The sequence below is a fragment of the Marinococcus sp. LNHM5E3-2.1 genome (assembly GCF_056034365.1).
The window spans coordinates 115344-171623 of the sequence record NZ_JBQLIB010000001.1 but is presented as its reverse complement, the minus strand read 5'-3'; the positions used below and the strand labels follow the sequence as shown (position 1 = coordinate 171623).

The 56280-nt window shown below is 46.4% G+C and carries 60 protein-coding genes and 1 riboswitch (1 of these 61 cut by a window edge); of the genes, 20 read left to right on the top strand and 40 right to left on the bottom strand.

The window, feature by feature from the left end:
- Nucleotides 1-84: 84 nt before the first annotated feature.
- The 3 genes from ACTRXH_RS00890 (at nucleotide 85) to ACTRXH_RS00880 (ending at nucleotide 3475) form a co-directional block, all read left to right on the top strand.
- Nucleotides 85-966, top strand: a complete 882-nt coding sequence (locus ACTRXH_RS00890) for an aldo/keto reductase (protein WP_474280085.1) — start codon at nucleotides 85-87, stop codon at nucleotides 964-966.
- A 102-nt stretch (nucleotides 967-1068) separates the two neighbouring features.
- Nucleotides 1069-1803, top strand: coding sequence for a YqcI/YcgG family protein (locus ACTRXH_RS00885; RefSeq protein WP_474280083.1), 735 nt, complete (start codon nucleotides 1069-1071; stop codon nucleotides 1801-1803).
- Between the two features lie 196 nt (nucleotides 1804-1999).
- Nucleotides 2000-3475 (top strand): protein adenylyltransferase SelO, encoded by a 1476-nt coding sequence (locus ACTRXH_RS00880; RefSeq protein ID WP_474280081.1) that lies wholly within the window; start codon nucleotides 2000-2002, stop codon nucleotides 3473-3475.
- An 85-nt stretch (nucleotides 3476-3560) separates the two neighbouring features.
- On the opposite strand, the gene ACTRXH_RS00875 is transcribed toward ACTRXH_RS00880, so the two are convergent.
- Nucleotides 3561-4490 carry an AEC family transporter gene (locus tag ACTRXH_RS00875; RefSeq protein WP_474280079.1) on the bottom strand — a complete coding sequence of 310 codons (930 nt, stop codon included), beginning with the start codon at nucleotides 4488-4490 and terminating at the stop codon, nucleotides 3561-3563.
- A 368-nt stretch (nucleotides 4491-4858) separates the two neighbouring features.
- Here ACTRXH_RS00875 and ACTRXH_RS00870 point away from each other — a divergent pair, with 368 nt between their 5' ends.
- Nucleotides 4859-6445, top strand: a complete 1587-nt coding sequence (locus tag ACTRXH_RS00870) for an L-lactate permease (protein WP_474279563.1) — start codon at nucleotides 4859-4861, stop codon at nucleotides 6443-6445.
- A 55-nt stretch (nucleotides 6446-6500) separates the two neighbouring features.
- On the opposite strand, the gene ACTRXH_RS00865 is transcribed toward ACTRXH_RS00870, so the two are convergent.
- The 3 genes from ACTRXH_RS00865 to ACTRXH_RS00855 all read right to left on the bottom strand — a co-directional run bounded on the left by ACTRXH_RS00865 (nucleotide 6501) and on the right by ACTRXH_RS00855 (nucleotide 9651).
- Complete coding sequence (locus ACTRXH_RS00865) at nucleotides 6501-7190, bottom strand: C40 family peptidase (RefSeq protein WP_474279565.1); 690 nt, start codon at nucleotides 7188-7190, stop codon at nucleotides 6501-6503.
- A 512-nt stretch (nucleotides 7191-7702) separates the two neighbouring features.
- Nucleotides 7703-8890 (bottom strand): MFS transporter, encoded by a 1188-nt coding sequence (locus tag ACTRXH_RS00860; protein WP_474262768.1) that lies wholly within the window; start codon nucleotides 8888-8890, stop codon nucleotides 7703-7705.
- Nucleotides 8891-9012: 122 nt separating this feature from the next.
- Complete coding sequence (locus ACTRXH_RS00855; protein ID WP_474280732.1) at nucleotides 9013-9651, bottom strand: HD domain-containing protein; 639 nt, start codon at nucleotides 9649-9651, stop codon at nucleotides 9013-9015.
- A 244-nt stretch (nucleotides 9652-9895) separates the two neighbouring features.
- On the opposite strand from ACTRXH_RS00855, the gene ACTRXH_RS00850 reads away from it, so the two are divergent.
- Nucleotides 9896-10549, top strand: a complete 654-nt coding sequence (locus ACTRXH_RS00850; RefSeq protein WP_474262770.1) for a TVP38/TMEM64 family protein — start codon at nucleotides 9896-9898, stop codon at nucleotides 10547-10549.
- A gap of 75 nt (nucleotides 10550-10624) precedes the next feature.
- Here the strand turns inward: ACTRXH_RS00850 and ACTRXH_RS00845 are convergent, their stop codons facing one another.
- Nucleotides 10625-12232, bottom strand: a complete 1608-nt coding sequence (locus tag ACTRXH_RS00845) for a solute:sodium symporter family transporter (protein ID WP_474280077.1) — start codon at nucleotides 12230-12232, stop codon at nucleotides 10625-10627.
- A 230-nt stretch (nucleotides 12233-12462) separates the two neighbouring features.
- Complete coding sequence (gene mbcS, locus ACTRXH_RS00840) at nucleotides 12463-14052, bottom strand: acyl-CoA synthetase MbcS (protein ID WP_474280075.1); 1590 nt, start codon at nucleotides 14050-14052, stop codon at nucleotides 12463-12465.
- A gap of 203 nt (nucleotides 14053-14255) precedes the next feature.
- Here mbcS and ACTRXH_RS00835 point away from each other — a divergent pair, with 203 nt between their 5' ends.
- The gene (locus tag ACTRXH_RS00835; protein WP_474262774.1) at nucleotides 14256-14603 is read left to right on the top strand and encodes a hypothetical protein; all 348 of its coding nucleotides are present in this window, start codon (nucleotides 14256-14258) and stop codon (nucleotides 14601-14603) included.
- Between the two features lie 36 nt (nucleotides 14604-14639).
- On the opposite strand, the gene ACTRXH_RS00830 is transcribed toward ACTRXH_RS00835, so the two are convergent.
- From ACTRXH_RS00830 to ACTRXH_RS00805, 6 genes are all read right to left on the bottom strand, one after another.
- Nucleotides 14640-15005 (bottom strand): Rieske (2Fe-2S) protein, encoded by a 366-nt coding sequence (locus tag ACTRXH_RS00830; RefSeq protein ID WP_474280073.1) that lies wholly within the window; start codon nucleotides 15003-15005, stop codon nucleotides 14640-14642.
- Complete coding sequence (locus tag ACTRXH_RS00825) at nucleotides 15005-16108, bottom strand: amidohydrolase family protein (protein ID WP_474280071.1); 1104 nt, start codon at nucleotides 16106-16108, stop codon at nucleotides 15005-15007. The genes ACTRXH_RS00830 and ACTRXH_RS00825 overlap by 1 nt, the downstream gene beginning before the upstream one ends.
- 232 nt (nucleotides 16109-16340) lie before the next feature.
- A complete protein-coding gene (locus ACTRXH_RS00820; RefSeq protein ID WP_474280069.1) occupies nucleotides 16341-16664 on the bottom strand; it encodes a cupin domain-containing protein in 324 nt (107 codons plus the stop codon).
- Nucleotides 16665-16762: 98 nt separating this feature from the next.
- On the bottom strand, nucleotides 16763-17977 hold the full coding sequence (hmpA, locus tag ACTRXH_RS00815) for an NO-inducible flavohemoprotein (RefSeq protein ID WP_474262780.1): 1215 nt from the start codon (nucleotides 17975-17977) through the stop codon (nucleotides 16763-16765).
- A 293-nt stretch (nucleotides 17978-18270) separates the two neighbouring features.
- On the bottom strand, nucleotides 18271-18645 hold the full coding sequence (locus ACTRXH_RS00810) for a DUF488 domain-containing protein (protein ID WP_462868950.1): 375 nt from the start codon (nucleotides 18643-18645) through the stop codon (nucleotides 18271-18273).
- An 18-nt stretch (nucleotides 18646-18663) separates the two neighbouring features.
- The gene (locus tag ACTRXH_RS00805) at nucleotides 18664-19365 is read right to left on the bottom strand and encodes an aspartate/glutamate racemase family protein (RefSeq protein WP_474280067.1); all 702 of its coding nucleotides are present in this window, start codon (nucleotides 19363-19365) and stop codon (nucleotides 18664-18666) included.
- A gap of 171 nt (nucleotides 19366-19536) precedes the next feature.
- Between ACTRXH_RS00805 and ACTRXH_RS00800 the strand changes: the two genes are divergently transcribed.
- Nucleotides 19537-19989 carry a flavodoxin domain-containing protein gene (locus tag ACTRXH_RS00800; protein WP_474262787.1) on the top strand — a complete coding sequence of 151 codons (453 nt, stop codon included), beginning with the start codon at nucleotides 19537-19539 and terminating at the stop codon, nucleotides 19987-19989.
- A gap of 67 nt (nucleotides 19990-20056) precedes the next feature.
- On the opposite strand, the gene ACTRXH_RS00795 is transcribed toward ACTRXH_RS00800, so the two are convergent.
- The 6 genes from ACTRXH_RS00795 to ACTRXH_RS00770 form a co-directional block, all read right to left on the bottom strand.
- Nucleotides 20057-20815, bottom strand: coding sequence for an energy-coupling factor transporter transmembrane component T family protein (locus ACTRXH_RS00795; RefSeq protein ID WP_474280065.1), 759 nt, complete (start codon nucleotides 20813-20815; stop codon nucleotides 20057-20059).
- Nucleotides 20808-22472, bottom strand: coding sequence for an ABC transporter ATP-binding protein (locus ACTRXH_RS00790; protein WP_474280063.1), 1665 nt, complete (start codon nucleotides 22470-22472; stop codon nucleotides 20808-20810). Before ACTRXH_RS00790 ends, ACTRXH_RS00795 begins: the two co-directional genes overlap by 8 nt.
- A complete protein-coding gene (locus ACTRXH_RS00785) occupies nucleotides 22469-23062 on the bottom strand; it encodes an ECF transporter S component (protein ID WP_474280061.1) in 594 nt (197 codons plus the stop codon). Before ACTRXH_RS00785 ends, ACTRXH_RS00790 begins: the two co-directional genes overlap by 4 nt.
- On the bottom strand, nucleotides 23062-23757 hold the full coding sequence (gene tenA, locus ACTRXH_RS00780; RefSeq protein WP_474280059.1) for a thiaminase II: 696 nt from the start codon (nucleotides 23755-23757) through the stop codon (nucleotides 23062-23064). Before tenA ends, ACTRXH_RS00785 begins: the two co-directional genes overlap by 1 nt.
- A gap of 137 nt (nucleotides 23758-23894) precedes the next feature.
- Nucleotides 23895-23998, bottom strand: a riboswitch (TPP riboswitch).
- A 134-nt stretch (nucleotides 23999-24132) separates the two neighbouring features.
- On the bottom strand, nucleotides 24133-24693 hold the full coding sequence (locus tag ACTRXH_RS00775; protein WP_474262797.1) for an NADPH-dependent FMN reductase: 561 nt from the start codon (nucleotides 24691-24693) through the stop codon (nucleotides 24133-24135).
- A 64-nt stretch (nucleotides 24694-24757) separates the two neighbouring features.
- On the bottom strand, nucleotides 24758-26062 hold the full coding sequence (locus ACTRXH_RS00770; RefSeq protein WP_474280056.1) for a DUF2254 domain-containing protein: 1305 nt from the start codon (nucleotides 26060-26062) through the stop codon (nucleotides 24758-24760).
- A 117-nt stretch (nucleotides 26063-26179) separates the two neighbouring features.
- Between ACTRXH_RS00770 and map the strand changes: the two genes are divergently transcribed.
- Complete coding sequence (gene map / locus ACTRXH_RS00765) at nucleotides 26180-26935, top strand: type I methionyl aminopeptidase (protein ID WP_474280054.1); 756 nt, start codon at nucleotides 26180-26182, stop codon at nucleotides 26933-26935.
- Between the two features lie 42 nt (nucleotides 26936-26977).
- Here the strand turns inward: map and ACTRXH_RS00760 are convergent, their stop codons facing one another.
- Both ACTRXH_RS00760 and ACTRXH_RS00755 read right to left on the bottom strand, forming a co-directional pair.
- A complete protein-coding gene (locus ACTRXH_RS00760; RefSeq protein WP_176967731.1) occupies nucleotides 26978-27139 on the bottom strand; it encodes a YuzK family famiily protein in 162 nt (53 codons plus the stop codon).
- A 144-nt stretch (nucleotides 27140-27283) separates the two neighbouring features.
- Nucleotides 27284-27619: a metal-sulfur cluster assembly factor gene (locus ACTRXH_RS00755; RefSeq protein ID WP_022794038.1), complete on the bottom strand. Its 336-nt coding sequence runs from the start codon at nucleotides 27617-27619 to the stop codon at nucleotides 27284-27286.
- Nucleotides 27620-27836: 217 nt separating this feature from the next.
- Between ACTRXH_RS00755 and ACTRXH_RS00750 the strand changes: the two genes are divergently transcribed.
- A complete protein-coding gene (locus ACTRXH_RS00750) occupies nucleotides 27837-28223 on the top strand; it encodes a sulfurtransferase (protein ID WP_474262071.1) in 387 nt (128 codons plus the stop codon).
- Between the two features lie 138 nt (nucleotides 28224-28361).
- Here the strand turns inward: ACTRXH_RS00750 and ACTRXH_RS00745 are convergent, their stop codons facing one another.
- Entirely contained in the window at nucleotides 28362-28664 is a 303-nt protein-coding gene (locus tag ACTRXH_RS00745; protein ID WP_322527282.1) for a hypothetical protein, read from the bottom strand.
- Between the two features lie 250 nt (nucleotides 28665-28914).
- Between ACTRXH_RS00745 and ACTRXH_RS00740 the strand changes: the two genes are divergently transcribed.
- Complete coding sequence (locus ACTRXH_RS00740; RefSeq protein ID WP_474262077.1) at nucleotides 28915-30279, top strand: alanine/glycine:cation symporter family protein; 1365 nt, start codon at nucleotides 28915-28917, stop codon at nucleotides 30277-30279.
- 48 nt (nucleotides 30280-30327) lie between these two features.
- Here the strand turns inward: ACTRXH_RS00740 and ACTRXH_RS00735 are convergent, their stop codons facing one another.
- Both ACTRXH_RS00735 and ACTRXH_RS00730 read right to left on the bottom strand, forming a co-directional pair.
- Complete coding sequence (locus ACTRXH_RS00735) at nucleotides 30328-31296, bottom strand: 2-hydroxyacid dehydrogenase (protein ID WP_474280052.1); 969 nt, start codon at nucleotides 31294-31296, stop codon at nucleotides 30328-30330.
- Nucleotides 31297-31298: 2 nt separating this feature from the next.
- Complete coding sequence (locus ACTRXH_RS00730) at nucleotides 31299-32144, bottom strand: 50S ribosomal protein L11 methyltransferase (protein ID WP_474280050.1); 846 nt, start codon at nucleotides 32142-32144, stop codon at nucleotides 31299-31301.
- A gap of 209 nt (nucleotides 32145-32353) precedes the next feature.
- Here ACTRXH_RS00730 and fumC point away from each other — a divergent pair, with 209 nt between their 5' ends.
- Nucleotides 32354-33742, top strand: a complete 1389-nt coding sequence (gene fumC / locus ACTRXH_RS00725) for a class II fumarate hydratase (RefSeq protein WP_474262068.1) — start codon at nucleotides 32354-32356, stop codon at nucleotides 33740-33742.
- Nucleotides 33743-33794: 52 nt separating this feature from the next.
- Here the strand turns inward: fumC and ACTRXH_RS00720 are convergent, their stop codons facing one another.
- Nucleotides 33795-35027, bottom strand: a complete 1233-nt coding sequence (locus ACTRXH_RS00720) for a YeeE/YedE family protein (RefSeq protein ID WP_474280048.1) — start codon at nucleotides 35025-35027, stop codon at nucleotides 33795-33797.
- A gap of 129 nt (nucleotides 35028-35156) precedes the next feature.
- Nucleotides 35157-36269 (bottom strand): NADH:flavin oxidoreductase, encoded by a 1113-nt coding sequence (locus tag ACTRXH_RS00715; RefSeq protein ID WP_474280046.1) that lies wholly within the window; start codon nucleotides 36267-36269, stop codon nucleotides 35157-35159.
- 206 nt (nucleotides 36270-36475) lie between these two features.
- Between ACTRXH_RS00715 and ACTRXH_RS00710 the strand changes: the two genes are divergently transcribed.
- On the top strand, nucleotides 36476-37855 hold the full coding sequence (locus tag ACTRXH_RS00710) for a Glu/Leu/Phe/Val family dehydrogenase (RefSeq protein ID WP_474280044.1): 1380 nt from the start codon (nucleotides 36476-36478) through the stop codon (nucleotides 37853-37855).
- A 75-nt stretch (nucleotides 37856-37930) separates the two neighbouring features.
- Here the strand turns inward: ACTRXH_RS00710 and ACTRXH_RS00705 are convergent, their stop codons facing one another.
- From ACTRXH_RS00705 to ACTRXH_RS00695, 3 genes are all read right to left on the bottom strand, one after another.
- Nucleotides 37931-38593: a type 1 glutamine amidotransferase domain-containing protein gene (locus tag ACTRXH_RS00705; protein ID WP_474279151.1), complete on the bottom strand. Its 663-nt coding sequence runs from the start codon at nucleotides 38591-38593 to the stop codon at nucleotides 37931-37933.
- A gap of 281 nt (nucleotides 38594-38874) precedes the next feature.
- On the bottom strand, nucleotides 38875-40350 hold the full coding sequence (locus ACTRXH_RS00700) for a Na+/H+ antiporter NhaC family protein (protein ID WP_474262063.1): 1476 nt from the start codon (nucleotides 40348-40350) through the stop codon (nucleotides 38875-38877).
- A gap of 164 nt (nucleotides 40351-40514) precedes the next feature.
- Nucleotides 40515-40937: a universal stress protein gene (locus ACTRXH_RS00695; protein ID WP_474262062.1), complete on the bottom strand. Its 423-nt coding sequence runs from the start codon at nucleotides 40935-40937 to the stop codon at nucleotides 40515-40517.
- Between the two features lie 238 nt (nucleotides 40938-41175).
- Here ACTRXH_RS00695 and ACTRXH_RS00690 point away from each other — a divergent pair, with 238 nt between their 5' ends.
- Nucleotides 41176-41643 (top strand): NUDIX hydrolase, encoded by a 468-nt coding sequence (locus tag ACTRXH_RS00690; RefSeq protein ID WP_474280041.1) that lies wholly within the window; start codon nucleotides 41176-41178, stop codon nucleotides 41641-41643.
- A 36-nt stretch (nucleotides 41644-41679) separates the two neighbouring features.
- On the opposite strand, the gene hemG is transcribed toward ACTRXH_RS00690, so the two are convergent.
- The 3 genes from hemG to ACTRXH_RS00675 all read right to left on the bottom strand — a co-directional run bounded on the left by hemG (nucleotide 41680) and on the right by ACTRXH_RS00675 (nucleotide 44211).
- Nucleotides 41680-43065: a protoporphyrinogen oxidase gene (hemG, locus tag ACTRXH_RS00685; RefSeq protein ID WP_474280039.1), complete on the bottom strand. Its 1386-nt coding sequence runs from the start codon at nucleotides 43063-43065 to the stop codon at nucleotides 41680-41682.
- A gap of 261 nt (nucleotides 43066-43326) precedes the next feature.
- Nucleotides 43327-43512, bottom strand: coding sequence for a hypothetical protein (locus tag ACTRXH_RS00680; RefSeq protein ID WP_022795241.1), 186 nt, complete (start codon nucleotides 43510-43512; stop codon nucleotides 43327-43329).
- Between the two features lie 144 nt (nucleotides 43513-43656).
- A complete protein-coding gene (locus tag ACTRXH_RS00675) occupies nucleotides 43657-44211 on the bottom strand; it encodes a phosphatidylglycerophosphatase A family protein (RefSeq protein ID WP_022795240.1) in 555 nt (184 codons plus the stop codon).
- 127 nt (nucleotides 44212-44338) lie between these two features.
- On the opposite strand from ACTRXH_RS00675, the gene ACTRXH_RS00670 reads away from it, so the two are divergent.
- Nucleotides 44339-45064, top strand: coding sequence for an alpha/beta hydrolase (locus ACTRXH_RS00670; protein ID WP_474280037.1), 726 nt, complete (start codon nucleotides 44339-44341; stop codon nucleotides 45062-45064).
- A gap of 19 nt (nucleotides 45065-45083) precedes the next feature.
- Nucleotides 45084-45512: a GNAT family N-acetyltransferase gene (locus ACTRXH_RS00665; RefSeq protein WP_474262076.1), complete on the top strand. Its 429-nt coding sequence runs from the start codon at nucleotides 45084-45086 to the stop codon at nucleotides 45510-45512.
- Nucleotides 45513-45522: 10 nt separating this feature from the next.
- Here the strand turns inward: ACTRXH_RS00665 and ACTRXH_RS00660 are convergent, their stop codons facing one another.
- From ACTRXH_RS00660 to fabI, 5 genes are all read right to left on the bottom strand, one after another.
- A complete protein-coding gene (locus ACTRXH_RS00660; RefSeq protein ID WP_474280035.1) occupies nucleotides 45523-45822 on the bottom strand; it encodes an HNH endonuclease in 300 nt (99 codons plus the stop codon).
- 53 nt (nucleotides 45823-45875) lie between these two features.
- Nucleotides 45876-46100, bottom strand: coding sequence for a hypothetical protein (locus tag ACTRXH_RS00655; protein WP_474262057.1), 225 nt, complete (start codon nucleotides 46098-46100; stop codon nucleotides 45876-45878).
- A 98-nt stretch (nucleotides 46101-46198) separates the two neighbouring features.
- Complete coding sequence (ptsG, locus tag ACTRXH_RS00650; protein WP_474262056.1) at nucleotides 46199-48235, bottom strand: glucose-specific PTS transporter subunit IIBC; 2037 nt, start codon at nucleotides 48233-48235, stop codon at nucleotides 46199-46201.
- 187 nt (nucleotides 48236-48422) lie between these two features.
- Complete coding sequence (glcT, locus tag ACTRXH_RS00645; RefSeq protein ID WP_474280033.1) at nucleotides 48423-49259, bottom strand: glucose PTS transporter transcription antiterminator GlcT; 837 nt, start codon at nucleotides 49257-49259, stop codon at nucleotides 48423-48425.
- Between the two features lie 30 nt (nucleotides 49260-49289).
- The gene (fabI, locus tag ACTRXH_RS00640) at nucleotides 49290-50072 is read right to left on the bottom strand and encodes an enoyl-ACP reductase FabI (protein ID WP_474279169.1); all 783 of its coding nucleotides are present in this window, start codon (nucleotides 50070-50072) and stop codon (nucleotides 49290-49292) included.
- A 117-nt stretch (nucleotides 50073-50189) separates the two neighbouring features.
- Between fabI and prpE the strand changes: the two genes are divergently transcribed.
- A complete protein-coding gene (gene prpE, locus ACTRXH_RS00635; protein WP_474280030.1) occupies nucleotides 50190-50927 on the top strand; it encodes a bis(5'-nucleosyl)-tetraphosphatase PrpE in 738 nt (245 codons plus the stop codon).
- Here the strand turns inward: prpE and ACTRXH_RS00630 are convergent.
- From ACTRXH_RS00630 to ACTRXH_RS00615, 4 genes are read right to left on the bottom strand one after another with little or no spacing between them, the layout of a single operon-like run.
- A complete protein-coding gene (locus ACTRXH_RS00630; RefSeq protein ID WP_474280028.1) occupies nucleotides 50903-51799 on the bottom strand; it encodes an RluA family pseudouridine synthase in 897 nt (298 codons plus the stop codon). The two genes, prpE and ACTRXH_RS00630, sit on opposite strands and share 25 nt — an antisense overlap.
- Nucleotides 51800-51803: 4 nt before the next feature.
- Nucleotides 51804-52598: an NAD kinase gene (locus ACTRXH_RS00625; RefSeq protein ID WP_474262075.1), complete on the bottom strand. Its 795-nt coding sequence runs from the start codon at nucleotides 52596-52598 to the stop codon at nucleotides 51804-51806.
- A 23-nt stretch (nucleotides 52599-52621) separates the two neighbouring features.
- Nucleotides 52622-53257 carry a GTP diphosphokinase gene (yjbM, locus tag ACTRXH_RS00620; protein WP_474262050.1) on the bottom strand — a complete coding sequence of 212 codons (636 nt, stop codon included), beginning with the start codon at nucleotides 53255-53257 and terminating at the stop codon, nucleotides 52622-52624.
- 33 nt (nucleotides 53258-53290) lie between these two features.
- Complete coding sequence (locus ACTRXH_RS00615) at nucleotides 53291-53668, bottom strand: UPF0738 family protein (protein WP_474262049.1); 378 nt, start codon at nucleotides 53666-53668, stop codon at nucleotides 53291-53293.
- A 150-nt stretch (nucleotides 53669-53818) separates the two neighbouring features.
- On the opposite strand from ACTRXH_RS00615, the gene ACTRXH_RS00610 reads away from it, so the two are divergent.
- From ACTRXH_RS00610 to ACTRXH_RS00595, 4 genes are all read left to right on the top strand, one after another.
- On the top strand, nucleotides 53819-54397 hold the full coding sequence (locus ACTRXH_RS00610; RefSeq protein ID WP_474280026.1) for a CYTH domain-containing protein: 579 nt from the start codon (nucleotides 53819-53821) through the stop codon (nucleotides 54395-54397).
- An 84-nt stretch (nucleotides 54398-54481) separates the two neighbouring features.
- Nucleotides 54482-55201 (top strand): lytic transglycosylase domain-containing protein, encoded by a 720-nt coding sequence (locus ACTRXH_RS00605; RefSeq protein WP_474280024.1) that lies wholly within the window; start codon nucleotides 54482-54484, stop codon nucleotides 55199-55201.
- A 182-nt stretch (nucleotides 55202-55383) separates the two neighbouring features.
- Nucleotides 55384-55770 (top strand): globin domain-containing protein, encoded by a 387-nt coding sequence (locus ACTRXH_RS00600; RefSeq protein WP_474280022.1) that lies wholly within the window; start codon nucleotides 55384-55386, stop codon nucleotides 55768-55770.
- Nucleotides 55771-55791: 21 nt separating this feature from the next.
- Nucleotides 55792-56280, top strand: the 5' portion of a protein-coding gene (locus tag ACTRXH_RS00595; RefSeq protein ID WP_474280020.1) for a ClpXP adapter SpxH family protein. It continues 432 nt past the right edge of the window; the window shows 489 of its 921 coding nt (coding positions 1-489); its start codon is at nucleotides 55792-55794; the stop codon falls past the right edge of the window.

Below are 56280 nucleotides of genomic sequence, written 5' to 3'. Positions count from 1 at the left end.
AAAAGCATTTGATTAAAAAGACCCCGGCGCGGGTATGATGATTAAGGTGTACAAACTTTTGTTTTCATCGAAGGAGGATCATATATGAGTAATTCAGACATTACCGCAGATCAGGCCGGCACATTCCGGATCGGCGGCGATATAGAAGTAAACCGTCTAGGATACGGCGCCATGCAGCTGACAGGTGAAGGAGTATGGAAGGAACCATCCAATCCTGATGAAGCCGTCCGGGTGCTCCGCCGGGCATCAGAGCTCGGAGTGAACTTTATTGATACGGCAGATGCCTATGGCCCGTTCACGGCGAACCGCCTCATTAAAGAATCTCTTCATCCGTATAATGATGACATGACGATCGCGACAAAGGTCGGCCTCACCCGTGCAGGCCCAAATGACTGGCGCCCTGTGGGACGTCCGGAATACCTGCGCCAGCAGGTGGAGCTGAACCTGATGGATCTTGGTCTTGAACGCATCGACCTTATGCAGCTGCACCGGGTAGACCCTGAAGTGCCGATTGCAGATCAGGTAGGCGAGCTGAAAAAAATGCAGGAGGAAGGAAAAATCCGTCACATTGGACTCAGTGAAGTGAATACAGAGCAATTTAAAGAAGCGCAAAAGGTAACTTTTATTGCTTCTGTGCAAAACCGCTATAACCTGGCCAATCGTGAATCCGAAGAAATGCTCGACTATTGTACTGATAATAATATTGCCTTTATCCCATGGTTCCCTCTTGCTACTGGGGAACTGGCCCAGGAAGGCGGACCGTTGGCTCAGCTGGCAGAGGAACACAATGCGAAACCAGCTCAGCTTGCGCTTGCGTGGCTGTTGAAGCGCTCTGACGTTATCCTGCCAATTCCCGGAACGTCCACAGTAAGCCACCTTGAAGATAATATCGCTGCAGCCGGCATCAAACTGAGCGACGAGGAATTCAATACGCTTACCAATGCCGTAGAGAACAGTAACAGCTAAACCTTTTTATATAAGCTTTCAGCCGGCAATGATGCTGCATTGGCTGAAAGCTTTTTTAAACCAGGCAGGCGCCCTTGATTTTTGAATGAAAGGAGCAGCAGTATGTTAAAAACGAACAGCCCTTACCTGCTGACGAAAGAAGACATGGAAACGTCCAACGAGCTTCCCTCCTGGCTGCAGGAGGAGTACCAGACCTTTAAGCGTGTTGTAACCAACCCGGAGTTCCCCTGCTTTTTCGGTATGAAAGCCCAGCGAAAAGGAGAGCTCCGCTACTCTTATATTACTCATGATCATTGGGATCACCTTGGCGGCGTGCTTGAAAGCTTTCTGCATTTAATGAATGAACCGCCCTTTACCCGGCACGGTCTTTTCCTTTTCGTCGAGCCGGAAACACGCGAGCAGTCCGTCGATTATTATCGTTCTTATTTCTGGGACGTTCTGCAGCATCTGCATGAACAGGACCGATACAGCTGGCCGGGAGACAAGCCAAAGGATCCTGATCATTTTCTATGGGATTACCATTTTGCCGGCGAGCCTGTTTTTGTTTTCGGTAACGCCCCGGCCTATAAACAGCGGAAAACGAGAGATCTGGGAAACAGTTTGATTCTCGGCTTTCAGCCCCGGGCTATTTTTGAAGGTCTTGAAGGCACAGAAAAAGGCGGCATCATGTCGAGAGAGAAGGTGCGGTCGCGCGTGGAAAAGTGGGATAACCTTCCCACCCACCCGGATATCAGCCATTTCGGCGACCCGACGCACAACGAGTGGAAGCAGTTTTTCATTGGAGACGACATTAAGCCAATAGAAGGCAAATGTCCGTTCCATCATAAAGACGTATGATCATTTCTGATTAAGATAGTCAAATATTCGCGCTTTCTGCTGAACGCAGGAAGCGTTTTTTACATGTATATAATTCGCATCTTTAAATTTGAAGAACCCCGACGCAGGCCTGTATAATGAAAATGTACACTTTATAAATAATGATTTGTCCGATATAGCTTGATGCGTTTTAAAAATATATTTTAAAGGAGTCTTTATGGCTGACAAAAATACTGTAAAACAAGCGGGCTGGCAGCTTGAACACAGCTATGCCTCCCTTCCGCACACCTTTTTCTCCAAAATCATCCCTGCTCCGGCTCAGAACCCGGAGCTGATTGTACTGAACGAACAGCTTGCTGACTCTCTCGGTCTCGACAGTGGGGCATTAAAAGAGAAGAAAGGCGTACAGGTACTTGCAGGCAGCGAAACGCCGGAAAACGGATTCCCGCTTGCCCAGGCTTACGCCGGTCATCAGTTTGGCCATTTTACGATGCTTGGGGACGGGCGTGCCCTGCTTCACGGAGAACAAATAACGCCGGATGGACGCAGAGTCGACATTCAGCTGAAAGGATCCGGCCGCACACCTTATTCACGCGGCGGTGATGGACGAGCCGCTCTCGGTCCAATGCTTCGCGAATATATTATCAGTGAAGCCATGCATGCTCTTGGCATACCGACCACCCGGAGCCTCGCCGTTGTTAAAACTGGTGAGCCTGTCTTTCGCGAAAGTGTACTGACCGGAGCGGTATTAACACGCACGGCCTCCAGTCATCTGCGCGTTGGCACGTTTGAATATGCTTTAAACCGCGGATCGATGAATGATCTAAAAGCCCTTGCCGACTATACGATCAGCCGGCACTATCCAGAAGTCAGGGAAACGGAACATCCGTACCTGATGCTGCTCCGGGAAGTTGTTACACGCCAGGCTTCCTTGATTGCCAAATGGCAGCTTGCCGGTTTCATTCACGGGGTAATGAACAGCGATAATATGGCACTCAGCGGCGAAACCATCGATTATGGTCCATGCGCGTTTATGAACAGCTATGACCCGAAGACCGTATTCAGTTCCATTGATGCGCGTGGCCGCTACGCTTACGGACGACAGCCGATTATGGCAGAGTGGAACCTTTCCCGTTTTGCCGAAGCCCTCGTGCCGCTAATTGACGAAAACCAGGAAAAAGCCGTCGAGCTCGCGCAGGCAGAAATTTCCCGTTTCCCTCAACAGTTTAATGAGTACTGGCTTCAGGGTATGCGTGCAAAACTCGGGCTTTTCACAGAAGAAACGGAAGACGAAGCACTTATTACAGACCTGCTCAACCTTATGCAGGAATACGAAGCAGATTACACGAATACCTTCCGGGCCCTCACCTTTAACAAGCTGGACGACTCCGGGCTGTTTACAGATAGCAGATTTACTTCCTGGCAGGAACAATGGCTGGAGCGTCTCGGTAGACAAAACGAATCTAAAGATGCTGTCCTCCAGCTGATGCGTGACCACAACCCGGCGGTAATTCCGCGGAATCATCATGTGGAAGAAGCACTTGAAGCTGCCGAAAAAAATGGAGATTACACTCTCATGAATCAGCTTATGGATGTACTTTCAGAGCCTTATGCCCACACCAGGGAGCAGGAAAAATATACGGCACCTCCGGCTCCCACGCTTGTACCGTACCGAACTTACTGTGGTACGTAGAGAGACGATGTGCAGTTAAAGGAATCCCCCGCTCACTGCTGAGCGGGGGATTCCTTTTTTTAGTGTTCATGACCGTTTTACCATTTTACCCAAACCATACCTGCGATAAAAAGATGACAATGGAAACCGTCATTCCTCCAAGGATTGTAGAAATAAGCACGCTTTGGGCGGCATATTCCGGATAATTATCGTATTCGAGCGCAAACAGTGCGCTGTTTCTGGACATGGGAAACGAGCTTGCAATAAATAACGCCTGGGCAAGCGTTCCTTCAAGCTGCAGCAGCCAAATAATTCCTAAAGCGATAAGCGGGGCCCCCACTAATCGAAGGCCGATAGTAAAAAAGAAAACCGGGGATAAATGCTTCAGCTTCGGATATGCAATCTGTGCTCCCAGGACAAGAAGCGCGAGGGCCGTGAATCCGGCAGCAATCTGATTTAACACCTGATCTGCTGCTTTTGGCAGTGAAAGATTAAATATGTAAAACACAAGAGCAAGCGCTAAGGCATAAATCGTGGGCGTTTTAAATAACGGGGCCAGATTTTCCTTTATTCCTGTTTTCTGTGTAGTTGCAGAAGTAAAAACTCCATATGTAAACGTTAAAAAGTTTTGAAACATCAGTACAATAATCTGGATCGATACCCCAAGCGGGTTAGAAGCAAATACCAACTGGCTGACCGGCAGCCCGAAGTTTCCTGAATTCATAAGTACTACACTGTTTTTAAATGTTGCGGTAAGCTTCGCATCCATACCAAACAACCTTGCACACACGCCGGCAAGCAGAGCCAGCAGGCAAAACTGGATCAGCAGAAAGGCACCAACTTCAAGCAATACAGACGAATCCACCTCCATCGCTGAAATATTTGTAAAAATAACGACCGGGAGAAACAGTCCCGTTAACAGCCTCGACAACGTATTGAGATGAAAATCGTATATTCGATGAAGTACTGCTCCGAGCAGCAGCAAAATAAAGATTGGAAGCATTATTTCGAGCATAATTAATGGCAAAAAAGACAAGAAAGCATCTCTCCCCGGCAACCGTTGGTATGAATAATTTTTTCATCTTATATCAATGTACTAATAATTCTATCCCTCAGCAATAAAAATGTTAAATTTATCCTCAAGTAAAATGAATATCATTCATCATATGAAACGGTCAAGCTTCATCCCTTTTTTATCAATTTTTAATCGCGACTATGACAGTATATTGTCTGATTTATGTCTGAAAAGCGACAAAAAATTTTCCACCTCTCCTAAGTCAGGATCTCCTATTGCATCCATTGATGAAAGCGTTTAATATAAAATTAAGACATCTGATGACCATATCTCCAAAACAAAGAATTCAATTTTTATTTTAACTTTCCCCACCTAAAGGAGACAAGTTTATGCTGATGCTCGTTGCCCTAAGCGCTGTCATTTTTCCATTTATTTTTCTCGTTTTGCTTCGCATGCCTGCCATTAAAGGAATGACTCTCAGTTCTGTTATTGTGCTCCTGCTTGCCGTTACCGTCTGGGGGATGGGGGGCCAGGTTATTCTTTCTTCTATTCTGCAGGGTGCCCATAAAACATTAACCATTCTGCTTATTTTATTTGGAGCGCTCGTACTGCTGAATACACTTCGGAAAAACGGAGCTGTAGACCGTATTAACCAGGGGTTTCAAAGTATTTCAAAGGATATGCGGGTGCAGCTGATCATTGTAGCTTTTCTGTTTGGCTCCCTGCTTGAAGGGGCTGCCGGCTTCGGCACTCCGGCAATGATTACCGCTCCGTTGATGCTTGCCCTGGGCTTTAAGCCGCTTGCTGCCGTATCTACAGCGCTTATAGCGGACAGTTCAGCTGTTGCTTTTGGAGCCGTCGGCACGCCCGTCATTGTAGGTCTCAGCACGCTTGATGCAGCGGGCCCTGCCTTTTTCCAGGAAGTTGGTATTACAGTTACATTAATTGATTTGTTCGGCGGCACCTTTATACCGTTTATTCTAATCGTGGTACTAACCCTGTTTTTTGGGAAAGGCAGAGGATTGAAGGATGCTTGGCCGATGCTTCCATGGACCTTGATGGTCGGAGCTGTATACACGTCGTCAGCATTATTATATGCGTTCCTGTTTGGCCCGGAGTTTGTTGCTATTTTGGGAGCGCTTACAGGACTAGCTGCTGCAGCATTCACCGCAAAAAAAGGAATTCTGCTTCCAAAAGATATCTGGACGGATGCCCTGCAGGACGACTTCGAGATCGATACTAAACAATCCGACATGAGTCTTCTTACCGCCTGGTCGCCGTACCTGATCGTGGTGGCCCTCCTGCTTTTAACAAGAATTGTCCCCTGGCTGCGGGAGTTTACGACTACCGTTCTTGACCTTTCCTGGACTAACATTTTAGGGGTTGAAGGGGTAACTTCCAATTGGGAGCTGCTGTATTCTCCCGGAACCATTCTTACTATTACGGCACTGCTTGCAGTACTGATTCAAAGGCGTTCATTCAAAAATTTCACCGCTTCTTCAAAAGAAGCTCTTTCCACTATCAAAATTACCGGAATTACTTTATTTGCTACGCTTGTAATGGTGCATGTGTTCAGTAATTCCGGAATCAACACCAGCGATATTACCAGTATGCCGGAATATATCGCAGCCGGGATGGCAGCCGCTTTCGGTCCGATGTGGATTCTTGTCGCACCATTTCTCGGGGAACTTGGATCATTTATTACTGGAAGTGCCACCGTTTCCACTCTCACGTTCTCTCCTGTACAATACAGTATCGCCAATGCTACTGGAGTAGATGCCAGTGTCGTACTGGGGGCACAGCTTGTAGGCTCCGGCGCCGGAAACATGATTTGTATTCACAACGTGGTCGCTGCATGTGCAGTGGTTGGCATGGAGGGAAAAGAAGGCAGCGTTATCCGTAAAACGCTTGGTCCAGCTATTCTTTACGGGGTACTCGCTGGAGTTGGAGGATTTATTATAATGAATGTATTCTAATACAAAAAACAGGCATGACCCTTTAATAAGCGTCATGCCTGTTTTTATTCTTACTTTAAAGCTGGCCGGCTCCCATGTAACGTGGGCCCCAGTAAGAGCTGTCGAGACTCGAAGTAGTTACGCCTGTAGAAGAACCGGAATGAACAAATTCATTGTTACCTACGTAAATACCCGCGTGAGAAGCTCCGCCTCTCGTGTTAAAGAACACAACATCTCCTGGAGAAGGGCTGGAAACTTTCGAGCTTGCACTATACATACCTGAAACGGTCCTTGGAATACTTTCACCGTGCTTCTCGTAAACATAGTTGATAAAACCGCTGCAGTCAAAACCGCTTGGGGATGTGCCACCCCATACATAAGGTGACCCGATGTATTGCTTAGCCGTACTCGTAATACCGGAGCTGCTGCTTGTAGATACTCCCGCTACCTGTTCCGAAGAGCCTGATCCCATTAAAGAATCCTGCGTCGATGGACCGGCTACACCGTAATAATTGCCAGCCGGAGAAGAAATGCCGTGATCGGATTGATATTCTTTTACTGCGCTCAATGTTCTTGGACCAAATCGCGAGCCGGTATAGCCGTGGAAATACCCTTCATCCTTTAAGGTTTCCTGTAAATCGTTTACCGATGAATTAGTGTCACCGTAAGATAAGGATCCGTGATCATCGATTGATGCATCTGCTGCCTGCGGGGCACCAAATAGAACTCCTGCTGTAATTGCTGTTCCAAAAAGATATTTTTTCATTATAACGTTCACTCGTCGAAGTACCCATCACCGAAACTTGATTAAGTAGGTATTGTTTATTTTTCTTATATATTTACTTGCCTTTTTGCCACACGACTGGAGCAACAACGGCTGGTCACGACGGAGTGAAACTGCACCTCCATTAAGTAGTTTAAAGATTTTTTATGTGCGTTGAATCAGCGACTCAACATGACCGAGTATATCTGACCCAGCGTCGTTAAACAACGACATTAGGACATTTGTAATCTCATTTTAATAAAAGTAATATTTTATACATTAATTAGGTAAATAAAATTTAATATCTTTTTAAATACATAATAAATAATATCACTTTGGGAAAAAAGATTGATATGACACTTCATTAAAAGGTTCTACTCTGAAAAAGTCGGATATAAGTCGGCATATTCTTCATTTTTAACCTTTATTTTTTAACAAATGGACTGGCCTGAATCAATAAAAAAGAGCTGTCCCGGATTTCCCCGTAGACAGCCCTATCACTTTAATTCAAATGTTCACGCTGCATTAGAAGATTCAGCTGCCTTCCTGCTTTCCATCCGGTGAAGCAGTACTGTAAGCAGAATACCGATAACAGAGAGCGCTGCCCCGCAGAGTGTCAGCACAAAAAACGTTGCTCCCGCGTTCAGTACAATTGTTCCCAGAGTAGCTCCTAGCGCATTCGCCAGGTTAAAGGCGGCTGCAGCTATTGTTCCGGCTAGAGAAGGGGCATGCTGCCCGGTAATCAGCAGCTTGGCATTTAACAGCGGCACCGTGCCAAAAGCAAACATTCCAAGTAAAAAGCTTGCGATAAACAACGTGCCGATGACGCTGATCATTGGTATAAAGAAAACCAAAATGAGTGTCAAAAGCAGAAACGCAATACGCAGCCTGCTCGTTAAATGATTAAGCGGGATACGGCTCGAAAGAAAATTCCCGGCGACAGCCCCAGTACCAAACGCAAACAGCGCGAATGTCACCCCTATGACATCCACACCACCGATCTCACGCAGAATCGGTTCTTTGAACACATAGGTGGTAAAAACACCGGAGTAGCCGAGAATAACGATGGCAAGCGTCATAAGAAATGTCTTTTCTTTAAAGACGCCCAGTTCATATTTCACTTTTGGTATTTCGGTGGGCTTTTCATTTGGCAGGGTCAGCACAAGCCCAATTAGCGTAATTAATCCAAGAACAGCAATCATCCAAAATACAATTCTCCATTCCAGCACGCCGCCAAGATAAGATCCGAACGGCACCCCAAGCATAATCGATATAGTTAAGCCGCCCTGCACAGCAGCAATAGCCTGCCCTCTTTTCGACGGGGCCACAATATGGTGGGCCATCGCAAGACTGAGACCGAAAAACGGAGCGTGAATCGCCGCTGAAATCAGGCGCGCTACCACAAGCACAGTAAAAGAAGTGGCCACTGCTGCCAGTACGTTACTTAGCACAAAGACTGCCATACAGGAAATCAAAACCGGCTTGACCGGAAACTTCATCGTCGTAATACGAAAGATCGGTCCAAAGACTGCCACACTGATAGCGTACACACTGAGCAGAAGACCAGTAAGAGAAACAGGTACGTTTAAATCGTTCGATAATTGAGTGACAAGACCAGTAATCACGTATTCAGTCATGCCAATAGAAAAAGTTCCTATCATAAAAGCGATAATAATGGCCCGGTTCGTACGAAGAATACCCATCTTTGCCACCTCTCTTTTTTTTAACTATGAGAGACTATGGTAAAGCGTTTAACCTCAATTGTCCACCCCTATAAAAAATGCTGCCGTCGAAACGGCAGCACCCCTGTTTGCTTATCCTGTTTTTATTCTTTCCACGGCGAATGCAGAACACATTCGCAAAAGTCAGGACTCTTATAATCCGGCATAAACCGCTCGCAGACGTCAGCTTTAATATTTCCAAATGTCGTCTCGGGTTTATGCTTGAACCCTTCGTAAAAAGCAGGAAGAATTTTTTCTTTAAAATTATTCCGAGGGTACGCGCTCACGACCTCTTCCCGTAATTTTTCAGGAAACTGATGGTATCCGTCCCCCATGACGTCAAGACCCACCCCTGAATATAGAAGGGAAACCTCGGACTCTTTATACTCTGCTACCCCAATTGTCGTATGCAGAGCGATAGCGTCCCATACAAGACGAATGGATTCATCCTCCATGTTATGCTGCTGCAGGAAGCTGCGGGCTGCATTGGCCCCGTCTACCTCAAACCGTTTATCAGGACTGCTGTACTGAGTCGTCAGCCCGAGATCATGGAACAATGCACTCACATATAACAGCTCCGAATCATACTTCAGTCCAACTTCTCTTCCCTGAATTTCCCCGAAAAGATATGCACGGTTCGAGTGATTCCAAAGCAGTTCGGACCCGTATTCCCTCAATAGATCAGCTGCTTCTTTTGCTATTTTACTGTCAGGAATTTTTACTCCTGCTACACTATTTGCCATGTTCATTCATCCTCTCCTGTTTTTATGTTTATATGGCCGTTTTACTGGATTTCCCTTCTGGGGCTTCATGTATGCGTTATTTTAATAATTCATATATTGCTTTTCATTAATTGTCGTTGGTATGCATCCCCGCATGTTAAGCTGAAATAGTCTAAATTCGCAAAACAATCCCGCCCTAGACGCTTGTTTCACAAAAATTAACCTGTATAAACTGCCCCGCTTCTGCAGCCAAAGGAGGGAAAATGTGCGCTCAAGTATAAATATTATCAAAGGCTTTTTATTTATTGCTGCTTTGATCGGGCTGTACTACCTTTTCAACATCAGACTGAGCATTCGTCCAACCGAGATTCAGAACTTCATCACTTCGTTCGGATGGATTTCGCCTTTCGTTTTTCTACTTGCCTACACGCTGGGCCCTTTTATTTATTTTCCTTCCTCCCTTTTGTCCATTACTGCAAGTATCACTTACGGCATATGGCCTGGAGTACTTTATATATGGACAGGCGCCCTTGGCGGAGCAACGAGCGGGTATTTTATCGGACGTTTTATGGGAAAAACCATATTCAGCAAACATCAGATCCCCTGGAACCCCAGAATGAAATATTTGATGGAAAACCGTGGTTTTTTTGTAGTACTGGTGCTCCGTCTCGTCCCGCTGATGGGGTTCAGTATGCTAAGCTATTTGTCCGGTTTTTCTAAAATTAAATATTCGCATTTCATTTCCGCCACCATGATCGGTATCCTCCCCGGGATGATGATGTATGGCACGTTTGGGCAAAGTATTGTCTCCGGCAGCCGCCTTCTGCTTTGGATTGCCCTCGCTCTTCTTCTCATTTTGAGTACTGCCGGGTTTTTCCTCCGTAAGAAAATCAAAAGATGGCTCGGTATGCAGCCATGAAAAGGATGCTTAGTCTCAACATAAAAAAGCTGCAGCACCTCCGTGGGCCACAGCTTTCTTAATATCTATTTTGTATTAACCGGCGAGGCCGATAGGAGAGAAAAGCAGGTAGGTTACTACCACAGTAATAATGATGACTGCGCTCACCCATTTTCTGTGCTTCCACGGAGTCATATCAACCTTGTTGATATTTTCCTGGAACTCAAACGGCCTGTCGAGCGGCTTCCACCGACTTACCAGCCATAGGACGAGAATGTCGACAAAGAACAACACGCTGAAGGCGTATAGATAATGATAGTCCATAAACAGCCAGAAAATACCGTACAGCACAACATGAGTAATAAATGTCACTTTTGCGGCAAAGGCGGTACCATACTTGAAATAGAATCCGAGTATGATAATGACGAGCAGCGGCATACTGTATAATCCATTAAACGATTGAACAACGTTGTAAAGACCCGACGGAGCAAACGAAATCAGCGGAGCAATTAAAATAGCAATTAAAGCTACAATTACTGTAATGAACTTACCAGCCCTCGCCACCTGTCTGTCGCTTGCATCTTTTTTGATTAGCGGCTTATAAAAGTCCAGCGTAAACAAAGTAGCGGTTGCGTTCAACGCACCGACAAATGAACTTAAAATAGCTCCAAAAATGACTGCTGCAAAAATTCCTTCCACCGACGGCGGCAGTACTTCAGTAACTAGACGCGGATACGCGTTATCTGCTGTTCTAAGTTCACCGCCAAACAGATTAAACGCAATAATTCCTGGAAATACGAGAAACAATGCGCCGAATATTTTAAAGAAGCCTACATATAAAGCACCCTTCTGGCTTTCCTTTAAGTTTCTTCCTGCCAGCGCTTTTTGTACGATCATCTGGTTTGTGCACCAGAAAAACAAGTTATTAAAAAACATTCCTAAAAAGAGCGTCGGCCACGGGACATAAGAAGAATCAATAGCGCCAATAGAGTTTAATTTTTCAGGTGTATTGGCCTGAATCGTTTCCATACCACGGAAAAAGTTACCATCACCTAAGGCCATAAGACCAAGAACAGGAATAGTAAGTCCCCCGAGTAAAAGAGCAATCCCATAGACGGTATCACTGAAAGCGCTTAACCTTAAACCACCCATCAACAGGTAAAGAAGGCCAATGAGGCCTGTTAATCCAGCAATAAAAGCTACAGCTGTTAAGGGCTCTACACCGAGCAGCTGGTCAACTGCAAAAATCTGGTTGAACACGAGTGAACCAGAGTACAATACCACAGGTAAAAAAGAGGTCATATAAGTGAAAATAAACAGAAAAGAAGCGATTCGTTTCGTTGTTTTATCGTATCTGGTTTCAATAAAATCTGTAACAGTATCCACACCGTATTTTAAGTATTTAGGGAGAAACACAAGTGCCAGTAATACAATCGCTATAGCTGAGGTTACCTCCCAGGCCATTACTTCCATACCGGAAGCGTAGCTTTGGCCGTTTTGCCCGACAATCTGTTCTGTGGACAAATTCGTCATAATAATTGTTCCGGCGATCGTAATACCCGTTAAACTTCTGCCGGCAAGAAAGTACCCTTCAGCGCTATCCGTTTTAACTGAGCGGCTTCGGGTAAAAGCAAAAAGCCAAATTGCCCCGACGATAATAATAAATGTAATAAGAGATAAAATAATAAGCCCCCCTTTAATCATATGCTTACACCGTATTTCTAAAATTGAAACAATTGCTACTATTTTTGTTTCAATTCGTTCCCCTCGGCGGGGTTGTTTTTATTCTAACCGAAAAAATCAGTAAGGTAAACGCTTTCCTAAAAATATTTTTACTTTTCCCTTATTTTTATATATTTACGAAACAGGTTTCGCAAATATATAAAACTGCCCTGCAGCATATGCTGCAGGGCAGTCAATTCAGGCTGTTTCAGCTATTGCTCTTTATTCGCCTTTGCGAGCTCCTGTTCGCGGAGTTCTACGCGGCGGATTTTTGCAGAGCTTGTCTTTGGCAGTGATTCAACAAACTCAATGCGGCGTGGATATTTATACGGAGCAGTCATTTCCTTTACGTGATTCTGCAGTTCCTTCGTTAAATCTTCTTCATTTTCCACCTGACCGTTAGGCACGATAAACGCCTTCACGACGTTGCCCCGGATATCATCCGGGCTCGCCACAGCGGCACATTCTTTGACAGATGGGTGTTTTGTAAGTGCATCCTCTACTTCAAACGGTCCGATCGTATACCCTGAACTGATAATAATGTCATCACTGCGTCCCTGGAACCAGTAATAATTATCTTCATCCTTCATTGCCCTGTCGCCAGTTAAAAAGTAATCACCCTGATAGGAATCACTGGTACGTTCCGGCTCTCTGTAATAGCCCTGAAACAGCGATGGAAGATTACGGTGCACAGCGATATTGCCAATTTCATTAGCCTTCGCAGGATTTCCGTCTTCATCCACTATCTCAATAAACTGTTCGATCATTGGTTTGCCCATGGAACCTATTTTTTCAGGAACGCCCTTTAACGTTCCGATAAGCAGCGTGCTTTCTGTCTGACCGTAACCGTCGCGAACTGGCAAATTAAACTTGTCACGGAACACTTGAATGACCTCTTCATTCAAAGGCTCTCCTGCAGATACTGCGCTGTGCATCGCTGAAAGATCATACTTTTCGAGACCTTCAATTTTAGCCATCAGCCGGTACTCTGTCGGCGTGCAGCAAAGCACATTTACTTTTTCATCCTGAAGCAGCTGCAGATACGTCTCCGGATCAAAACGGCCGTTGTAGGCAAACCCGGTGGCACCCTGGCCGAGTACAGATAAAAACGGGCTCCAGACCCATTTCTGCCAGCCTGGTCCGGCGGTAGCCCATACAACATCATTTTCGTGAATGTCGAGCCACTCATCTGCCGCTACCCGCAGATGAGCATATGCCCATCCATGACTGTGCACGACAGCTTTGGGTTTACCTGTCGTTCCTGAAGTGTACGGAAGAAAGGCAGTGTCATCACGGTGGGTCTGTACAATATTAAAGCTTTGGGACTCTTCTGCTGCCATCGTTTCAATCTCTTTCCATCCTTCTTTACTTCCCCCGATCATCAGCTTATGCTCGAGTGTCTCCGGCACAGGATCCATCCGGTCAATTTCCTCTGCGTACGGAGCATACGAAATAATCGCGCGGGAACCGGAATGTTCGGCCCGATACTTAATATCGTCCGCCCGGAGCATTTCTGACGAAGGAATAATCACAAGACCTGCTTTCAGGCACGCGTAATAAGTAACATAGGCTTCCACGAGACGTGGCACCATGACAAGCACTTTGTCTCCTTTGGAAAGTCCAAGGCCGGTTAGGACGTTGGCGTACTGATTGGCCTGCTGGATCAGTTCGTGATATGTAACCTCGCGGCGGCTGCCTTTATCGTCCTGCCATTTCAATGCCAGACGGTCTGAATCATAGCGTTCCATTTCTTCGATTAAATTGTAGGTTTCATTTGGTGTCAGCTGATTTGCATCAATCATAATCACATATCTCCCTTACCACTATTTTATCTTTTTCTATCATATGTCCCACAGCAGTGTATGTCTACTTATACGCCTAAAGAAATCTGATTATTTCAATTACAATTTCATCTTTTTTTTATGTTTGTGGAAAGAAGGAAACGGTTATAGCATGAGAGGAACGTTTTTGTACGGTAACTATCATTGATTTGGAAGTAGAAAGGATGAATGACACGATGAACATTATTATCAGCAAACCTAATGAGGAAATTGAAGTCCGCGAAGTAGAGGGACAAAATGATATCTACAGTATCATGGGCAATGACGCCATCATGCTCGAAATGATTCCGGAGCTTGATATTTATGCGCTTGCGAACGAAAATCAGTATGAAGAAGCAGATTATAAAGTAGAATCCAAGCAGTTCGGGGATCTTACGAATAAATACTCTCTTACCGGAACGTCCGTTATATTAACGTTAGACGCTGCCGGCAATTACGCTGAGTTGAACGATGAGCAGATTGAAGCTGTTCGCCAGCTGCAGGAAGTCCGCGGAGGCAATTTAAACAGCTAATCATTTTCCAATAAAATATCAATAAAAAAGAGAGGCTTAAGAGCCTCTCTTTAGTTCTACATATACATAGCTGTCTTCTACATAAGCAGAAAACTCTTTTAGTTTACCTTTTACCGGCGCAAGCGGCTTGCCGCTTTCCCGCAGATTGTATTCCCTTCCATGCCACGGGCACCGGACGATGTCTCCTTCATGTCCAAATGAATATTCACCAGGTGCGGTGCTCATAGGAGCACCGTCAATTTTGCCTTTCGACATGCAGGCTCCCTGGTGAGGGCACCGGTCGATAAACGCCCTGACTTCTCCCTCGGACGTCCTACAGACAAAAACCGGGATATTATCCACGCTCCCCGGAATCATTTCCTGCTTTTCCAACTCCTCTTCCCTGCATATAACGGCTGCCATCAGACATCACCCCGAGCCGACAGTTTCGGATAGAATTTTCTGGCATTTTCGCCGTAGATACGCTCAAGCACATCATCTTCAAGTCCTTTAGGCACGGCTTCATCCGGTGAATCGTAATCCCAGTGCGGGTAATCCGTACTAAAACAGATGATTTCATCGGTCCCCATCTGCTCTACTAAGAGATTCCATTCTTTTTTGCTCATTTCTTCAAGCGGCTGGGTCGTAAATGCCATCCGGTTTTTTATCGTATCACTCGGCATCGTTGTTACCCACGGCACTTCGTGGCGAAGATCCTTAAACTGCTGATCAAGTTTCTTCATTAAAAATGGCACGTACGTGAAGCCGCCCTCAATCATCATCAGCTTCAGGTTTGGATATTTCTCAAACACCCCGTTGAAAATCATGCTCGTAATCTGTGCCATGTGGGAAGTTGCAATTAAAGAATGCCATTCAATAAAGTATCTTGGCCATTTGCCGAGCGGGGCAGGCGGTTCGTTATGGTGCATGCCGATCATCAGGTCATGGCGCTCAGCCGCTTCGAATATTGGATGGTAGTAAGGATCCCCCCATGCAATATCATCAATAGGCAAAAGCACCTGAATCATTTTTGGGTGAGAGCCTACGCGTTCGATTTCTTTCACTGCGTTCGCTACTTCCTGGGCTGCAATGTGAACGGAGCCGTACAGGCGGCTGTCTTTATCAAGCCAGTCATTGATCTGCCAGTCGTTATAGGCACTGGCAAGGGCCGTGGCCATTTCGTACCATCCGTGCATGGAAGACGGGGATGGATCAAGTGCTCCGGTTAAAATACCGAATTCGTGATTGTTGGCATCAAGCAGCTGCTCCTGCATAAACGGAAGGCTTGTGCCCGCTGGTTTTCCGTCCGGCGTTTTTGCGTCGGCCCGGTCCACTCCAGCCACGGCGGGCTGAGTAAATGGCATATGTTTTTCCTGCTGCCAGTGGCAGTCTTCAATATACCTTCTCCACGGCTGCTCTAAGTATGGAAACAAATCTTCATACATTACCCGTTCGTGAATATCAGTGTCGATCAGGCTGTACTTTTTTGTTCGGTTAGTTTTAGCTTCATTGTTTAAAGTCTGCATAAATCAGCATCCTTCCTTTCATCTGCTTTCTAACCGTACCAGATTCGTCCTGGAATAAACAAAGCTCCCTAGAAGTCGTCCGCCTCTGTAAGCTGTGACAGTGAATGTCAGTGAGCATCAGTGAACGTCAGTAGCAGTTTTTCAGTATCTAACGATTTACTTACTAATCTGCTACCTATCACTGGCAGGAAGGATACTAATATTTATTGCAGAGATAATTTTTTGGCAGATGCTAATTTTCTTCGATATATACTAGTGTGACATATATGCTCAAATTGGAATCACTGTTATTTTCAAACCCTATTTTTTCTGTTGGCCCGCATTGAATAAGGTCACCCTCCCTCACGGGGAAATTCTCATCCTCTGTATAACAGAGCCCTTCCCCGCTCACGACTAATGCAAATGTTTGAGTGAAGGGATGATCATGGAGAGGAAGGCTTTGACCAGGCGAAAAATTAAATACCACAGCTTTGCAGTTGTTCTTTTTAAAAACAACTTCATTTGCCATTCGGTCTTCGCCGAAAGGAGCTAATTGTGTAAGACTCTGGATTTTCATATTTTTCATCCTTTCTTCTATTAAATTTAAAAACAGCTGAGGCATATCTATTTAGATTCTGCCGCAGCTGCTGAACCAGTTTTATCTCTGGGTTTTAATTATTCAATCGTGCTTTCCGGCCCGAAAACTTCATAATGGCGACGTTCTGCCGGTACTCCTCTATCCTTTAAAATTCCGTTAACTACTTGCATAAAAGGCGTCGGACCACAGAAATAAAAATCTGCCTGTTCGTCAGGAAGGACGGTTTCCAGCCACGGGGCATCAATATACCCTTCTTTATCAAACATTTCGTTCGAACGGTCTTCCTCTGTCGGTTCGGAATAACAGGTATAGGCCTCAATGTTTGAATACGTATCTGCGAGCTGCTCCACATGTGCTTTCATGGCATGAACCTTACTGCTGTCAGCGGCATGAATAAACGTTACGTTTCGTTTCGTATCTTCCTGCACGAGTGTATTCAGCATACTCATCATCGGGGTTACTCCGACGCCGCCGCTGATTAGTACAATTGGCATTTCCTCTGTTTCCATCACAAACTCTCCTGCCGGTGCTGCGAACAGCAGTACATCTCCTTCTTTTACGTCCCGGTGCAGATAATTCGACACAATACCGGCCGGGTTTCCGTCCTCGGGGTCCTCACGCTTTACGCTGATCCGGTAAAAATTTTCATTCGGAGCATCCGATAGACTGTAATGGCGCATATGGGTATAGGGTTCTCCTTCAATGTCTGCCTGCAGCGTTAAATACTGTCCCGGCTGCTGCGGTATAATCGCTCCACCGTCCTGCGGCTTTAAGTAAAATGAAGTGATAACATCGCTCTCCGGTACTTTTTCTGCTACATAAAACGGACGGTAGCCTGTCCACCCGCCGCGGGCGGCCTCTACTTCTTCGTACTTGACTGCTTCTTTTTGAATAAAGATATCGGCAAGCGCGTGATACGCTTCTCCCCAGGCATCCAGGATCTCCGGAGTTGCTGCGTCTCCGAGCACTTCCTCCACCGCTTCGAGCAGTGTTTCCCCTACTAACCCATAATGCTCCGGCCTGACATCCAGGGCCCGGTGTTTTTCCGCTATGCGTTCAATAGTAGGCCGAAGCTCTTCCAGGCGGTCAATATTCGCTCCTGCCTGGTAGACAGAATAAGCAAGAGCTTCCGGCTGTACGCCTGTTTCCTGGTTCGTCTGGTTAAACATATTCCGCAGTTCGGGTGCTTTTTCAAATAACATTTCATAAAAACGGTTGCCGATGGCAGCGGCGTTGGCCTGAATAGCCGGAGCTGTTGCTTTTACAGTTTCAATCGTTTGCGGTGCAAGCATCAAATTCCTCCAATGAAAACGTTTTTAATTTCTACAAAAAGTGTATTATAAATACATATTTAAATCTATACTTTTAGAAATACTTCATTAAACGTTCACATTCAGCTTTTATATACAAAATAACTCCGTTTCCACCTGGAAACGGAGTACTGTATATTTATTTGGCGCATTCAAAGCAGTACAGCCGGCCGTACTCATGAACCCCTTCCATAAAGCCGTCCCGGCAGTAAATTTCTTTACCGCATTCACTGCATTGGCCCAGATACTCCTCCATCGTTGTCACCTCTTCTTCGTTAAGAATCCTTCGGCTGACGGTCAAGAATTTCTTTTAAGACACGGGCATGATTATACGTTTCTTCCTTCGCGGCAAACACGAGCGTCAACTGCTTATTCTGCTCACGTACGTTCTTTTTTAACTGATCGAGAGCTTCAGTCTGTTCGTTATTCTGTTGAAGCTCCTGCTTATACTTCTCTTTGAATTCGTCAAATTTCTCCGGATCGTGGGAGAACCATTGCCGCAGCTCTTTTGAAGGAGCAACGTCCCTGCTCCATTCATCCACTTTAGCTTTTTCCTTTGCTATTCCCCTCGGCCACACGCCGTCGACTAAAATCCGATACCCGTCTTTTTCCTCCGGGTCTTCATAAATTCTTTTCAATTGAATGGCCATTGTTGCCCTCCTTCTGCTTTATTTTTCTTCAAACATAAAGTCTACGACCTTGTTTACGTGCACCTGCATTGTATCTAAAAACGGAATCGAAAAATCTTCTTCAGAAAGAATCATCGGCAGTTCAGTGCAGCCAAGAATCAAGGTATCAAGCCCATGTTGTTCGATCATTTCCCCGGTGATCCGCTCAAATTCTTTTTTCGTCTCAGGATTTACGATACCATTTTCGAGCTCACTGACAATTTTTTCGTGTAAATACTGCTGTGTACTTTCAACTGGCACATAAATATTCTTTCCATTCGCTTCGAACGGCTTCTTAAAAAAATTCTTTTCCATCGTAAACTTTGTGCCCAGCAGCCCAATGTTTTCGGCGCCCTGATTTTCTGCTGCTTCCACCGCGGCGTCCACGATGCTGAGCATCGGCACCTCGACCTGCTTCTGCACTTCATCGAATACAAGGTGCGGAGTGTTGGCTGCAATAATGATTCCATCAACGTCGAGCAGTTCAAGCTTACGGGCAGCGTTGCCCAGATATTCGATCAGATCGTCCATTCGTTCTTCCGAAATATACGTAAAAATGTTGTACATATTAATGCTATTAATGTACAATTCCGGAAGCACCTGAAGACTATTCTTCTTTTCCTGATACTTTTTAATGATGGATTGATAATATTCCACTGTCGATTCCGGACCGAGGCCGCCGATAATACCTATCTGTTTCATTTTTTCTCCTCCTTCATTAAAGCGTTAATATATATTACCAATATATATTTTAACACATTTAGTGTGCACCTCTATTCACCAGGATGATTGCACAATCCGGCCGCCGAATATATAATAAGTATATTAAATATGTATTTTATGCACGAGCCTATAAAAGAAAGGAATGGACATATGCGAATACTTTTGTTCTATTCCACAATGACTGGAAATACTGAAGACATGGCTATTGATACGGAAGAAGAGCTCATCAACCGCGGGCACGAAGTAGAGCTGATGGATATGATCGCCGATGGCCTTCCAAACGAAGACCCCCTCCCTCACGATCTGCTCATTATGGGTACGTATACGTGGGGTGAAGGTGATATCCCCGAAGAAACGGAAGATTTTCTTGAAGATCTTTTCGCCTATGATATTTCCGGCCTTTCGATTTCCATCTTCGGCTCCGGGGATCACGCGTATGAAAACTTCGCCGGAGCTGTGGATGAGATGATCGAGGAATTCCGCAAACATGGACATAAGGGTGAGATTCCCACCATGAAAGTCGATGTGGATGAAATGGATAACATTGCTGAAGATATTAAAAGCTATGTCGACAGCATCGAAGAAAAGTTTTTAGTGAAATAATGGTCAGCACGAATAACCCCGGGGCCGTGAGCCTCCGGGGTTACCTTTAATTAATACAGCTGATCTGTCACGGCATTGGCATAAGAAAAACAAAAATCATAAACAATATAAACCCGGCACTGAACCATATGTCCGTTTTTTTATAATTCATCTGTACGTATTCCGTTCTTTCTCTGGAGCCGTCAAACCCTTTCGATTCCATTGCGAGCGCTGTTCTTTCTGCCTTTCGTACAGCCCCTGCCATCAATGGCACGGCCATCTCTTTCCACTCCCGCATTTTAGGCTTTTTGCCCATCCCTCTGATTTGCCGGGCTCTCCGGATAATCGCCAGTTCCTCCCGCAGTTGGGGGAGAAAACGGTAGGCGGCCATCATTCCATAACCAATATTTGGAGGCATATGCCATTTTTGTATCAGGCTTATCACTAAACTCACGGGAGAGGTAGTGAGAACAAAAAGAAGCGACCAGGAGGCAAACACCATTGCCCGCAAACCGAGCGAGATCCCTGTTTGAATATTTTCAAGAGCAACCGGCATTTGGAATACGTAGAAAAGAACTGTGGGTCCTCTTTCGTCAGGAAAAACAACCTGAAGCCATATAAAGCTGAACCCAAAGAGCCCAAATGGAAGCATAAGTACGAGCAGCAGCTTTAACGGCACTTTTCCCAAAAAGGCGACGGCAGCAACCGTTAACAGCAAAACGGCAAGCGGGCGCCAAATATCATAAACGAAAATCATGCAGAAAAATACGGTGAAAAGACTTATCAGCTTCAGCGTTGGATGTACGTGCTGCAAAAAAGCGTTCCGAGTCTGGATTTCTTCAAGCATGGCTTACTGCTTTCTTTTTCTTTAAGCTCATAAGCTTTACTACCGGCGGGCGGACACCGATTTTAGCTAAATCCATACTCCCACTGAAAAATGCTTCCACGCCGTCATCACAGGCAAGTGTTCGTTCCGCCAGCGCCAAAACCCGTCCAGCTTTTGTATAGACCAGATCCATATCATGCGTCAGCCAGAGAACCGCTTTTCCACGTCGCCGGCACTGCTCAAGCACTTCAAATAAAGCATCGGTATTTCGCTTATCAAGACCAAACGCCGGCTCATCCAAAATTAATATGGACTGGTTGTTCGTTACCATGACTGCCACCGAAAGGCGCCTTTTTTCTCCCTGGCTGAGCTGAAATGGATGATTCTTTCGAATATGTCCGAGCTGAAATTGAATCAGCAGTTCATTTGTCTGCTGATCAATATCTTTCTCGCACCACCCTTCCATTTCCATTCCGTATCGTATTTCTTTTTCCACGGTTTGTGCTACAAACTGATGCTCGGGTTGCTGAAAAACAATTCCGAAGGTTTTAGCAATTTCGTACGGCTTCAGACTGGCAATATCTTCTCCGTTAACATATATAGAGCCGCTTTTAAGAGATTCCCATCCAGTGAGGACACGTGCGAGCGTGCTCTTTCCTGCTCCGTTTGCACCGACTAGAGCAGTCATTTCCCCGGGGTACAGGGAAAAAGATACGTTTTCGAAAACCGTTTGCTCGCCATAGGCAAAGGCCGCCTGCTTCACCTCCAGAACAGGTGGTTCAAGTGAAGGATCACTTACCTTTTTCGGCTGCGGCAGAGATGCAAGAACTGCTGCAGCGGAATAATCCGCTGCAAACCTCTCCCATTCCAATAAAGTAATGGGAAGAGCGGATTTGGGATCCTCTGACTTTTTCAGTAATTTCTTTCCGGCTTCTGCAGGAGCCGGCAGCCATACTCCTTCTGCTTCGAGTACAGCTGCATGAGAATTGAATATACGTGCCGGGCTTCCATCCGCAGACACCTGGCCATCGTGGTTCAATACGATCACCCGGTCTACCCACTCCATTACTTCATTTAATTGATGCTCAATCAAAACCAGTGTTTTATCACTATCTGCTGCAATGCGGCCAAGAAGCGAAGCCACTGCTTGCCGGCTTACCGGATCGAGCTGGGAGAGCGGTTCATCCAGAATCCATATCCGCGGATTCACAGCAGCTAAACAGGAAACAGCTATTTTTTGCTTCATCCCGCCGGACAGTGTGTCGATACGGGCATCAATGCAGTGAAGCATATCTGTAAATTGTAAGGCTTCGTGTATGCGGGCCTCGATATCACCTGCAGGCACCCGCAGATTTTCAAGCGTGAATACAAGCTCTTCCCGCACGGTCGGCATGCAGAACTGGGTATCCGGATCCTGGAACAAAAGCGCCGCCTGCCTGGCGGCCTCCGTAATACTTTTCACCGCCGGATTTTCCCCAAACACGCTCAGACCGCCCGAAACCTGCGCCTCCACAGAACGCGGAAGAATTCCCTGGATAGCGAGAGCAAGCGTACTTTTGCCTGAACCGCTCGGACCGAGCAGCAGCACGTTTTCCCCAGTACATATTTCTGCTGAAAAACCTTCTATCGAAGGCTTAGCAAAAGGGTACGCAATGGTCAATTTGTCTGCGTAAATCATACAGCATCCCTCTGCTGGCCGAGACGGTATTGACGGCCAAGGGCAAAGCGGTCAAGCACTCCAGTCTTTACCAGCGCATCCGCAAAGCTTTTCCCTGCCCATCCGGCTAAAAGAGCGCCGCTTATAAGCATTGTTACCAGCATAAATACAACAACAGAACCTGCGTACTGGCTGAATCCATAAAGGGCATACTGGGTTAAAAATGCAGCAAACGTTCCGGCCGACCCGGCAAGCATTAATACTGGCAGACGGAACACCCGGTAGAAAAACAGAGCGAAAATCAATTCTGCAGCGAGCCCCTGGGTGAAGCCGAGCACGAGCACTGCTCCTGCACTGACAGACCCCGCCATAACTTCAGTGCCAGCCGCAATAAGCTCTGCAAGCAGCGCCGCTCCCGGTTTTTGAACGATATAGGCACAAATCACAGGCGCAAGGATCCAGAAGCCCGCCATCAGGCCTCCTCCAACTGGGCCGAAGATGCCGGTAACCATTTGTCCCAGCAGCACCCAAAGAAGATAAAGGACGCCGAGAACTGCTGAAATAAACGAGATGACGACAATATCCCGGAGGTTTAAGCGTTTGTTTATCATTAGACTTTTTCCCCGTCTGTTAACGTTCTGGCAAAGGGCCAGTCTTTTGCATAATAAGCGTCCTCAAAAAACATATACTCAAGCTGGCACCCTTCCATAAACAACGTCCGCCAGCGCTGTTTTTCTTCTTCTGTGGCTGTTTCTGCCAGTTCATCAAGGCGGTCAATATATTTATACATTTCCCTTTCCTCACGGTCCCCGTAAAAACGAATCCAGTCATTGAACGGATGGGTTTCGTCCGGCTGCACTTCCTCCATCAGCCTTTCACCCACATACAAATACACCCACGGGCAGGCAAGCGTTACCGCAATTACATCACCAAGTGTTCCTTTTTCGGCATGGTGCAGCATGTGAAGCACGTAATGCTGAGATACCGGAGCAAGCGCATAGCCCTGCAATTCCTCATAGCCCACGCCCGCCTGCTCACACAAATTATGATGCGGGTGCGTTTCGCTGTTTAAAACAAAATCAATGGTATCTTTAAACATAACCATGTCTTCTCTTGACGTACACTTTGTTACCCCAATTGCTTTTGCCTTGATCATGGCGTTTAAGTATTCAAAATCCTGCTTCACGTAATGGATAAGAGATGCTTTTGGGAGCTCCCCTTTCCCGATACCCTGTACAAACGGATTTCTCCAGCAGGCTTCAAAAATGTGCTCTGTGTCCTGCCATAAAAGCTCTGAAAATTTCATTGTAACTTCCTCCTTTAAATTAGGAGGGAACCACTACGGGCAGTCAGGACCAATGGGGCAAAAAAAGCCACTCCATTGGTGGAGTGGCTTAGAATAAACGTCCTCTATGGCAAAGCTTGTGCTTTTGAAATAGACGTATTCTGCCGTCTCCACTTTCCTACGCTGGCCTTAACCAGATCAGGTTCAAAGGGATTAAGGTTAGTCCTTATCTCAGCCGCTTTCGGCACCCCTAGTGGATTCCCTATTAAGTTGTCTACACTTTATCATATTATGTCAGGAAGTCAAAGGTGATTTTTATAATCCGCCTTCTCCCTCTGAGCAAAAATCTGCATTCAAAAACCCTGCAGGCCTATGCCAGCAGGGTTTTTCTGCATATTACGCGCGGTTCGCCACAGCCCGCGTTTCCTGATAAAAACGTTCGAATTCGGCTACGACATTATCAAGAAAATCAATCGTGCCCTGATCTGTTAAATCTCCGTTTTCATTCATTTTTTCATGGACGGCTCCGATCAGTACTTCATTTCCAGGCAGTACTTTTGCACTCATACCGGGAGCGCTCAGAATCTGGCGAAGATGCATCTGCGCTTTCACTGTGCCCAGGCCTCCAAGAGAAGCTCCTACAAGCATGGTTGGTTTGCCGGCAAAGTCGTAATCGACCCGGGAGTTCCAGTCAAGAGCATTTTTAAGCACGCCGGAAATCGAACCGTTATATTCCGGAGTGGCGATAAGCACGGCGTCCGCTTCACGTACAGAACGCTTGTATTCCTGCACATAGTCCGGAGCGTTGCTTTCCTCATCCTGATCATAGTGCGGAAGATCGCGGATATCTAAAATATCAATATCCATGATGTCACTGTAACGATCCTGCATGTACTCCACTAACTTTCCGTTAAATGATTCCTGGCGAATACTTCCTACGATAGCTGCTACTTTCATTTGAACTTTCATCCTTTCGTGTTGAACTTCATTTATATATCATACACGCACGTTACTGGCTGTTTCAAGTTATCTGCTTACTTTTTGTAAGTGCCTGATGCAGAGCTGTGTTCTTTTTCTGCACACGCTCCTCCCAGTATTCCCTGTCCCAGTCCGCAAGCTGTTCCGGAGCGACCGCCTGCTCCATGTAACGGGAAAATGAATCCACTTCCTTTAACACAGACGGATCTCCTGTTTTCACGAGCATCGTCAGTGCTTCCATGCAGGCTCCCATTACCGAAATATCTTCGTAACCGTACAATCTCACCTGATAAAAGCTTTTATATAAATACTCCCTAAAGGGTTTTACAGGCATGAATAACCGCAGCTCATTCTGATTGTCAGCGAAGTATTGGTCATTTTTGTGTTCATGGCTGAGTTCGGAAAGCAGTGCCCCAATACGGTTGATGCAGTTCGCTGCTGTGTGTGGATCATTGATTGCAGGCGAAATGGCCCGCAGCGCTATTTCTACAATTTTCTGCATGGAGAATTCGATGTCCTGAACATTGCTTCTCTCTTCTCCTACTAATAAAAAACTTCTCAATATTTTCGGGGATAAACTATGCTTTGACCAATAGCGAAATAAAGGCTCTCCCTGATGAACGTAGTCTCCTACCTGGAACAGGCATTCGACCACGGCTCCCTGCTGCCTGGTCCATTCAATCAGTTCAGGCATTTTCACCATATTGGTATACCCCGACCGTTCGGCATAAACGATTGCTTCTTCGTCATTTCGAAAATCATCGCTCCATTCGCTGAAGCTGTGCACCCCCGAATAAGTGTAGGCATCCCGGATCACCCTGGAGGCATCAGATCTTATATGGCTGATCAAATGATTCACCTGCAGCCACTGGGTGGAGTGATAAATAAAGATAATAAAAAAAGCCAGACAGCCAAGCGCCACAAGAACTGTCAGCATTGGCATCAAAATTTGGCTACTGCCTTCGCTCGAAAAAAGCAGCATATTTACCAGAGTAAATAATACCCCAAACGTAAATACCCCAAGTGTATGCTGCGTCGTCGGGCTTTTCATGAAATCCTGCAGAGCCCTTGGGGTAAACTGTGTGGCATACGTGGTCAGAACGACCATAATCGAAGAAAAACTTATGGTTGTCAACGTCAGCAATGCCGTCACTAATGCACTGTATAAAGAAGTAGCAGTGTTATTTTCCACGATCAGCATAGAAGGCATATTATTGTAAACAGGCCGCAGCACCTGCTGATCCATGATAGAAGCGCCTATTACTATTATTAAGCTAAGAATACCGTAGCATCCTGGAATAAACCAAAACTTGTCCCTGAGTTGTACATACCATTTCTGTTTTTTCATGATTTACCTCCATCTCTGTCCTGCAATCCCGCCATTATAAAGGAAATCCTCAAACAATGCATTTCTTATACGAATGTTTTACAATAGTATTTGATACTGAATAAAAGGAGACAAATGATGGTAACGTTAAAGACAGAACGAGAGATTGAGCTTATGCATGAAGCAGGAAAAATTCTTGCCGCCTGCCATAAAGAAATCGCCAAAATGGTCAAACCAGGCGTCACTACAAAACAAATTGACGATTTTGTCGAAAAATTTCTGGCAGAACGCGGCGCAACTCCTGAACAAAAAGGGTTTCAGGGATACAAATATGCCACCTGCGCCTCGGTAAACGATGAAATCTGCCATGGTTTCCCAAGATCCCGCCCTCTTGAAAACGGTGACCTCGTTACAATCGATATGGTTGTAAATTTAAACGGAGCCCTGGCGGATTCCGCCTGGACCTATGCGGTTGGGGAAGTAAGCAGTGAACTCGAACGGCTGATGGAGGTTACAGAAGCATCTTTATATAAAGGTATTGAACAGGCCAAAGTCGGCAACCGGATCGGTGATATCGGACATGCGATTCAAACATATGTCGAACATGAAGGCTTCTCGGTCGTCCGGGATTTTACCGGGCACGGCATCGGGCCCACTCTCCACGAAGACCCGCAAATCCCTCATTTCGGTGCCCCCGGCAAAGGCGGCCGCTTAAAGCCGGGCCATGTTATTACGATCGAGCCAATGGTTAACACTGGCGGCTGGCAGAGCAAAATGACCTCCAACGGGTGGACCGCCACTACCCGGGACGGAGGCCATTCCGCCCAGTATGAGCATACCATTGCGATCACAAAAGAAGGCCCGGTTATTTTAACGGGCCAGGAAAGCATATAAACGTCAAAAAGCGCGGCCTTTAGGGACCGCGCTTTTCATCACTTATAAATTTTCAATCTTATTGTCTTCATAGTCCTGCTGACGTGCTGCTTCGACCTGCATGATGTTTTCAATCGTGCGAACCGATTCCTCTACGCTCATGCTGTGAGACTGCTGCATCCCTTTGTCGATCATTTCAGTTGTGTTCAGTTGACTGTTTGTCAAAACAATAATGCCTCCTTTGAGTATGTTTACATAATAAACCATTTCCCAATACATTTCAACCGAAAATTTTATTTTTTCTGATAAATGAGAATAGTTATAAAGAAAAAAGAAGCCGGCTGGTTTATCCAGCCGGCTTCCCTTTTATCAATCCGGAATACCTAAGGCGATTTTTGCGTAACGGGACATTTTGTCTTTACTCCAAGGTGGATTCCAAACGATGTCCACGTCCACTTCACTGATTTCTCCGTATTCCTTCAAATCATTCATGGCGAAATTAATATCGTTAACGATTGTGCCTGCAAGTGGACAGCCCATTGCGGTCAGAGTCATTTCGATATTCGCCTGTCTGTCGTCATCGACTGTTACTGTATACACAAGTCCCAGGTTTACGATATCAATACCGAGCTCCGGATCAATTACATTTTCCAGTTCCGCCCAAACTCGTTCTTCCAATTCTCTTTTTTCTTCTGTTTCTGGCATGGAAGCTTCACCTCCTACTTTCTGTATTAACCTTATCAAAAATTGCGTTCCCCTGAAACCAATATGCTTGAATTTCATAGGAAGAATTAATAGCATGAAGCTGTTATAGGCAATCATTAATAGGGTAAGTGTAAAAAGCGTAAGCAAAGTTCTTGAATCTGTTCGTAAAAAAATATAGAATATGAATCGCTATAAGAAAGGAATGAGGAGTGCGTTGATGCTTTTTTGGCTTATTATTACTATAGTTGTTATTGTTCTCGTTATGATACCGGCATTTAAACGCTGGATGCCTGTTTTACGCGTTCCTTGTTCTTCCCTTCCTCAAAGTCAGGAGACCACGGCCCACATTCTGGACGTCCGTGAATACCAGGAATCAGACCGTAACCCGATAAACGGTGCATTCGCCCTTCCGTATCCGTATTTAAAAAGACATTTACAGACCGTACCGAAAAAAGAAGTATTTCTCGTAGCTCCTGATAAGGTTTCACGAAATCTCAGCACCCGGCTGCTGTTGAAAAACGGCTTTACCGTGACCGGCTATGCTGTAGTGCGAAGAGGCGAACAGGGCTATCCGCCAGTGAAACTCCCATGCAGCGGTTCATAATATTTACATAAAGCAGGCAGCCGGATTAGCGGCTGCCTGCTTTATGCTTCAGTCTTTTAAACCTTTTTTTCTTATAATTAAAAAACAGTCCAGGCTGTAGAGCCTGGACCGTTATTTACTGATATTTATCATTCTGTCTTACGAAAAACCGTTTAACGGACCGGTTCCAACAAGCGTTACTACGTCTTCATTAGCCACACCTGCATTGTCAAGTGCTTCCACCGATACGAGGCCGTACATGCTTCCTTTATCGGTTTCGAATGTTAAATGCTTCTTTTCGTTATTTTTTAAAGCATCTGTGAAGAAACGCTGATTATCGACTCCGTAGAGCTTCACTTCCCAATCCTCTCCGTTATCATCACGAACCTCTAATTCACCGTCCGTATAATGGAGCTGTTCCTTGTCATCTGTAAAAACTTCGTCTACTTTTAATTTTTTCATTGTCTAGTCCTCCTTCATCCGATTACGTCTACCTATACGAATGCCCGAATCTTTTCTCCCTAAAACATCATATTTTAAATCTTTTATAGAAATTGATGATCTTCTTCTCCAGAATTTTTCATAATTTTTACAAAACATGTACCCAATTTATTATTTTTATAGTAAACTTTTCTAACAAACTGTTCACGTCTTTATAACATCTTATGTACAGTTACATTATGGAAAGGAGTTGTTACATATGTCAGGTTTTATGAACAGTGTTGAAGAATTACTAACCACCATCAGCGGTATTGTGTGGGGCCCGCCATTTTTAATTCTTATTTTGGGAACAGGTATCTTTTTAACAGTTCGTTTAGGATTTTTGCAATTTTCTACTCTTCCTTATGCCTTAAAGCTTGCCTTTTCCAAGCAGGACAAAAAATCAGAGGGGGATATTTCCCATTTCCAATCGCTCATGACCGCTCTGGCAGCCACGGTCGGAACCGGTAACATCGCCGGTGTTGCTACAGCAGTAGTAATTGGCGGCCCTGGCGCAGTCTTCTGGATGTGGATCAGTGCGCTCTTCGGGATGGCTACAAAATACGGAGAAGCTATTCTGGCTGTTAAGTACCGGGTTCAGGATGAACGGGGCCGCATGGCCGGAGGGCCGATGTATTACATAGAAAAAGGGCTCGGATGGAAATGGTTGGCCGTCCTGTTTGCCGTATTTGCTGCGATTGCTGCATTTGGGATCGGCAACACCGTTCAATCCAACTCCGTTGCCGATGTGCTGGACTCCAACTGGAACGTGCCTACCTGGATCACTGGTGTTGTGCTCAGTATTTTAACCGGGGTTGTTATACTTGGCGGCATCAAATCCATTGGCCGGGTAGTTTCATTTATTGTACCAATTATGGCTGTCTTCTATGTCGTCGGTGGCCTGATTGTTATTTTTGGCAACCTGGATCTCGTTCCAGCCGCGGTCGGTTCAATCGTTTCCGATGCATTTACCGGTCAGGCTGCAGCCGGCGGGGCTGTAGGGGTTGTAATTCAGTACGGGGTGGCCCGCGGGGTTTTCTCCAACGAAGCAGGCCTTGGGTCTGCACCAATTGCAGCCGCCGCAGCCCGTACCGACTATCCGGGCCGGCAGGCTCTTGTCTCCATGACCCAGGTTTTTATTGATACAATCATTATCTGTTCCATTACCGGTATTTCTCTTGTGATGGGCCAAAGCTTTGTAAGTGGTGACTTAGACGGGGCACCGCTGACTGCCGCCACATTTGAACACTTTTTAGGACCGGCTGGAAGCATTATTGTTTCTGTAGGGCTGATTTTCTTCGCCTATTCTACTATTTTGGGCTGGTCCTACTACGGAGAACGCTGTATTTATTACCTTTTCAAAACATATAAAGCTGTTTTTGCCTACCGCGTCATTTTCGTTATCGCTGTATTCTTTGGTGCTGTAGTCCAGTTCGGAATTGTCTGGTCGCTTGCAGACACGATGAACGGCTTGATGGCAGCTCCAAACCTGATCGCTCTTCTGGGGCTTTCCGGAGTCATCACCGCGGAAACGGTTCGCTTCCGCAAACGAATGAAGGAAGAAAAAAATGGCACAGCAACCTGGAACAAGTCATAATACAACTAAAGCATCTCGCGCGCCCGTTTCAGGCTCGCGAGATGCTTTTTATTTTCCAGGCACTTCATGCGTTAACGGCAGTCCATGGAGGCCCTGTAAAATATGGTCTGCAGTCATATCCGCCATACGCCGGCGTGTTTTTTCACTGGCACTGCCGATATGCGGGAGTGCCACAACGTTGGACAGGCTGAGAAGCGGATGGTCTGCACTAATAGGTTCGTTCTCAAAGACATCCAGACCGGCGCTGAAAATTTCTCCCTCCCGAAGCGCATTCACCAGTGCCTCCTCATCCACAGTTGTCCCTCTCGAGGTGTTAATAAATACAGCTGTTTTTTTCATTTTACGAAAAGCTTCCGCGTTGATCAGCTTTTCTGTTTCGGGTGTGGCTGGAGCGAGCACGCATATAAAGTCAGCTTCTCCCAAAAGTTCATCCAGCTCAGCGTATAAAGCACCAGTTCGCTCTTCTGCTTCCCGCTTCCGCGAGCGATTATGATAAAGTATGTTCATATCAAAACCACCAGCCCGCTTAGCCACAGCTTCTCCAATACGTCCCATGCCGATAATCCCAAGGGTGGCACCGTAAATATCCTGTCCCGTAAATGCAAACGGCGCCCAGGACCCCCATTCATTTTTCCGGATAGTATCCATGGCTTCCGGCAGCCTCCGAGCTGCGGCCATCAATAAAGCAAAGGTGAGATCCGCGGTTGTTTCTGTCAGTACACCCGGAGTGTGGGCCACTTTAACTTTCTGTTCTTCTGCCGCTTCCAGATCAATGTTATTATATCCCACTGCCATCGTCGCTATTACTTTCAACCGCGGTGCCTGTTCAATAACGTTTCTTGTCACAGGCTCCGATACGGTACAGAATAAACCGTCTGCTTCCGTTGTTCTCCGGACTAATTCCTCTTCCGGCACCGATTCGTTTTTATTCCATACATCCAGCGTAGCTTCCTTTTCAAGCTTTTCCAACAGCCAGTTGGGCATTGGCCTCGTAATAAAAACATGTGGTTTTGTCATTCTCAGCCTCTCCTTTGAAATAATATAGTGTGCCATTCATTCGTCTGTTTGTACCAGGCATCCGTATAATTTTTAACCCAAAATGCTTTTTTCACCCGCTCCACTGACCAGTCCACCAGTCCGGATACTACAACCTGGTGAGGAAGAACCTCTATGGAACCAGCCCGTTCGAGCCAGTGCACCGCAATATCCGCCCCAATATTGATGATGGCTATATCGTATGCTTCGTATGGAAAGACTGGGCCAACTACGTCCTGTTCGTATACCTTAATTCGATTTTCTACTCTGTTTAACGCTGCCTGCTGTTCTATCTCCCGCGTTACCGGCTCCATATCATAGGCATCCACCTGCATGCCTTTTTTTGCAAGAGCAATCGACAGCACCCCGCTTCCCGCGCCAATGTCTGCAGCCCTCAACCCTTCCGTACAGGTGACAATACATTCGAGAGCGTCCCTTGTGGTTTCATGGATGCCTGTCCCAAACGCTCCCTGCGGATCAAGACGTAATTCCCGTTCTCCCTGCTTTTCCTGAAACGGGGGATACACAAGTTCCCATCCGTCTGCCAGTCTGACGTTTTCGTAGGAAGACTCTTTCCACTCCGGTGGCTCCCATTCGTGCAAATCATGTGTGTGTACTTCAAGCATCCGGCTTAACTCTTTTTTAGAAACATTTTCCGTGTAAACATATAGTCTGCTTTTTTCCCCACTGCTGAATTCGTATGTATAACCGTCTTCATCCTTCCTTGTCTCTATGGCTTCATCAATATAAAATGTATAAATATCATGCTCATAGAGCCTCAGGCTCCATGCTTCGTTATTCCCCGACGGGACTTCCAGTGAGTACCACATACCAGCTGCCTCCTTTTCGTAAAAATTATAGCAAAACTACTGTTTATACAACATCTATTTTTCCTGTCTCGTTTCTGTTTGTCTCCCGAGACGATGAAATTGGTATTTCTCCTTTGAAAAGCCTTTCTTTTTTTAAAAATGTTCTTTAATCTAGAGGAAGAGTGCTTACTCTATTACCTTATTGATACTAGTAGGAGGTCGACCTATCGATGGACTATCGCGTAGAAAAAGATACACTTGGAGACATGCACGTACCGAAAGACAAGCATTGGGGCGCGCAGACCCAGCGCAGCCTGGAAAACTTTAAAATCGGCCAGGAAACTATGCCGATCGACGTCGTATATGCGTTCGCCATTTTAAAACGTTCTGCGGCTCTTGCAAACAAACGCCTGGACAAGCTTGAAGCGGAAAAGGCCGACGCTATCGTCGAAGCGTGCGACGAGGTTCTTTCCGGGAAACTCGACGACCATTTTCCGCTCGTGGTCTGGCAGACCGGAAGCGGTACCCAGTCCAATATGAATATGAACGAAGTAGTGGCCCGCCGCGCTTCCCAGCTGCTTGAAGACAAAGGGTCTTCTCTGAGCGTGCATCCAAACGACGATGTCAACCGTTCCCAGAGCTCAAACGATACCTTTCCTACGGCGATGCACGTAGCTGCCGTGCAAAAGGTGGAAGATCAGCTTCTTCCTGCCGTGGAAGCGCTTCGTGCGACCCTGGAGAACAAAATGAATGCATTTGAAAATGTAATTAAAATTGGCCGCACGCATCTTCAGGATGCCACTCCGCTTACGCTCGGCCAGGAGGTCAGTGGCTGGCACCGGATGCTTGAGCGTTCAGCTGAAATGATTACAGAAAGCATTGATCACGTGAAAGACCTTGCAATCGGCGGAACAGCTGTCGGTACAGGCATTAATGCCCACCCAAAATTCGGTGAATATGTAGCCGAAGAAATTAGTGCCTATACCGGCAAATCCTTCCGCTCTGCCCCAAACAAGTTTCACGCCCTTACCAGCCACGATGAAATTTCATATGCGCACGGAGCATTAAAAGCCCTCGCAGCAGACGCCATGAAAATTGCAAACGACGTCCGCTGGCTTGCAAGCGGTCCCCGCTGTGGTATTGGCGAAATTTCCATACCTGCGAATGAACCGGGAAGCTCTATTATGCCTGGAAAGGTAAACCCAACCCAGAGTGAAGCATTGACTATGGTTTCAGCACAGGTAATGGGCAACGATGCTACGATCGGTTTTGCTGCCAGCCAGGGTAATTTTGAACTCAACGTGTTTAAGCCGGTTATTGTTTATAATTTCCTGCAGTCAAGCTACCTGCTCGCTGATGCGCTCGTTTCCTTTAATGATAAATGTGCAGTCGGCATTGAAGAAAATCAGGAACGCATTGATGCTCATCTCCGTAATTCTCTGATGCTCGTCACAGCGCTGAACCCTCACATTGGGTACGAAAACGCGGCTAAAATTGCCAAGTCCGCCCATGCTAACGGACAGACACTGAAGGAAGCCGTGCTTGAAAGCGGCATGTTAAATGAAGAAGAGTTTGAATTGATCGTCGATCCAGCGAAAATGGTTTCCCCAAGTGAATAAATAATGATAAACCAATAGCCTCCCAGGCCAATCACAGCCTGGGAGGCTATTATTATTTATCCGTGCGTTTTCCTTCTTCGTAATGATACAACGGCAGCCGGTGACTGATATAGTAGGCAGTGTACACACCAAGCACGGCCATGAATAGCCATATCCACGCATGGAGGCTGAATGAGGCGATACCGCTAAAATATGCCCCAATGTTGGCACCGAACGAGATACTTGCCCCGTATCCCATCAGCCCTCCCCCAATCAGGGCGATTAAAGCAACCCGAAGAGGGATCCTCGAAAACCGGATTTGTCGGTTCATGGCCAGAGTTACTACAGTGCCCAGGATGACACCGAAATTAATAATGCTCATGGAATCCATCAGCACCGGTTGATGAAGGGCAACAAACTGATCCTGTTCAAACCAGTATGTCCATTCGCTCACGTTCATTCCAAGAGCCTGCGCTATCTTCGATCCCCATAAGGAAAAAGAAGCTGTCAGCTTCCAGGGCTCCCCCTGCACGAGAAAGATGAGGGCATTTAATACTGCCAGAATAACAGCACCCACCCACAGCGGCCAGGAGCCGAAAATAATCCGGCTCCAGCTTGCGGCGGAAGGCAGCGGCGGGAGCGCCGGAGGCCTAGTTCGTTTTTTGTGCACATAAGAGCCAAAAGCAACTAATCCGAGAAAAACAATTTGAATCACCCACGCCCATATGTAACCGATTCCCGTATCCACCGCCAGTGAGACTGGATCAAACGAAGGAAGGAAGGTGTTCCAAAAACCAAAATGGGCTGCACCTGCCACTGCCCCCGTTGTAAATCCGATTAACGTGCAAATTAAAGCGGTCCTGCCACCCTCTGCTTCGTAAAATGAAGATGGGGCAAGGCCGCTGCCTATTTCCATGCCAAAGCCAAAAATGAACGCTCCTGCTATCAATCCAACACTCACAGCGGAAAGCGCCGGTATTGGGACTGTCCCAAACAAAGCCGGACTGATAATAAAAATAGCAGCTGAAAAAGTTGATACGAGAATAAGCATCAGCATGTGAGCCCGCAGCATTTCTGTATTGCCTTTTTCGATAATCTGCCGGTAGACTGCCGAAAAACCGAAGCGGGCGTGGAAAAGGGAAAATCCAAGAAAAAAACCAATCCAGAGCAGAATGACATACTGCCAGCCTGATATCTGGTAAGACACGAGGGAAAGCGCAAGAATGACCAGTAAGCATACTATCGAAACAATATTTTGTGGATTATTTAAAACAGACGTTTCTGCCGCAGTGTTCATTTTTTTCATTAATTTCTCCTGACTGGACCTGTATTAGAACCCTATTCTTCTTTTCCCTTACCTTAATGATTCACACATCTTATAGAAAAAAACTCCCCGGCAGTGGCCGGAGAGTCCATGATTTACTTATAATAGAATTTAATACAGCTCGCTTAATGCGTCTTTGGTGAACGGCACCAGGTCATCCGTTCGGCCCTCCTGCATCTTTTTGGCCCATGCCGGATCCGTTAACAGCGGACGCCCAACTGCGACCAGGTCAAATTCATCGTTTTCGAGCCGGTTGACTAATTCCTGAATATCATCGTTTTCTGCTTTATCAAAGCTTGTGAAAACACCATTCAGCCCTACAGACCCTACCGTTACAGAAGGCTTACCGGTTAAATATTTCGTCCAGCCGGCAAGATTTAATGAAGAACCGTCAAATTCCGGCTCCCAGAAGCGGCGGGTTGAGCAGTGAAAGACGTCTACGCCTGCTTTAGACAGCGGCTCCAGGAACTGGGCCAGTTCGTCTGCCGTGTCTGCAAGCTTTGCTTCAAAGTCAGACATTTTCCACTGCGAAAACCGGAAGAAGATAGGGAAATCTTCACCTACAGCCCGGCGGCATGCTTCGATTACTTCAACGGCAAACCTTGTCCGTTCGACAAAATTTCCGCCGTACTGATCCGTACGCTTATTGGTCTGCTCCCAGAAAAACTGGTCAATCAGATATCCATGGGCGCCGTGGATTTCAATGCCATCAAAGCCAATACGCTTCGCCGCTGCTGCAGCGTCTGCATAAGCCTGCACCAGCTCATCAATTTCTTCCACTGTCAGCGGCTTTGATACAGCTTCCCCGCTTAAAGCTAAACCCGAAGGTCCAATCGGCATAGCCTCAGAGTTCGGCTCTGCTCCTACCGGTCGTGTCATGCCTACGTGCCAGAGCTGGGGAATGATTTTTCCTCCTGCTTCATGCACTGCCTCTACCACCCTTTCCCATCCTTCGAGGGCTTTTTCACCGTAAAAGGCCGGTACACCCGGGTCTTCCACACTCGCAGGGTGATTAATACCGGTTCCTTCTGTCACAATCAGTCCTACATTATTTTCAGCCCGGCGCCGGTAATAGGCTACCACGTCTTCGTTTGGTACGCCTCCCGGCGAAAATCCTCTTGTCATCGGCGCCATTACTGTTCTGTTTTCAAGATGCAGATCTTTTATTTGAAAGGGTTCAAATAAAGGAGCTGCCGCTTGCTGGTTAGATATTTCCTCTGTCATTATTACGACTTCCTTTCTCCTGCCACAAATTATAAGTAGTATCCAAAAATCAGTATGCACGCATCATTTTCCCAAACGCAACTTATCCGCTCAAGGACGATACTTTTTTGGTGTTAATTTCCACGAATCCGTTTGCAGTCTCCTGAAAAGTGGTATTCTGTACTAGAATACTTACATAGGCCCAAATACCTTAAGGAGGACATATCATGTCAGATAAAGCGACAAAAATCATTCAGGAATCGCTCGATGCACTGATGCAGGATGAGAGCTTTCTGCCCGATTACGAAGGCCAGGCTCGTGAAACGGCCTTTTCCTCTCTTATTTCCATCCTTTCTACCCCCAACCATGTACACAAATCGTTTCTTCGTGTTCCTCTTCAAAACGGCGAAGTAGTACGTTTGGAGGCGTACCGTGTCCAGCACAACGACACTATGGGGCCTTACAAAGGCGGTATCCGTTTTCACGAAAGCGTCGATGAAGACGAAGTATCCTCCCTTGCTTCTCTTATGACTATTAAAAATGCCCTCCATGACGTACCATTTGGCGGTGGCAAGGGCGGCATCAGTATTAATCCAAAGGAGTTCAGCAAAAAGGAATTAAACCTCGTTTGCAAAAAATACGTGCAGTACTTCAACGATGTAATTGGGCCGGATAAAGATATCCCCGCTCCCGACGCCGGCTCAGGCGCCAGGGAGATGGACTGGATGATGGCTGAATACAAAAATATTAACCCGGGCATTCCTTACCGTGGAAGCTTCACAGGAAAAAGTGTTAAAAACAGCGGTTCCCTTGGCAGAAGAGAAGCCACCGGGAAAGGAGTTTATTTCACTTTACGATACCTGCTGCATGACTTTCTGAAAAACCGGCGCGACGAATTCCAGACTTCGGAAAATAAATTTTTCAAAACTGCGCTTGAATTTTACGGGCGGCCGCTTTCCATCGCTGTACAGGGCTTCGGAAATGTAGGCTCGGTCACCGCGATGCAGGCATATAACTGCGACTACCTTGATACGAAAGTCGTATCTGTAAGTGACCAGAACGTCACTCTTTACAATGAAGACGGACTCGACGTACCTGCTCTGCTCGATTTTTCCAACGATCATGATGGCGATCTTCCCACCACTGATGAGGAAATCCATGAACTTGGCATTAGCGCTGATGTGCGGGACCGTGACGATGTTCTTTATCTCGAAGTAGATGCTTTATTTTTCGCCGCTCTCGGTGGTGTCATTCATAAAGACAATGTGCAGGACGTTAAAGCCTCTATTCTTATAGAAGGCGCCAACTCTCCTATTACCACCGAAGCCGATGCCATTTTAGCTGAACAGGGTGTCGTCATCATCCCTGACATCCTTGCCAACGCCGGCGGTGTTATCGTATCTTATTCCGAATGGCTGCAGGGACGGGAAACGCTGTATTATTCTGAAGAACAGGTTACAAAGATTTTATACGACAAAATGAAAGAAACGATGGACCGCGTGCTGCCGGAATTTTTCGGCGACCCATTTGCTCTTCGCCAGAACTGCTATATTCATTCCATCATGTCACTCTGTACGATGCTTCATATTCGCGGAAAATTATATTAACACCAGTCTTATATAAACAAAAAGCCCCGGCCTTTCCAACTACGTTGGAGGCCGGGGCTTTTTTTTCAGTCAGCATTAGCTGCCCAGTTTTTGCACGAATTCTTTAGCTACGGCTTCTGTCGATTGCGGATTTTGGCCGGTAATCAGGAAGCCATCGGCTTCCACGTGTTCGGTCCAGTTTGGTGCCGTAACGAATTCGGCTCCAAGCTCACGCAGACGGCTCTCAAGCAGGAACGGCATGTGAGCCGTGAGTCCTGTATCTTCTTCCTCCGCGTCTGTGAAAGCATTTACCCTTTTGCCGGAAACAAGCGGTTCTCCGTTTGAAAGAGTAACGTTAACCAGCGCCGCCGGTCCGTGGCAGACCGAAGCCACGTATTTGTCCGCTTCATAAAATTCACGGATCAGATCCTGGACTTTTTGGCTTTCCGGCAGGTCAAACATCGCTCCGTGCCCTCCAGGAATAAAAATGGCATCAAAATCCGAAGCAGAAACAGTATCCACCTTCACTGTTTCTTCAAGATATTTTTCTGCATCAAGAATTTCCTGGCGCGTTTCCTGCTGCACGCTTCCTTCATCAATTGGCGGCTTACCGCCGTCTACACTTGCGATAGTAACGTTGTAGCCTTTGTTTTGAAATTCAATATATGCTTCCGCAAATTCGGAAAGCCATATGCCTGTTTTTGCTTCATTGTTCACTTTGGAATGACTTGTTACAACCATTAAAACGTTTTTTGCCATGACGATGGTCACCCTTTCCACAATTACTTTCTGATTTAGCACAAAGGAATGTAAAGACGCTTTTCCTCTCTCATCTTTTCAAACATCCTTTAAGCTGTTGCAGAACCTATTCTAACTATATCCGGCAGCCATGCAAAGTAAACTGCTCACGCTCAACCATTCCACTGTAGCAGCTGGGTTCCTGTTAAAAAGATAACCGCGATCCCCATCCAGATGAGAAGTAAAGGAAAATTTTCCTTCAAACAAAAAAAAGCGCACTGCCGAAGCAGCACGCTTTTGGTTTATTCCGAAGGGCGTTCGCGGAGTTCTTCCCCGTTCTTTCCTTCATAGCGGCGCCCCCACCCGGTAATCGCTGCAAGCAGCATGATTAAGACGAGAAACCACCCCTGAAAGACGAAAGGAAATACTGCAGTAGGCTCGACCACCGGCAGCCAGTTGTACTGCTCCTGCATCGTCTGGATCGTAGACCAGCCAAGAAGCACCGGAGCTCCCCACGGGAAAATGTAGCCGAGTGCCGATGTTACCGCATCAAGCAGGTTCGCCCGGCGGTAACGGTGAATCCCGTACTTTTCCCCGATATCCCGGACAAACGGAGCCGCTGCAATTTCTGCAGCCGTGTTAATGGTAATGGAACTGTTCAACAGAGCTACAATTCCCCACATCGACAGCTCTGCCCGGCGTACAGAATTTTTAATCCAGCGAACCAGGCCGTTGGTAATCGCCTGCATAGTTCCGCCGAGTCTCATCAAATAAGCTGCAGCCACAATTAATAATATCAAAATAGCCATATTCACATACCCGGTGATACCATCGATTAACGCCCCTTCGACTACCGCATCTGCTTCAGGGTTAAAACGAATAATATCCGAAAATGAACCCAGACCGGAAATGACGATTAATGGAATGGCAGATACAATTCCCCATGTTAATGAAGTAATTAAATGCTGGCCGGATAATGCCAATATAAGCACGAGCAGAAACGGAAGAAGCATGATCAGACCACCCGGCGAAACGTCTTCCACCACGTTTGCAGAAGAAACGCCGGAGACTGCACCGCCGTCTCCTCCGCCGAAGACTGCAAACAATACTGCACTTGGAATGGCTGCAGCGATCGCGTACTTGAACCGGCTTCTTACTACACCCGGCACATCTGCATTCTGCGTCGTTGCGGAAACGATTGTCGTATCAGAAACCGGCGCAAGATTGTCGCCAAATACTGCACCGGCAAGTATCGCAGCAAACAGCAGTACCGGATCTGCCCCTGTAGCTACGCCGGCTGGAAACATCAGTGTACAAAACGCCACGGTCGTACCGTAGCCGGTGCCGACTGCTGTAGAAAAGACTGCAGCAAGCAGAAATGTTACTGCGGTGAACAGACCGCCTGTCACACCTGTTGCTATCCCTGTCCAGACAAGCCCTTCTACCAAACCTCCTACCTGGAGCACCTGTGCAAACATCCCCGCATAAAACCAGGCCACCATGGCGATGACGCCAATCGGCTGCGCCAGACCGTCAAACAGACCCTGTGCGTAGTCCGCCCACCGGCTTTTACAAAACAGCATGCCAAGGGTCAGTCCGATGACTGCCCCCAGTACCAGCCCAATCTCAGAGGAAAGCTGAAGAACACTGGTAGTAATCGCCCAGACTACGAAAAACAACAACGGCACTGCAGCTCCAAAAGCCCCAAGCCTGAAATCCAAATTTTCGATAGATTTTGCCCCTACGGCTCTCTCTAACTTTTCTTCTTGTTCTGCCATGTGGAAAACTCCTATGTATAATATTTATTCAGCACGAAAACCATTCTACCACTCCTGTGCCTGTTTGTAATGGACAAACGTACGCCTTGAAAAGAATTTTGCAAATAATAATAAAGCTGCCCGCAAAAATGGCAGCTTTTTAACAGTATTTTATTAAGGCACGTTTATTTTACGACAAGCACAGGGTGCCGGATCTGCTCCACAATTTTTCTGCTGACGCTGCCAATAACCATTTTCTGCAACGGATTCAGTCCTCTGCTTCCCACAACAACACAATCAAATTCGTATTCGTTGGCATATTCACTAATAGCCGCTGCCGGATCCCCGTGGAGCACCACTTTTTCTGCTCTTATTCCTTCTGCGCTGAGTCGTTCGACCGCCGGCTGCAGAATTTCTTCTTCATTCTGCTGCTGAATGTATAATTCATGCTCACTCAGCCTGCTCGATTTCGGCTGCGAAGAGGTAGTCGCGTAGACGACCTCCACATAGACTTCGGAAAGCTCCGGCGCAATGCTTTCAATTGCTTTTTCCACCGCACGGGCAGAGTGATCGGAACCGTCTACTGCAATTAACAGTCGTTTAAACATACAAGCATCCCCCTGTTACTTTGCTCTCAATTTCATGCTTTTAATTTACTGTTCCCGATTTTCAGCCAGTTTATACGGCATTTGTCCTGTAATACTGGCTAAATTTATTCACCTCCATGCTTTATTTATTCTTTCACTTTAACATACCATATTTTTACGTATGAATATTGATACTGCTTTTCTCCTATCCATATTTTCATGATATGGTAGAGAAAACACTACAGAGAGGGAGTTTCATGTGGGGTATGTAGAAAACCTAAGGCGGCTCGTTGGAAAAGAAACAGTGATTCTCGTGGGAGCTGTTGTTATTGCAGAAAACGATGAAGGCCGTATTTTGCTGCAGGAAAGAACCAATCCCCCGGGCAGCTGGAGCTTTCCCGGAGGCTTAATGGAGCTCGGGGAGGCTGCCGAAGAAACAGCAGTCCGTGAGACCCTGGAAGAAACAGGTCTTCACGCCCACGGCCTCCGACTGTTTAATGTTTACTCCGGTGAGGGTACGTTTGTGATTGCACCGAACGGTGACCCTTTTTACTGTGTGATTATTGCCTACACCGCTGATCATTTGGAAGGTACTATTCAACCCGATCCCAACGAGTCAGCCTCGGTGGCTTTTTTGGATCCTGCAGCTCTCCCTGAAACAATCGTAGACGGCCAGCAAACGGTTATGAAGGAGTATCTGCGCAGCAGGCGTTCAATTGATATGTAAAGAAGCACGCCTTTTCCGGCTGGAAGAGGCGTGCTTTTAAATACTGTTGTACAGGGCTTCTGCAGTATTTATCCCGTTTTGAATGCAGGCGCCGATACCAACCCCGTAATATGAAGCACCAGCCACGTAAACGCCTGGAAACTTTTCTTTCAGCAGCCTTTCAAGCTCTCCGACAGCTGACTGGTGCCCGATATGATAATTTGGCATCAGCTGTTCCCAGTCTGTCACTTCCAGCCTTACCGGCTCCTGTTCAATATGAAGGCTTTTCTTAAGGTCATTTAGCGCTGTCTGCTTTATCTGCTCTTCTCCTCCTTCCTGCATTCGTTGATACGCAGGCTTGGAGCTTTTGTAAAATAAACGCACCAGCACATTTTCGCCTTTCGAGGTATGAATCCATTTCCGGTTGCTCCATGTGCACGCATTACATTCAAGATCGCTGTTCTCAGAAACGATAAATCCCGTCCCGTCCCGCGGCAGACTGTCCGGCGGCAGGGAAAAACCAGCATATACACTTAAAAGAGACGAACTCTGGAACTCGTTAAATATTTTTGCCATTTCTGCATCCTGCAGTATACGTGCTGCAGTCCGGTGCGGTGCAGCTATAACTACGGCATCTGTCTCCAGGCTTCCTCCGTTGTCGAGCTTCACCTGATACGCTTCATCTTTCTTTTTAATGTGCTCCACCTGTCGTCCAAACAACACCTCTGTTTCGGTTAATTTCGAAAGCAGCGCCTCCGGCAGCGAAGACAAACCATTCCGGAAGGAAATGAATTTTTTCCCTCCCCCCGCTCCGAACGTTTTTTTGTTTTTTGCAATCCCCCGCATAATACTTCCAAAATCGTTTTTATAATCCACGAGGTACGGAAGGGTCGATGCCATGGTAAGTGAGTAAATATCCCCCGAGTACACGCCGGACAAAACCGGTGCAATTTGATTTTTCACCAGTTCACGACCCAGGAAGGATTCGAGGAACTCCCCCACTGAGCTTTCTTTCGTGAAGTTCTTATTCTTTTTTACGTAATCTCCAAGTGCCTGAACCTTTCCTTTCCAGGAAATAAGCGGACTTTTTAAAAGCGACCCTGGTCCCGATGGAATACCAAAGACTGCATCCTTCGGGAGCGGATAAAGCTGATCTTTTACATACAGGTAAGACACCCCGGTGCTGTTATACACCATTTCTTTTTCGAGTCCCACTTCTTTGACTAACGGAAGCACTGCGCTGTGCCTTGCTACAACAGAATCAGCCCCGGTTTCCATAATAAAATCTTCATGATGGACGGTTCGTATTTTACCGCCTGCTTTTTCTTCTTTTTCCACAAGCGTCAATTCAATATTGCTGCCGCTTTCCAATTTCCATTTCTGCAGGTAATACAGAATGGTAAGCCCTGTAATTCCCCCGCCTACTACGGTAATACGTTTCATTCGTCTTCCTCTTTTCTGCATTCTAACAATTTTTTGCTATATCTAAAATTATGCCGCCGTTCTTTATTTGATGCAAATATATATAATAATTTCATGTATTTGTTTACAAATATTTACAATGGGAAAATCAAACGGAAAAACATGGGAAAGAAAGCACCGCATAACTCCTCATAACTAAGAGCCGTTTTACGTCCCGGGACATAAAACGGCTCTTACCTTTTCTTATTTAATCTATTTTTTATAAAGCTGTATGTTTTAGCTTTAAGCTTCATCGTACGTATATCGCACCACATATTTATTGGAGCGCAGCTTTCTTATTTCTACGAGCGGTCCCAGTTCGTATCCGTTGTGCCAGTTTTCTTCAAGCTTTGCTTTGAGGCAGCCGGCCTGAAATTTTGAATGAAAGGTTTTTTTCCAGTATATCCAACGCGGTTTGGTTTCCTGCACTAGAATTTCTACTCCTTTATCATATATTTAAGTTTGCTTTTTCTCTACATATTGTACTCCCAATTGTTTTATTTGTTAAGTACAATGAGTTATCCACACAAAAACCCCGCAGCAAAAAAACTGCGGGGTTACTTATGATTTCTTTCAGCCAATCAACTCTTCATCTTCCCGGTGTTTAATCTGCCTGCTCGTGCGCTCTTCTTCCTTATCACGCATACGGTGTGCAAGACGTGCGGAAGCGCTCGATGCGATGCTTGCGACCAGGTCATCTAAAAACGTGTGCACTTTGTCTTCACTTGTGTCCAATTCGTTAATAATACCATCTTTGGCTTTATCCAAATATCCAAATGTCGTAACGGCTATACTTCCGAACCCAAATACCGAACCAAGCGCCACCGTCTCGTCAATACCAAACAAGCCTTCATCCGTATCAACCAGTGACTGCAGAGGCTCAGACAACTGGTTATTTTCGGCCAGTTTGTCGATTTCCACGCCCACTAAGATAGCATGCTGAATTTCCCTTTTATACAATACAGCATCCACGCTTTCCAGGCAGTCATCCATCGTCAGATTTGGTGCGTATTTTGCCTGCATATTATATACGATATCTGCAATGTCCTGAAGGGAAACTCCGCGCTCCTCGAGCATATCCCTTGCTGCTTTTTCTACTTTTTCACTTGATACTTTTTCTTTAGTCATATTGCTGCCTCCTTTGTCGAGTGCAATCCGGAATACATAAAAGCCCTTAAAATTATGTTACAATAGCTATTGCAACAATAAGGGACTTCACTAATACTATTTCCCTATGAAAGGATTGTGAAACGTCATGGACGGTACCCAGCAGGATGTCACATTTCACAGCGAAATATTGGATCACTCATTTGATTTACGTATCTACACCCCGGATGGATTCACTCCTATGTCTACATATCATTTAATCATCGCCCAGGACGGTAAGGATTACTTCCGGCTCGGCCATTTAGTCCGCTACGCCGAACAGGCGATGGAGGAAGGAGCCCCCGACACGGTAATCGTAGGAGTTCCTTATCCTTCTGTACGTCAGCGCAGAAACTGGTACCATCCCGATGAAGAGGGCCATAATGATTATCTTCAATTTATGGCCTCAGAACTCCTTCCGTTTATGGAAGAAGAGTATCACACTGAACCTTCACCTGAAGCGAGGACGCTGCTTGGCGATTCCCTCGGAGGTACAGTTTCTTTAATGGCTTCTCTTCGCTATCCTAACATTTTTCAGCGGGTTGTGATGCATTCACCGCTTGTTAACGAAACGGTATTCAATGCTCTGAAAAACTCAGAGGACTGGCCTTCCTTTACGTTGTACCATACCATTGGAACTGAAGAACAGGAAGTAGACACGACAGCTGGTACGGTCGAAGATTTTCTGAAACCGAACCGTGATTTGTATGAATATCTTTCTGCCAAAGCATCCCATTATTATTACAAAGAGCTCGAAGGCGGTCATTTATGGAAGGTATGGGAGCAGGACGTGCTTCATTCGCTTGCTTACATGTTTGATATCGAACTGGATTGAGAAAGGACTGCGTTTTATGATTGAAGTATATGAAGTAAGTAACAGACAGCAGCTCGAAGATGCCTTCCGGGTCCGTTTTGACGTTTTCGTCGAGGAACAGAATGTGCCCGAGGAAGAAGAAATTGATGAATTTGAAGAAGAAGCTGTCCATTTCGTCGTATATGACGGCGAACGGGCAATTGGAGCATCCCGGCTCCGGTTTGAAGAAGACTATGCTAAAGCAGAACGTGTATGTATTTATTCTTCCTTCCGCGGGACCGGAAGCGGCCGGCTGCTGATGCAGGCCATGGAATATAAAGCACTGGAAATGGAAAAGCCTGTCATGAAGCTCAATGCACAAAAATATGCTTCCGGGTTTTATCAATCCCTCGGGTACGAAGTCACGTCCGGTGAGTTTATGGATGCCGGCATCCCTCATGTAGAAATGAAAAAGTCGCTTAGCTGGTGAGCATCTCTGCTCACCTTTTTTTCGTTTTCGACCGTCGTACTTTCACCCTTTTTTCTCCCTGCTGCTTTCGTATCCATTTAATAAACCGCCAAATTTTTTCATCGGCCCGCAGCTGTTCAATAGTGTTTAGCCTTACGGCCAGTTCTTTGTTACTGTATAAAGCATGTATCTGCCGGTGACAGGCTTTACACAGCCAGGCAGTTGCCCCGTGTGTCCCTCCTTCATCCTTTGGCACCAGATGGTGCACTGTGCGTTCGACTTCCTCCCGTCCGCAAAGCTCACACGTCCCCACCGATTTTCTCTGTTTCAACCACTTCGCCTCCTAGGCCGTAATAAAAAGAGAACTGCCGGAAGGCAGCTCTCTCAGGCAAGCGTATGAATGCGCCGCCCTTTTTTATTTTCTTCTTCTAAAATACGCTCATACCTTTTTTCGAGTGACCGATAGACGTCCTGCTGCTCACTCGAATATCTTTTCGGCTCTACGGGCTGCACCCGCTGAATACGGCGTACTCCCGGCTTCACCGGCGGCTGTTGACGGTTGGCATAATTAACAGCCGATGCATTAATATATGGAACTACCAGTGCCATGCTCAGACCCTCCTCCACTGTTTACAATGATGGATTGAAGAAAAAATGATCACTAGTATTCTTTACCCTTTTTTCCATATATTAAGCACCGGAAACGGTTATTTAATCGTAATAATACCGTCTTCCTCTGCCCGAACCGTTTTTCCACTCTCTACACTGACAGTATATTCTTTATCCAGATTGGTGAACACTACGGGTGTAGTTGTAGAAGCTGCTTCCTGACGGATTTTCTCAAGGTCAGCTTTAACTAGTACATCTCCCTGCTTCACCTTATCGTTTTCTGTCACAAAGACTTCGAAGCCTTCACCTTTCATATTAACCGTATCCAGACCGATGTGAATGAGAATCTCTGTACCTTCATCGGTCTGCATCCCTACAGCGTGTTTCGTCGGGAACACTGTAGTAATAGTGCCGTCGGCAGGCGCATGAAAGATGCCTTCTTCCGGCACAATTGCAAATCCGTCTCCCATCATTTTTCCGGAAAACACTTCATCCTCCACTTCATCGATACGGATCAGCCGTCCGGAGGCTGGACTTGTAATGGACATGGCCTGGATATCTTCAGCAGAAGCAGTGTTCATTGCAGTAGCAGCCGTTTCTTTTTCTGCTATTGGTTCAGGCGTTTTTCCAGCAATAACGTCCTGCATCTGGGACTTAATCGCATCTGATTTAGGACCAAAAATCGCCTGAACGTTATTGCCGACTTCCATTACTCCGGAAGCGCCCAGTGCTTTAAGCTGATCTTTATTCACTTTATCTTTTTCATTGACTGTGATCCGAAGTCTTGTAATGCAGGCGTCCAGATGCTTTAAGTTTTCCTGACCGCCAAACGCAGCAATGATTTCTCTTGGCAGTTCATCGTCAGAAGCTGCACCAGACATTCCAGCGGCTCCTTCTGTGGCTGCTTCACGCCCCGGGGTCATCAGGTTGAACTTTTGAATAGCAAACCGGAATCCGAAGTAATAAATTAACGCAAAGCATAGTCCCACCGGAATAACGAGCCACCATTCCGTCCGGTTTGGCACGATGCCGAAGAGCATAAAGTCGATAACGCCTCCGGAGAAGGTCATGCCAATTTTGACATCAAGCAGCTGCATAATCATAAATGAAAATCCGGCAAAAATAGCGTGAATCGCAAACAAAAGCGGTGCTACAAACAAGAAGCTGAACTCAAGCGGCTCGGTAATACCTGTCAGAAACGAAGTCAATGCCGCTGAACCCATAATACCTGCGACCATCTTTTTATTTTCCGGACGGGCGCAGTGGTAAATTGCGAGAGCCGCAGCCGGCAGACCGAACATCATGAATGGGAATTTCCCAGTCATGAATGTTCCGGCAGTAAAAGGCACTCCGTCTTTCATCTGTTCAAAGAAAATCCGCTGATCTCCATTGACCGTTTCTCCTGCATCGTTTACATAGCTTCCAAATTCGAACCAGAACGGGGAATAGAAAATGTGATGCAGGCCGAATGGTACGAGTGAACGTTCCATTACGCCGAAAATAAATGCGGAAAGCGTTTGGTTTGATTCTGTCACATAGAGCGACAGGGAATTCAATCCGCTCTGAATCGGGGGCCATGCCAGGGTCAAAGCAGCACCGATAACCAGACCGCCCACAGCGGTAGCAATCGGTACAAATCTTTTCCCTGCGAAAAATCCTAAGTAGGTTGGCAGATTAATATTATAAAAGCGCTGGTACATCACTGCTCCTAATATACCGGCAATTATTCCCCCAAACACCCCTGTCTGAAGTGTGGGAATACCAAGCACTGACGCGTAGCCCGGCTCTTCAAGCATATCTGTATTAACACTTAATAGCACGCTCATCGTAACGTTTATAATCATAAACCCGATCAGTGCTGCAAGAGCTGCTACTCCGTCTCCTGCCAGACCGAGTGCTACACCGACTGCAAATAATACCGCTAAATTATCAAATACTACCCCACCGGCTTCCGACATCAGCTCGGCAATTAATTCTGCTGGAGCAGAAGTCAGAAATGGCAGCAATTCGATCATTTGCTCTTCCTGCATGGCGGTACCGATAGCAAGAAGCAGACCGGCCGCTGGAAGAAGGGCAACCGGAAGCATCAGGGCGCGCCCGATACGTTGAAGTACTCCAAATGACTGTTTCCACATATGTATCTCTCCTAATTATTTTTTGGAAGACTCATCACTGACCACAGGTCTCAGTGCATAAAAAAAGGCATGAGAGATACACTAATCGCGAGGTCACAAAGAGAAAAGAAGCTGGTTCTTCTCCCTTTGGTTCAAACGCGATCAGCATTCTCTCATGCCTGCTTTACCAGTAACACGGAACACTAGATCAATTATTTCGTTTCGATGAAAGCCTTTGCAGGTGAATGGTTAAATAAACGGCTTCGCCTTCTGGTATCGTCGTCTGCAAAGCACGCTGCATCGTTCGTATGAGCTTCCAGGCCAAATTATAGCAGAAGGGGTACTCTGCCTGCAACATTTTTTTTAATGGCTCAGACGCCTCTTCGAACTCACCGTTTCTTACCCTTGCGACAGCCTGCTGCAGATGACGGAACAGCCGGCGGTGATCTAAATCTTCCGGTGACAGCTGAATATCGAGAGCCCGCTCCACCATTACTGTCATATCTTTTACAAGCCGCGTATAAGCGTTCACCTGGTCAAGCGGTGTTCTCGTTACTCCCCCGTGCAGGTGCAGGGCAATAAACCCTTTTTCCTCTTCTGGAAGCCGCACCCCTGTCCATTGTTCAATTTCATCTATGATCCATCCGGCCGCACGGTACTCTTTTTCATAAGCAAGCTGGGTTTCTTTTAAAAACGGGTTGCTGATTGTGAGACCTTTTTTTGTTCTCTCAAGTGCAAAGCTGAGGTGATCCGTTAACGCCACATGAATGTGTTCTTCGAACGTTTCCGCCCACTCTGCTTCAAGCACCTGCAGAATTTCTGTAATACAGGCGATAAACGTCTCATCGATGTGCTCGATTAACTGTCGGTACTGCGTCTGTTCATTTTCATTTTTCAGTATGAAAAACTTTTCCGGCGCTCCAGCATCAATGAGGTCTCCCGGGCGCTTGGAAAAACCAATGCCCCGCCCGGTAAGAATAACTTCCCCGTAGTCCTCGTGTTCTGCAATCACAACGTTATTGTTTAACCCTTTAATTACTTTCATCTTTCACCACCATGTTCCTGCAGATCTGATTTACATGCCGTATGCGTGATAGCCTCCGTCGACATGGATAACTTCCCCTGTAATTCCACTCGACATTCCGCTCATCAGAAAGGCAGTGGTGTCCCCGACCTCTTTTTGGGTAACTGTACGCCGCAGAGGGGCATGCTCCTCCATCGCCTTGATGGTGTCGTTAAAGCCGGATACGCCTTTAGCTGCCAGCGTACGAATCGGACCGGCCGAGATTGCATTGACTCTTATGTCGTCTGCACCCAAATCGTTTGCCAAATAACGCGTACTTGCCTCCAGAGAAGCTTTCGCTACGCCCATGACGTTATAATTTTTCACGATCCGCTCTGCCCCAAGGTAGCTCATCGTAACAAAAGAGCCTCCTTCTGTCATTAAATCAAACTCTTTTACAGCCTTTGCAACTGCAGTGAAGGAATATGCACTGATTTCCTGGGCCAGTAAAAATCCTTCACGCGTAGCATTTAGGTATTCGCCCTCGAGCTCTTCTCTTTTCGCATAAGCCAGGGAATGAACGACGCCGTGAATGGTTCCCGCTTCTTCTTTAATTTTTGCAAAGCATTCGCGGATCTGCTCATCGTTGGTGACATCACACTGAACGACGAGTGGTTCTTTCTGATCCAGCGAATCCGCCAATTTTCTGACACTTTTTTCAGTGCGCTGCTGTCCGTATGTAAATACTAAATCAGCTCCTGCCTCTGCCAGGCTTTCCGCTGCTCCCCAGGCTATGCTTCTTTTATTGGCAACACCCATCACGACAAATGTTTTTCCTTCAAGTGATAATTGCATCGTTGTCTCTCCTTTAGATATGATTGTATCAATATCAAATAATTTCTTTACCTTTATATCATTGAACCGCCGGGCTGTCCAATAGCCGTTATATTTTTTCAGAAGGGAGAGGTCTGAGTGAACAGACACTTTGACTTTATCAGCGACATTCACGGCTGTGCGTACGAAATGACCGAAATGCTTTCAGTACTCGGCTATGATCATAATCAAAATTACATGCATCCCGGCGGCCGTCAGCTTGTAATCGTTGGCGACATCACAGACCGCGGGCCAAATTCTATAGATGTCATCCGTATAACAGACCAAATGGTTAAAAGCGGAAACGCCCTGTATCTGCCTGGAAACCATTGTGACAAACTGTACCGCTGGTTTTTGGGGCGCCCGGTCCAGGTAGGTCACGGGCTTGAAAAAACCATCCAGGAGTGGGAAGCACTTCTCCCGGGTGAGCGACAGGAGATAAAACAGAAGTTTATGGACTTGTTTGAGCAGGCACCGCTGTACCAGCTGTTCGACAACGGAAACGCTCTTGCTTCCCATGGCGGCATGCAGGAAAGTCTGATCGGCCGAACGGACCGCAGAACCCGGAATGTAGTTTTGTACGGCCCGACAAAGCTAAACGCCAGGCGCGAACCTGAGCGTATAGACTGGGCTCCCGCTTACCGCGGCAGGCCTTTCATCATTTACGGCCACACCCCTGTATGGAAAGCCCGGCTCGTCGGCCGGACTTTAAATATTGATACAGGCTGTTCATTTGGAAACAAGCTTACCGCCTACCGTTACCCGGAACATGAATTCGTTGAGGTCCCTTCCACTCTGCCGCTGCAGCCGGATCACTTAAATACCTTCAGCCGATGAGCAGCCAGAAAATCATTAATATCTTCAGGGTGCGGAGCCGTAATGTTGATCATTGTTTCCTGTACCGGATGAAAGAAAGTCAGACGGCAGGCGTGCAATGCCTGCCTGTTCAAGTATTCATTTCTATTTCCATACAGCGTATCACCGGCAAGTGGAAAACCGGACGCAGAAGCATGCACCCGGATCTGATGCGTCCGGCCGGTTTCCAGCCCAAACTTTAAGACTGTGTGTTCAGGCAGTATTTCAATCACCTCTGCGGTTGTCACAGCTCTTTTTCCGTCCGGTGCTGCCACCTGTTCCACCAGACTGGTCGTACTCGGGCGGATCGGAACATCTATACGCGTGAATGCCCTCGGCCATCTGCCTTCAACGATCCCGATATACTCTTTCGCTCCGGCATTCATATGTTTTTCCATGCGGGAGTGGGCATATGCATGACGGGCAAAAGGAACGATACCGCTTGTTCCGCGGTCGAGCCTTGAAACAGGATGAATGGCAGACTGTATGCCCTTGTTTCGCAGATAACCAGCCAGTCTCCCTGCCAGTGATTCCTCTCCTGCTGCTCTTCCGGGAATGGTTGGCAGGCCCGCAGGCTTGTTGATTACTATAACGTCTTTGTCTTCATAGAGCACTTCCAGCTGCTCCTGGGACTCTTTAAAATGAGCAGGAACGGTTCCTGACGGGATGCTTATCTGCAGCTCATCCCCGGCGCTTAACCGGTCATTTCCCCGGCTTGCTTTCCCATTTATATACATGGGGAGTGTATCTACTTTTTTCCATACTCGCCGTGAGACATCTTTGTACTGGCTCAAAAATCTTTTTACCTCCAGGTTTTCTGCCCCGGCAGGCACGCTCCATGTAATTGTCCTCATTCTTTTATTCTCCGATAAACGATTCTTTCACGCGCTTCCAGAAAGGAAACGGACGGAAGCGGGCGAATCGCACTTTTTCTTCTGCCACCCGGTACTGAATGGACTCAATCCCCTGGTCGACAAGAGTGATATGGTCAATAGTAATCTGCATGTCCACATCGTTCACCGGGCGCAGAAGACAGGTATGGTGCTGCGGCAGAATTAAAGGCGAGCCGATCGTCCGGTAAACCCGGTTATTAATGCTTGCCATTTCGGATATTTGAATACTTGATAAGGAAGGGTGCAGAATCGCCCCGCCCAGTGATTTGTTATACGCCGTGCTTCCGGAAGGCGTGGAAATACATAGGCCGTCTCCGCGAAACGTTTCAAAATGATCGCCTTTAATATCTACATTGCATACGAGAGACCCTTCGAGCGTTTTTACCATACATTCATTTAAGGCTAAGTACCGTTCGAACCTCGTATGTTCATTATAGCGGACAATTACTTCAAGCAGCGGGTACTCTACTACCTGGAAGGGCGTTTTTGCAAGATGAATCACCAGCTTTTCCACTTCTTCCGGCTGCCAGTCTGCATAAAAACCGAGGTGGCCGGTATGTATACCTACAAAGCATACATCTTCAAGTGATTCATAATAATGATGGAACGCCTGCAGCAGCGTGCCGTCGCCCCCCACAGTGATCACAATATCAGGATGGACTTCGTCATGGATCAGGCCGAATTCATTCAGATAGGAAAGCACTTTGTCCCTGATTTCGTTGGAGGTGTCGTCTCCGCGGGACGTAACGTTGTATCGCATGTTTTCATCGGTGGACGGGATACTCATGTATTTGGACCCTCACTTTCCCTATTTTGCATATAGATACGCTGCGCTTCCCGTACCTCGCCTTTTATTTTAGACATTTCTTCATCGAGCTGAAATGCAGCTTCTGCAGCGCGCTGCAGCCGGTGCTTAATATCCTCCGGAATTTCACCGCTGTACTTGTAGTTTAAAGAATGTTCAATAGTCGCCCAGAAATTCATCGCCATTGTCCGCACCTGAATTTCTGTAAGCACGTCTTTGCGGCCGTCAATCGTATGCACAGGATAGGAAACGACCATGTGAAAAGATCGGTAGCCACTCTCTTTTTTTTCCTTAATGTAATCCCGCTCCTCCAAAACCTCAAAATCCTGTCTTGTCCGCATCAAATCCACAATGGTATCAATGTCACCGACAAATTGGCAGACGATACGAATACCGGCAATGTCCTGCATTTTCGTGTCGATTTCATCGAGCGGAATATCTTTGCGCTGGGCTTTATCAAGAATGCTCGTTACCGGCTTGACCCTCCCGGTAACAAACTCAATCGGAGTGTGCTGCGAAGACATCTGGTACTGCTCTCTTAATCCTTTTAATTTCACCTTTATTTCCTCTACCGCCTGCATGTATGGCGAAAGAAATGTCTGCCAGTTACTCATGGTTTACCACCACTCATTTACATTATTATGAGGTTATACGTTGAATGCTTCTTCAAATGCAGATACCATTTCAGTACCGTAATTCCCGTTTCCAGGCACATTATCCATTAAATATTCAATTTCTTCATGAAAGTTTTCTAAATGGAGGGCACTTCCGCTTTTTACATAGACATGCTTTCCATTATCGTAAGCCTTTTTCAAAAGGGGCCATACTCTTTTTGGAATACGGAGCTGCACAAATTCGTCCTCCATATCCAGTACATAAACAAGCGTGAGAGCATCGGAATCTGCGAGCATCTGTCCGCCGTCGCTTAATTTCTGCCATTCTTTTTCCGGCCACTCTTCCACCGGATACATCATTAATGAGTCATTGTCTTCTTCGTAATGATTCACAGTCAATATATGCTGCATGTCATAATTCCTCCAAAACAGGGCAAGTATGCGTTTCTTATCTGTATCTAATTTTATCATAACTTATGTAAACAGACAGAGCGCAAACCATATGATAAGATAATGCATAGCGTTTTTCCAGTAATTCGGTATTAGAAAGGATGATTCTCCGTGGCGAAAGAACAGGAAATTGAAGCGAAGAACCTTTTGACGGAGCAGGAATTTGCCTCTCTTACAGCTGACTTCGCGATTCAGGAAAATGATTTTTCTTCGCAAAAAAATACATATTTTGATACTGAAAGCTTCGACCTTCGTTCCCGCAAATCCGCTTTGCGTATACGCGAGCGGGGCGACTCATACACCCTGACATTGAAAGAGCCGGCTCCGGAAGGGCTCACTGAATGGAATCAGACTGTCACAGCACAGGAGGCTCAGGAGGCTATCACAGCCGGAACACTGCCTGCCGGTGACGTCTCCGGACGTCTTCAGGCACTGATTGGTTCCGTGCGCGTTGAAAGTATAGGCACACTGACCACCTACCGGGCCTCCCAGACCTTTCGTACAGGAGAAATCTTTTTTGACCGGAGTCATTATTTAGGGATCACAGATTATGAGCTCGAAATAGAAGGACCGAGTGAAAAAGAGGTTTATGCCTGGATGAATGAACTGGCAGACAAACATCAATTTCCTCTCCGCAGCACACCGAACAAAATTGAACGACTTTTCCAACGCAGCCGGCAGCAGGATTAAAAACAGTAACATACGCACATTGTTCTTCATTTGAAATACTGGTATATTTTTCTTATCTGAATTTTATTAGTGGGGTGAATTTTTTTGACGATTTCTTCCTCTCTTTTCCCATCTTCAACCAATGCAGCTGCCGGAAGCAGCCAGCCGTCCGTTCCTTCGCAGACAGCTTCTGCTGCCGGCCGTTTCGGTTCTTTTTTATACGATTCTTTGAAATCAACCCAGGCTATCATGGCCGAACAGAACAGTAGCGGCTTCAGTCCGGTCTCTTCTTCGTTGTTCTTAAACCCGGTGAGCGCAAGCAGCTATTTCAGTCATTTGGGTGACGAAGCATCCAGTAATCCGGCTGAGTCTGCCGCAAAAGAAGTAAAAAAGGAAACCGCTGCTGCCTCTGAAAACCCTTCTTCATCTAAACAGGCTTCAGGCTCGGGCGTTGTGCAGACGATTGAGCGTTTATCGGAAAAATACGGGGTAGACAGTAAACTTGTCCGCGCACTGGTAAAGCAGGAATCCGGCTTTAATCCAAACGCTAAAAGCCATGCGGGCGCTATGGGGCTGATGCAGCTGATGCCGGGCACTGCTTCTATGCTGAAAGTAAAAGACCCGATGGACCCTGAACAAAACCTTGACGGAGGTATTCGCTATTTAAGAGACATGCTCGATAAATACAATGGCAATAAAACGCTGGCCCTTGCCGCTTATAACGCCGGCCCGGGTAATGTTGATAAATATGATGGTATTCCACCGTTTAAAGAAACCCAAAAATACGTACCAAATGTGCTTGCCAACTATCAGGATCTTGTATAGCATGAAAAAACAATCCCGTCTTCGGGGTTGTTTTTTTGCCCCGGCAGCCATTTGCCATTCAAAATATTTGCGGTTGCCGGGTCTCATTGCTAGAATAAAAACTGAAATATAATAATTGCGTTTGGCGCTATTGCTCTGTCTTTGTAAGCATAAACGTTAAAACGTTGTTCCGGAGGTTTACAATGACAGGTTTTAAATCCAGCTTTGATAAGCTTGGCGAAGAAAAACTTTCTGAACTTATTGATACGTTTTACAGAAAGGTTGGCGATCATCCGGATCTGGCTCCTATTTTTCCGGAAGACCTTACAGAAACTGCCCGTAAACAAAAGCAGTTTATGACACAATTTTTAGGCGGTCCGCCTTTGTATACAGAAGAACATGGCCACCCACGTCTGCGGGCCCGCCATCTCCCGTTTCCAATTACGGAAACACGAGCGAAAGCCTGGCTGTTATGCATGGATGAAGCGATGGAAGAAATCAACATGGACAATGACGTTAGACAGGAAATGTTTCAGCGGCTTGTGGTGACAGCACAGCACATGATAAATACTACCGAAGAAAATTCATAACGAAAGGAGCGTGAACTGGTCATGGGCAACGAGCATTTTTCTTTTTGTGATGACAGTTCCGGTTCCTGCAGTCTGCCGCAGTCTACCGACACACATTTATCGAAAAAGCCGCTTGAATTATATATTTTTATGGATCCATTATGCCCGGAGTGCTGGGCATTTGAACCTGTATTAAAAAAGCTGCTCATTGAATACGGCCACTATTTCACGCCAAAGCTTCTGCTCACTTCAAACATTGAATGCTGGAGTGAAGAGACACAAAAGCCAGTGAAAGAAGAGATGAAAAAAGAAATGGCCCTGTTTTATGAGGAAGTGGCCACCCGGACCGGTATGCCGGCAGATGGAAGCGTGTGGCTGAAGCACTCTGCTCCTTCTGCCTACATTCCTGCACTAGCCATGAAAGCAGCGGAAATGCAGGGAAAGCAGCTGGCTTCGGTTTTTTTTCGGAATATCAGAGAGAATTTATTTCTGCATGGCCGGGACATCTCCACGGAACAAACGCTTGTCCAG

Excerpts from the sequence above, each read along its gene's own strand:
- ACTRXH_RS00890 (WP_474280085.1), top strand. The coding sequence starts at position 85 with ATGAGTAATTCAGACATTACCGCAGATCAGGCCGGCACATTCCGGATC.
- ACTRXH_RS00885 (WP_474280083.1), top strand. The coding sequence starts at position 1,069 with ATGTTAAAAACGAACAGCCCTTACCTGCTGACGAAAGAAGACATGGAA.
- ACTRXH_RS00880 (WP_474280081.1), top strand. The coding sequence starts at position 2,000 with ATGGCTGACAAAAATACTGTAAAACAAGCGGGCTGGCAGCTTGAACAC.
- ACTRXH_RS00870 (WP_474279563.1), top strand. The coding sequence starts at position 4,859 with ATGCTGATGCTCGTTGCCCTAAGCGCTGTCATTTTTCCATTTATTTTT.
- ACTRXH_RS00865 (WP_474279565.1), bottom strand. The coding sequence starts at position 7,190 with ATGAAAAAATATCTTTTTGGAACAGCAATTACAGCAGGAGTTCTATTT.
- ACTRXH_RS00860 (WP_474262768.1), bottom strand. The coding sequence starts at position 8,890 with ATGGGTATTCTTCGTACGAACCGGGCCATTATTATCGCTTTTATGATA.
- ACTRXH_RS00855 (WP_474280732.1), bottom strand. The coding sequence starts at position 9,651 with ATGGCAAATAGTGTAGCAGGAGTAAAAATTCCTGACAGTAAAATAGCA.
- ACTRXH_RS00845 (WP_474280077.1), bottom strand. The coding sequence starts at position 12,232 with ATGATTAAAGGGGGGCTTATTATTTTATCTCTTATTACATTTATTATT.
- mbcS (WP_474280075.1), bottom strand. The coding sequence starts at position 14,052 with ATGATTGATGCAAATCAGCTGACACCAAATGAAACCTACAATTTAATC.
- ACTRXH_RS00835 (WP_474262774.1), top strand. The coding sequence starts at position 14,256 with ATGAATGACACGATGAACATTATTATCAGCAAACCTAATGAGGAAATT.
- ACTRXH_RS00830 (WP_474280073.1), bottom strand. The coding sequence starts at position 15,005 with ATGGCAGCCGTTATATGCAGGGAAGAGGAGTTGGAAAAGCAGGAAATG.
- ACTRXH_RS00825 (WP_474280071.1), bottom strand. The coding sequence starts at position 16,108 with ATGCAGACTTTAAACAATGAAGCTAAAACTAACCGAACAAAAAAGTAC.
- ACTRXH_RS00820 (WP_474280069.1), bottom strand. The coding sequence starts at position 16,664 with ATGAAAATCCAGAGTCTTACACAATTAGCTCCTTTCGGCGAAGACCGA.
- hmpA (WP_474262780.1), bottom strand. The coding sequence starts at position 17,977 with ATGCTTGCACCGCAAACGATTGAAACTGTAAAAGCAACAGCTCCGGCT.
- ACTRXH_RS00810 (WP_462868950.1), bottom strand. The coding sequence starts at position 18,645 with ATGGCCATTCAATTGAAAAGAATTTATGAAGACCCGGAGGAAAAAGAC.
- ACTRXH_RS00805 (WP_474280067.1), bottom strand. The coding sequence starts at position 19,365 with ATGAAACAGATAGGTATTATCGGCGGCCTCGGTCCGGAATCGACAGTG.
- ACTRXH_RS00800 (WP_474262787.1), top strand. The coding sequence starts at position 19,537 with ATGCGAATACTTTTGTTCTATTCCACAATGACTGGAAATACTGAAGAC.
- ACTRXH_RS00795 (WP_474280065.1), bottom strand. The coding sequence starts at position 20,815 with ATGCTTGAAGAAATCCAGACTCGGAACGCTTTTTTGCAGCACGTACAT.
- ACTRXH_RS00790 (WP_474280063.1), bottom strand. The coding sequence starts at position 22,472 with ATGATTTACGCAGACAAATTGACCATTGCGTACCCTTTTGCTAAGCCT.
- ACTRXH_RS00785 (WP_474280061.1), bottom strand. The coding sequence starts at position 23,062 with ATGATAAACAAACGCTTAAACCTCCGGGATATTGTCGTCATCTCGTTT.
- tenA (WP_474280059.1), bottom strand. The coding sequence starts at position 23,757 with ATGAAATTTTCAGAGCTTTTATGGCAGGACACAGAGCACATTTTTGAA.
- ACTRXH_RS00775 (WP_474262797.1), bottom strand. The coding sequence starts at position 24,693 with ATGAAAGTAGCAGCTATCGTAGGAAGTATTCGCCAGGAATCATTTAAC.
- ACTRXH_RS00770 (WP_474280056.1), bottom strand. The coding sequence starts at position 26,062 with ATGAAAAAACAGAAATGGTATGTACAACTCAGGGACAAGTTTTGGTTT.
- map (WP_474280054.1), top strand. The coding sequence starts at position 26,180 with ATGGTAACGTTAAAGACAGAACGAGAGATTGAGCTTATGCATGAAGCA.
- ACTRXH_RS00755 (WP_022794038.1), bottom strand. The coding sequence starts at position 27,619 with ATGCCAGAAACAGAAGAAAAAAGAGAATTGGAAGAACGAGTTTGGGCG.
- ACTRXH_RS00750 (WP_474262071.1), top strand. The coding sequence starts at position 27,837 with ATGCTTTTTTGGCTTATTATTACTATAGTTGTTATTGTTCTCGTTATG.
- ACTRXH_RS00745 (WP_322527282.1), bottom strand. The coding sequence starts at position 28,664 with ATGAAAAAATTAAAAGTAGACGAAGTTTTTACAGATGACAAGGAACAG.
- ACTRXH_RS00740 (WP_474262077.1), top strand. The coding sequence starts at position 28,915 with ATGAACAGTGTTGAAGAATTACTAACCACCATCAGCGGTATTGTGTGG.
- ACTRXH_RS00735 (WP_474280052.1), bottom strand. The coding sequence starts at position 31,296 with ATGACAAAACCACATGTTTTTATTACGAGGCCAATGCCCAACTGGCTG.
- ACTRXH_RS00730 (WP_474280050.1), bottom strand. The coding sequence starts at position 32,144 with ATGTGGTACTCACTGGAAGTCCCGTCGGGGAATAACGAAGCATGGAGC.
- fumC (WP_474262068.1), top strand. The coding sequence starts at position 32,354 with ATGGACTATCGCGTAGAAAAAGATACACTTGGAGACATGCACGTACCG.
- ACTRXH_RS00720 (WP_474280048.1), bottom strand. The coding sequence starts at position 35,027 with ATGAAAAAAATGAACACTGCGGCAGAAACGTCTGTTTTAAATAATCCA.
- ACTRXH_RS00715 (WP_474280046.1), bottom strand. The coding sequence starts at position 36,269 with ATGACAGAGGAAATATCTAACCAGCAAGCGGCAGCTCCTTTATTTGAA.
- ACTRXH_RS00710 (WP_474280044.1), top strand. The coding sequence starts at position 36,476 with ATGTCAGATAAAGCGACAAAAATCATTCAGGAATCGCTCGATGCACTG.
- ACTRXH_RS00705 (WP_474279151.1), bottom strand. The coding sequence starts at position 38,593 with ATGGCAAAAAACGTTTTAATGGTTGTAACAAGTCATTCCAAAGTGAAC.
- ACTRXH_RS00700 (WP_474262063.1), bottom strand. The coding sequence starts at position 40,350 with ATGGCAGAACAAGAAGAAAAGTTAGAGAGAGCCGTAGGGGCAAAATCT.
- ACTRXH_RS00695 (WP_474262062.1), bottom strand. The coding sequence starts at position 40,937 with ATGTTTAAACGACTGTTAATTGCAGTAGACGGTTCCGATCACTCTGCC.
- hemG (WP_474280039.1), bottom strand. The coding sequence starts at position 43,065 with ATGAAACGTATTACCGTAGTAGGCGGGGGAATTACAGGGCTTACCATT.
- ACTRXH_RS00675 (WP_022795240.1), bottom strand. The coding sequence starts at position 44,211 with ATGACTAAAGAAAAAGTATCAAGTGAAAAAGTAGAAAAAGCAGCAAGG.
- ACTRXH_RS00670 (WP_474280037.1), top strand. The coding sequence starts at position 44,339 with ATGGACGGTACCCAGCAGGATGTCACATTTCACAGCGAAATATTGGAT.
- ACTRXH_RS00655 (WP_474262057.1), bottom strand. The coding sequence starts at position 46,100 with ATGGCACTGGTAGTTCCATATATTAATGCATCGGCTGTTAATTATGCC.
- ptsG (WP_474262056.1), bottom strand. The coding sequence starts at position 48,235 with ATGTGGAAACAGTCATTTGGAGTACTTCAACGTATCGGGCGCGCCCTG.
- glcT (WP_474280033.1), bottom strand. The coding sequence starts at position 49,259 with ATGAAAGTAATTAAAGGGTTAAACAATAACGTTGTGATTGCAGAACAC.
- fabI (WP_474279169.1), bottom strand. The coding sequence starts at position 50,072 with ATGCAATTATCACTTGAAGGAAAAACATTTGTCGTGATGGGTGTTGCC.
- ACTRXH_RS00630 (WP_474280028.1), bottom strand. The coding sequence starts at position 51,799 with ATGAGGACAATTACATGGAGCGTGCCTGCCGGGGCAGAAAACCTGGAG.
- ACTRXH_RS00625 (WP_474262075.1), bottom strand. The coding sequence starts at position 52,598 with ATGCGATACAACGTTACGTCCCGCGGAGACGACACCTCCAACGAAATC.
- yjbM (WP_474262050.1), bottom strand. The coding sequence starts at position 53,257 with ATGAGTAACTGGCAGACATTTCTTTCGCCATACATGCAGGCGGTAGAG.
- ACTRXH_RS00615 (WP_474262049.1), bottom strand. The coding sequence starts at position 53,668 with ATGCAGCATATATTGACTGTGAATCATTACGAAGAAGACAATGACTCA.
- ACTRXH_RS00600 (WP_474280022.1), top strand. The coding sequence starts at position 55,384 with ATGACAGGTTTTAAATCCAGCTTTGATAAGCTTGGCGAAGAAAAACTT.